Origin of the sequence: Kitasatospora sp. NPDC001540 (genome assembly GCF_042894345.1) — a bacterium.
In the GTDB taxonomy this organism is placed as follows: domain Bacteria; phylum Actinomycetota; class Actinomycetes; order Streptomycetales; family Streptomycetaceae; genus Kitasatospora; species Kitasatospora phosalacinea_C.
Window position 1 is genome coordinate 1 of the sequence record NZ_JBIAVO010000050.1, and the last position, 53,287, is coordinate 53,287.

The following is a 53,287-nucleotide window of genomic DNA, read 5'->3' on the forward strand; positions in this document are numbered from 1 at the left end:
GTTGCACTCGCGTCATACAACACGATCTACCGGACCAGGGCCTACCACCAGGGCAGAACCCGCAAATTGATCACAACCAGATACGCGCCCTAGTGGCGGCTCCGCCCGGCTCCGGTCCTGCGTCCGGTCGCCACGGGGGGCGGGAGCGGGCCCCGGAATCCGTTCGATGACACACGATCGGCCCGCCGAAAGGCTTCGAAGGGCTTCGGAAGGCCGATGCCCGTTGGCGGCGGGCGGGGCGGCCCGGTTACGTTGGGTGCCGGATCGATGACCTCGGGTGATCGAATCCGCCCGTACCCGAGGAGCCCGAGCGTGGCCAGGGCCTCCGCCCGCCCCGCCGCACGGTCGAGTGCGCCCGGTCGAGCTCCGCCGGCACCACCACGAGGAGGCAGCACGCCGATGAGCAGCACTGACGAATGGACGGTCGGCCGTTACCTGGCGACCAGGCTCGAACAGTTGGGCATCCGCCACGTCTTCGGCGTGCCGGGCGACCTGCTCGGACCGTTCCTGACGGTCATGCAGGAGACCACCGCGGTGCGCTGGGTCGGCACCCCCACCGAGCTGGGAGCCGGTTACGCCGCCGACGCCTACGCCCGGGTGCGGCTCGCCGACGCCGACGCCGACCGGCCCGAGCAGGGCGTCGCCGCTGTGGGGGTGACGTACAGCGTGGGCGCGTTCAGCCTGCTCAACGCGGTCGGTGGCGCGTACGTCGAGGACGTCCCGCTGATCGTGATCAACGGGGCGCCGTCCTACGAGCAGTGGCTCAACTTCCAGGCGGTGGGCCTGTTGACCACCCACATGAGCCCGCGGCGGGAGAGCAACCTGGAGGTCTACCGACAGGTCACGGTGGACGCGCAGGTCCTGTCCAACCCGGGGTTGGCGCCCTCGCAGATCGACAGCGCGATCACCGCCTGCCTGACCGAGCGCAAGCCGGTCTACCTGGAGGTCATGGAGGACCTCTGGCGGGCGCCCTGCGACGCCCCGCAAGGGCGGCTCCGGGCGCACGAACGGCCGTTCACCGAGCGGAACCGGAGCATCCTGGACAAGGCCGTCGCGGCGGCGGTGGAACTGATCGCGGAGTTCGGCACGCCGATCGTCTGGGCGGGCGAGGAACTCGTGCACCACCGGTTGGAGCGGGAACTCCTGGAGTTCGTCGAGGCCACCGAGATGCAGTTCTGCACCACGGTCGGCGCCAAGTCCGTGGTGTCCGAACGGCATCCGCGGTTCGCCGGCGTCTACAACGGCAAGGCGAGCCTGCCGGAGATCCGCCGGGCCTTCAAGAACGCGGGCTGCCGGATCGGCCTGGGGACGTGGTCCACGTCCAAGAACCTCAACGGCGAGCAGTCCATCGGTGACGACTGGATCGTGGCGGCCCGCGGCGGCGTCAGCGTCGGCGCCCAGTACTTTCCGGACGTCCAACTCGGCCGGTTCGTACCGGCGTTGCAGACCGCACTGGCGGGCCGGACGTTCCCCGCCGACCACTTCGCGCTGGCCCGCGAGGCGGGCCTGGACGTCCCGTCCACCACCGCCGAGTTCCTGGACTCGCTGAGCTCCGAGTACGGGGCCCGGACCGAACTGACCTACGACAGCTTCTTCGAGCGCGTCAACCACTTCCTGGAACACGAGGCCACCGGCGGCGACCCCGAAGCCCCCTCGCCCTTCACGGTGGTCTCGGACGCGGCGTTCGCACTGCTCGGCTCGATGAACCTGCGCATCACCGAACGGGCCGGCTTCCTCGCGCAGAACAGCTGGCTGTCCATCGGCTACTCCGTCGGCGCGGCCACCGGAGTGGCGCTCGGCCGACAGCAGCCGCTGAAGCGCCCGCTGGTCTTCGTCGGCGACGGCTCGTTCCAGGAGATCTGCCAGGAACTGTCCACCCACGTCCGCCACCATCTGCGGCCGGTGGTCTTCGTCCTCGACAACGAGGGCTTCTACGGCATCGAGCAGATGCTGGTCAGCCCCTGCTACTACAAGGGGAAGCCGTCCGACGGGGCCGACTTCTACAACGTGCTGCACCCGTGGCGCTACGAGAAGCTGGCGGAGGTCTTCGGCTCGGAGAAGGACCGGATGCACGGCTTCGAACTCAGCACCCACGCCGAGCTCGACTCCCTCCTCGCCGACCTCGCCGACCCCGGCAACGACCTCAACCACGCCCCGGTCCTCGCCCGCGTCCGCCTCAGCCGGCACGACTACCCCAGGGCCCTCCAGTACAAGATCGACGAGAACTGCCACTGACCCGTCACCGGCCCGCCACACCTCCTCCGGCGTACCGGGCGCCCCGGGCCGCGTGCCCCCGTACGCCCTTCCTGCCCCGCCGGGGGCGCGCGGCACACTGGGCGGCGGCCCCGGACGCCGAGCGGAACGAGCCGAGACGTGGACTGCCTCACCCCTGCCGCCCTGCTCGCCGAAGCCTGCACCGCCGCCGGGCGGCCCAGCGCCGGAGCGCAGCTGATCCGGGCGGGCGAGAACACCCTGTGGCGGCTGCCCGGCGGGGTGGTCGCCCGGATCGGACGGCCCGGCCAACTCGCGGCGGCACGGAAGGAGTTGGCCGTCGCCCGGTGGCTGCGCCGACACCGGGTGCCCGCCGTCCGGCCGCTCGACCACCCGGCCGCGCCGCTGGTCGTCCGCGACCGCCCGGCCACCTTCTGGTACGAGCTGCCGCCGCACCGGCCCGGCACCGCGACCGAGTTGGCCGCCGCGCTGCGCCGCCTGCACCGACTGCCGCCGCCCGAGGCCGAGTTGGGCGCCCTCGACCCGTTCGTCCGGCTCCCCGAGCGGATCGACGCCGCCGACCTGGACCGCCCGCACCGCCGACGGCTGCACGCCCGGCTGGCCGAACTGCGCACCGCCTGGCGGGAGATCGCCCTCCCGGCCGGGGAGCCGCGGGTCGTCCACGGCGACGCCTGGAGCGGCAACCTCGCGGTCACCGCCACCGCCGCCCACCTGCTGGACTTCGAACGCACCGCGCTCGGCCCGGTCGAGTGGGACCTGACCACCACCGCCGTCGGCCGCCACACCTTCGGCACCGTCCCGCCCGGGACGTACGCCGCGTTCTGCGCCGCGTACGGCGCCGACGTCACCGAGTCGCCCGGCTACCCGGTGCTCCGCGACATCCGCGAACTGCGGCTCACCTGCTACGCGCTGCAGCAGTCCGGCACCGACCCGCGCCACCGCGCCCAGGCCCGCTACCGCCTGGCCTGCCTGCTCGGCGAGCACGGGCCCCGCCCCTGGGGCTGGACGCCGCTCGGCTGAGCCCCGCCCCGCGCCGACCGTCAGTCCACGCAGGGCACCCCGCCCAGCTCCACCGGCTCCGGCAGGTAGCGCACGACCGCGGGACCGCCGTCGGCGGACGGCGCCGGGGAGGCCGACGCACCGGGCGGCGTCGAGGACGCCGGGTCGTCGCCCAGCAGGATGCTCCGGGCCGCACCCCGCACCGCCAGGAAGCCGTTGTCGCCGTCGTCCTCGGTCACCGGCAGCGTCCGGAGGGCGCCCCGCCCGGCGGCCAGCGCCGGGACCTGGCGGACGAAGTCCACCGGGTTCCAGCCCTGGTCCACCACCAGGCTGTCGTCCAGCGCCCGGTACAGGGCGTCGAGCCGGGCGGCGCTGGTCAGCGTCCCGCCGGAGCGCAGCTTCTCCACCACCCCCGCCAGGAACGCCTGGGCCCGCCGGGTGCGCTCCAGGTCGCTGCCCCCGCCGACGCCGTGCCGCTGCCGGACGAAGGCGAGCGCCTGGGCGGCCCCCAGCTCCTGCCGCCCGGCCGGGAGGCGGGCCCCGCTGTACGGGTCGTCCACCGGGTGGTTCAGGCAGACCGGGACGCCGCCGAGGGCCTGCGCGGTGCGGTAGAAACCGACCATCGACACCTCCGCGTAGTGGTCGACCCGGACGTCGGTCAGCCGCTCCACCGACTTGAGCAGCGCCAGGCGCCCCGCCTCCTGGGCGCGGGTGCGGAGCGCGTCGCCCGCCACGCCGTCACGGCCCAGGCTCTCCAGCGCGGTCCGTTCGGCGTTCGGGTAGACCTGGTTGAGCGCCACCGCCCTGCCGTCGGTGTCCTGGACCACCACGTCCCGGGGCAGCGACAGCTCCCGCACCTCGCCGCCGCCCGCCGGGATGTGCACCAGCATCAGGGTGTCGGTGACGCCCGCCCTGGCCGCCGCGCCCGCCGCGCCGCTGTGCAGGTCGCCGCGGAGCAGTTCCTCCGGCACCGGCTCGCCCCGCGCGTCCCGGGCGTCGTCGGTGCCGACCAGCAGCACCGTCGCCCCGTCGGACAGCGGCGCCGGGACGGGGTCCGGGCCCGCGTGGGCCAGCTCCACCGCCGAGGTCCGCTCCCCGGGGAGGTCGCGCGGCGCCACCAGCACCCCCGCCCCGACCGCGATCGCCGCGGTCAGCGCCCCCGCCAGCAGCACCGTGCGCCGCCGCCGGGCCCGCTTGCGCCGCCGCCCGGCGGCCAGCCCGCCGTCGACCAGCCGGGCCGTCACCTCCGGCCCCGGCCCGCCGCCCGTCAGCCCGAACGCCGCCCCCAACTGCACCTCGAACTCCCCGTCCCCGCCGTCCCCGTGGCGCGCCGCGCCGTCCGTCCAGCCGTCCACTGCCCCGCTCCGTCCGTCGTGCTCCGGGTTCACCGCGCCACCAGCTCCGCCAGGTCCCCGCCCAGCAGCCCGCGCAGCTTGGCCAGCGCCCGCGAGCACCTGGTCCGCACCGCCGCCGAGCTGTCCCGCACGATCGCCGCGGTCTCCTCCACGCTGCGGTCCTCCCAGTACCTGAGCACCACCACCGCCCGGTCCCGGGGCGGCAGTTGGGAGAGCGCCTCGACCAGCGCGAGCCGCAGCGCCGAGTCCGGCCCGTCCTCGGCGACCTCCGGCAGCAGCCGGCTGGGCCGCTCGCTGCTGCTGCGCCGCCGCTGATGGGTCAGGTACGCCCGGACCAGCACGGTCTGCGCGTACCCGGCCGGGTTGTCGATCCGCCCGGCCCAGCTCGGCCGGTTCAGCCGGTGCCAGTGCGCGTACATCTGCCCCAGGGTGTCCTGCACCAGGTCCTCCGACAGGTGGGTGTCCCCGCCGGTGAGGAAGTACGCCGAGCGGTAGAGCTGCCCGGACCGGGCCGTCGCGAACGCGACGAACTCCTCCTCCATGGCGGCCTGCCGTCGCGCCGTGCCCACGTTCTCTCCCCTCGCCCGATCCGCCCTATGACGGTCCGGGGCGCCGGGATGTTTCACCCGTTCCCGGATCCGCTCCGGGGCGCCGGAGAACACGTCCGTCCGTGGAGTATCACTGTCCGGTTGCGGACAGCCCCGGCGCCCCCGCCCGCTGGAAGGATGGGACGGCACCGCCCCGCTCGTCCCCGTACTGGAGTCCCCCCATGGCCCTGCCCGACGGATCGCTCAGCCACCGCTACCGGGGCGAGCACCCCGTCCGCACCCTGCTGTTCCTCTTCCGCCCCGACCGCACCCGGGTCCTCGGCGCGGTCGGCGTCTTCTTCGCCAAGCACGCCCCCGTCTGGCTGCTGCCGCTGATCACCGCCAACATCGTCGACGTGGTGGTCAAGCACCGCGACATATCCGTGCTGTGGTGGAACTCCGCCGTCCTGCTGGCCATCCTGCTGCTCAACCTGCCCCTGCACATGCTGTACGTGCACTGGATGCACGGCTCGATCCGCCGGATGGGCACCCGGCTGCGCTCCGCGCTGTGCCACCGGATGCAGCAACTGTCCATCGGCTACCACTCCCGGGTCAGCGCGGGCGTCCTGCAGGCCAAGGTGATCCGGGACGTCGAGGGCATCGAGACCGCCTCCCAGCAGACCGCCGACAACGGCCTGGCCGCGATCGCCACCCTGCTCGGCGGCCTGGTCGTGATCGCGGTCCAGACCCCCGCCTTCCTGCCGGTCTTCCTGGTCCTCGTCCCCGCCAGCGCCCTGCTGGTGGTCCGGCTGCGCGAGCGGCTGCGCAGCCAGAACGAGTCCTTCCGCCGCGAGGTCGAGCAACTCTCCTCCCGCATCGGCGAGATGACCACCCTGATCCCGATCACCCGGGCGCACGGCCTGGAGCGCACCGCGCTGCGCCGGGTCGACCGCACCCTGGGCCGGGTCCTCGACGAGGGCCTGCGCCTGGACCTGCTCAACGGCCGCTTCGGTTCGATGTCCTGGATCCTGCTCAACGCGATCGGCGTCGGCTGCCTGGCCGGCTCCGCGCTGGTCGCCTACTACGGCTGGATGGACGTCACCCCCGGCGCCGTCGTCATGCTCAGCGCCTACTTCTCCTCCCTCACCGGCTCCGTGACCACCCTGCTCACCCTCACCCCGCAGCTCGGCAAGGGCCTGGCCTCGGTCCGCTCGGCCGGCGAGGTGCTGCAGGCCCCCGACCTGGAGGAGAACTCCGGCAAGGCGGAGGTCACGGGCGTCACCGGCCGGATCGACTTCCAGGGTGTCGGCCACAGCTACCCCGGCGCGGACGCCCCGTCCGTCACCGGCTTCGACCTCTCCGTCCGCCCCGGCGAGACCATCGCCCTGGTCGGCGCGTCCGGCGCGGGTAAGTCCACCGTCCTCAACCTGGTGATCGGCTTCCTGCGCCCCACCGAGGGCCGGATCCTGCTCGACGGCCGCGACATGGAGGAGCTGGACCTGCGCTCCTACCGCACGTTCCTCTCCGTCGTCCCGCAGGAGTCCATCCTGTTCGAGGGCAGCATCCGGGAGAACGTCACCTACGGCATGAAGGACGTCCCCGAGGAGACCGTGCTCGCCGCCCTGCGCGACGCCAACGCCCTCGAGTTCATCGAACGCCTCCCCGACGGCCTCGACACCGTGGTCGGCGAACGCGGCGCCCGCCTCTCCGGCGGCCAGAAGCAGCGCCTGGCCATCGCCCGCGCCCTGATCCGGGACCCGCGCGTGCTGGTCCTGGACGAGGCCACCTCCGCCCTGGACTCCCGCTCCGAGGCGCTCGTCCAGCAGGCCCTGGCCCGCCTGGTGCGCGGCCGCACCGTCTTCGTCGTCGCCCACCGCCTCTCCACCATCCGCGGCGCCGACCGGATCGTCGTCATGCGCGACGGACGCATCGCCGAGGTCGGCTCGCACGCCGAACTCCTGCGCACCGGCGGCCCGTACGCCGGCCTGCAGGCCGCCCAGCTCGCCTGAAACGCCCTCATCACGGAACAGGACCACCCCGCATGACCGATCCGCTCAGCGGCAGACTCGTCCGGCTCAGGGAGCTCCGCGAGACCGACCTCCCCCGCCTCACCGCCTGGTGGCGCGAGCCCGGCCTCGCGATCCAGCAGGTCACCGGCCCCGTCCACCCCCAGCCCGACGCCCGGCTCGCCGACATGTTCCGCTCCTGGAGCCAGAACACCGGCACCGACCTCGGCCTCTCCGTCGAAACCCTCGACACCGGCGACCTGGCCGGCCACGTCACCCTCTACGGCGCCACCCCCAAGGACCGCTGCGCCACCCTCGCCATCATCATCGGCCCGCCCCACCAGGACCGCGGCCTCGGCACCGACGTCCTGCGCACCACCATCCGCTACGGCTTCGCCGAACTCGGCCTCCACCGCATCGAACTCACCGTCAACGGCTACAACACCCGCGCCCTCGCCGCCTACCGCCGAGCCGGCTTCACCGAGGAGGGCCGCCGCCGCGAAGCGGTCTTCCGCGCGGGCAGCTGGCACGACCAGGTCCAGATGGGCGTCCTCTCCACCGAGTGGCACGAGGACGCCTGACCGGCGGGACCAGAGGACGCGAAACCAGGGGCGCGAGGAACTGCGCGGCCAACCGTGCACGCCCAGCCGGATCGCGACGCAGGACAGTGTCTTGCACTATCCCGCGGCCCCGCTGACGTGCTCCTCCGCAGCGCGCAGTTCCCCGCGCCCCCGTCCGCCCAGGTTTCGCCCCCGGCGCCTCGCGGGTAGCGTCGCGTTCCATGGACGTGGTGATCGCAGGCGGGCACGGCAAGATCGCGTTGCGGCTCTCGAAGCTGCTCTCCACCCGGGGCGACACCGTCGCCGGGCTGATCCGGAACCCGGCGCAGGCGGGCGACCTGCACGCGGTGGGCGCCAGGCCGGTGGTGTGCGACCTGGAGTCGGCCCCGGTGGAGGAGCTGGCGGAGCACCTCGCGGGCGCGGACGCGGTGGTGTTCGCGGCGGGGGCGGGGCCGAACAGCGGGGCGGCGCGGAAGGAGACCGTCGACCGGGACGGGGCGGTGCTGCTGGCGGAGGCGGCGCGGCGGGCGGGGGTGCGGCGGTACCTGCTGGTGTCCTCGATGGGCCTGGACGGGATCGGCGACCCGGCCCTCACGCCGGAGTTCGACGCGTACCTGAGGGCGAAGCGCGCGGCGGAGGAGGCGGTGAAGGAGCGCCCGCTGGACTGGACGGTGCTGCGCCCGGCGGCGCTGACCGACGCCCCGACCGAGCGGCACGCGCACCTCGCCCCGCCGCCGAACCGCCCCGGCCAGGTCTCCCGGGACGAGGTGGCGCACACCCTGGTCCGGCTGCTGGACGACGCGTCGACGATCCACCAGACCCTGGAGCTCACGACCTGACCGAGGCCCGGCCGCGACCCGACCGCGGTTGCCCGGCCCGGCGCCGGGCGGGATGGTGGTGGTTGAGGTGAGTGCGATGGCCGAGATCGCCCTGCAGGTCGACGTCGCGGCGCCCCGGGAGCGGCTGCTCGCGGCGCTGGACACCCGGGAGGGGCTGGCGTCCTGGTGGACCACCGAGCTGGACCGGGACGGCGACGACCTGCTGTTCACGGTGCCGGACGCTCCGCAGCCGCTGCGCCTGCGCCGGGAGCGCGCGGACCTGGAGCGGGTGGCCTGGCGCAGCGTCGGGGTGTTCCCGCCCGCCTGGCAGGGCACCACGGTGACCTGGGACTTCTTCGACCACCCGGACGGTGCGCGGCAGTCGTTGCTGCTGCTGCGCCACCTGGGCTGGGCGGTGGACGCGGGCCCCGCGGTGCCGGTGGCGGCGGGCCGCTGGGCCGAGCTGGTCGTCCGGTTGAAGGACTACGCGCAGAGCGGCCGCCCGCAGCCGCTGTTCGTCCCGCAGCCGCACCCGCACCCGGGGGTGCACGCGGAGGCGGACTGAGGGCGGGCGCGGGGTGCGACGCGCCGTTTCCGGCGATGACCGGCATGGAGCGGGGCGTACGGGTGAGACTGGCGGCATGTTGGGACTTCCGGACCGCATCAAGGCCTTCCTGTTCGACCTGGACGGGGTGCTGACCCAGACCGCGAAGGTGCACGCCGCGGCCTGGAAGGACATGTTCGACACCTTCCTGCGCGCCGAAGCGGCCCGCGCCGGAACCGAGTTCGTGCCGTTCGACCCGGTCCGCGAGTACGACCGGTACGTGGACGGGCGGCCCCGACTGGACGGCACCCGGCAGTTCCTGGCCTCGCGCGGGATCGAGCTGCCCGAGGGCACCCCGCAGGACCCGCCGGGCACCCGCACCGTCAACGGCCTGTCCAGCGCGAAGAACGACACCGTGCTGCGGATGATCCACGAGCAGGGCGTGCAGCCGTACGAGGGCTCGGTGGCGTACCTGCGCCGGCTGCGCGAGCTGGGGCTGCCGCGCGCGGTGGTCTCCTCCAGCGCGAACTGCCGGGACGTGCTGCGGGCCGCCGGGATCGACGACCTGTTCGAGGTGGTGGTGGACGGGCTGTCCGCGGCCCGCGACCACCTGGCGGGCAAGCCCGCGCCGGACACCTTCCTGGCGGCCGCGCGGCAGCTGGGGGTGGCCCCGGAGCACGCCGCGGTGTTCGAGGACGCGCTGGCGGGCGTCGCGGCCGGTCGGTCGGGCGGGTTCGGCGCGGTGGTGGGCGTGAACCGCACCGGCCAGGCGCAGGCGCTGCGCGAGCACGGCGCGTCCCTGGTGGTCGACGACCTGTCCCAGTTGCTGGAGGAGCACGGAGGGGAGCGCGGATGAGCCCGTCGGAGGCGTTCACCGTCGACCCGTGGGGGATCACCGAGCACGGCCTGGACCTGCCCGGGCAGGCCCGCGCCGAGTCGGTGTTCGCGCTGTCCAACGGCCACATCGGGCTGCGCGGCAACCTGGACGAGGGCGAGCCGCACGGCCTGCCCGGCACCTACCTGAACGGCGTGTTCGAGCTGCGGCCGCTGCCGTACGCGGAGAGCGGCTACGGCTTCCCGGAGTCCGGGCAGAGCGTCATCAACGTCACCAACGGCAAGCTGATCCGGCTGCTGGTCGACGACGAGCCGTTCGACCTGCGCTACGGCGAGCTGCGCAGCCACCGGCGGACGCTGGACTTCCGGGACGGCATCCTGCGCCGGGAGGCGGAGTGGACCTCGCCGGCCGGGCGGACGGTGCGGGTGACCTCCGCCCGGCTGGTGTCGCTGACCCAGCGGGCGGTGTGCGCGATCGACTACACGGTGGAGGCCGTGGACGGGCCGGTGCGGATCGTGCTGCAGTCCGAGCTGGTCGCCAACGAGCAGCTGCCGGGCGGCGCGGGCGACGGCGACCCGCGGGCGGCGGCCGTGCTGGAGGCCCCGCTGGCCGCGGAGCTGCGGCACGCCGACGGAACCAAGGGCGTGCTGGTGCACCGCACCCGGTTCTCCGGGCTGCGGGTCGCGGCCGGCATCGACCACGTGATCGACGGCCCGGAGCGGATCGACACCGCCGCCGAGTGCTCCGACGACCAGGCCCGGGTCACCGCGACCACGGTGCTGAACGCCGGGCAGAAGCTGCGCCTGGTCAAGTACGTCGCGTACGGCTGGTCGGCGACCCGTTCGCTGCCCGCCGTCCGGGACCAGGTGGAGGCGGCGCTGACCGCGGCCCGGTACACCGGCTGGGACGGGCTGGTGGCCGAGCAGAAGGAGTACCTGGGCCGGTTCTGGAGCGAGAACGACATCGAGATCGAGGGCGACGTCGAACTCCAGCAGGCCGTCCGGTTCGCGCTGTTCCACGTGCTGCAGGCGGGCGCCCGCAGCGAGGAGCGGGCCATCCCGGCCAAGGGCCTGACCGGCCCCGGCTACGACGGGCACTCGTTCTGGGACACCGAGACCTTCGTGCTGCCGGTGCTCACCTACTGCCTGCCGGACGCGGTCAAGCAGGCGCTGCGCTGGCGGCACACCACGCTGCCGATGGCCCGCGAGCGGGCGGCCCAACTCGGCCTGGCGGGCGCGGTGTTCCCGTGGCGGACGATCCGCGGCGAGGAGTGCTCCGGGTACTGGCCGGCCGGTACCGCGGCGTTCCACATCGGGGCGGACATCGCAGCCGCCGTGGTCCGCTACGTCCGGGCCACCGGCGACACCGAGTTCGAGCGCACCCACGGCCTGGAGCTGCTGGTGGAGACCGCCCGGATGTGGCGCTCGCTGGGCCACCACGACGCCAAGGGCAACTTCCGGATCGAGGGCGTCACCGGGCCGGACGAGTACTCGGCGGTCGCCGACAACAACGTGTTCACCAACGTGATGGCGCAGTCCAACCTGTGGAACGCGGCGGACACCGCGCTGAAGTACCGGCACGAGTCCTCGCTGCTGGGGGTGGACACCGAGGAGGCCGCGGCCTGGCGCGACGCCGCCGACAAGATGTTCATCCCGTACGACGAGCAGATCGGGGTGCACCCGCAGGCCGACGGGTTCACCGACCACCAGATGTGGGACTTCGACGCCACCCCGCCCGAGAAGTACCCGCTGCTGCTGCACTACCCGTACTTCGACCTGTACCGCAAGCAGGTGGTCAAGCAGGCCGACCTGGTGCTCGCCATGCAGGTCCGCGGCGACGTGTTCACGCCCGAGCAGAAGGCCCGCAACTTCGCCTACTACGAGCAGCTGACCGTCCGCGACTCCTCGCTGTCCGCCTGCACCCAGGCGGTGATCGCCGCCGAGGTCGGGCAGCTCGACCTGGCCTACGACTACACCGCCGAAGCCGCCCTGATGGACCTGCACGACCTCGGCGGCAACACCCGCGACGGCCTGCACATGGCCTCGCTGGCCGGGGCCTGCATCGCCCTGGTCGCCGGGTTCGGCGGCCTGCGCGACCACACCGAGCTGCTGTCCTTCCGGCCCCGGCTGCCCGCCGGGCTGCAGCGGCTGCGCTTCTCGATGACCGTGCGCGAGCACCTGCTGCAGGTCGACATCACCCACGCCACCACCACCTACACCCTGCGGCGCGGCAGCGTGCTGCCCGTCCTGCACGACGACGAGCAGCTACGGGTCGAGGCCGGCAAGCCCGTCAGCCGCCCCACCGCGAAGATCCCCGACCCCGGCGAACGCCCCGTCCAGCCGCCCGGCCGGGCCCCCGCCCGGCGGCACGGCCAGGCGGGCGTCAAGGTCGGGGCGGTCGACCACCTGCCCGCCGAGTAGCGCCCTGGGCCGGTCGGATGAACGTACGTGTACCGATCCGACCGGCCGTCAACACTCCCTGCACCCCCGTGAACCGGCGGGTGCGGGGAGTCCGCCTTCCGCCTCCGGTTCCGCTCCCCGAACGGAGGCCCCGTTGCGCCCCCTCGCGCTCACCGCCGCCCTGCTCACCGCCCTCACCGGCCTCACCGCCGCCCCCGCCCACGCCGCCCCCCGCTGGGTCCGCACCTGCGCCGCCCCCGCCCGCGCCGACACCGCCTCCTGCAACGCCCTGCGGGTCATCCGGCCGACCGCCGCCGACGACACCGCCAGCGGCTACGGCCCCGCCGACCTGCTGGCCGCGTACGGGCTGCCCGCCGACGGCGGCGAAGGCGCCACCATCGCCGTCGTCGACGCCTACGACCACCCCCGCGCCGAAGCCGACCTCGACGTCTACCGCCGCCACTACGGCCTCCCCGCCTGCACCGCCGACACCGGCTGCTTCCGCAAGACCGACCAGCGCGGCGGCACCCGGCTGCCCCGCGGCAACACCGCCTGGGCCGGGGAGATCGCCCTCGACCTCGCCGTGGTCTCCGCGATCGCCCCGCGCGCCCGGATCCTCCTGGTCGAAGCCGACAGCGCCGCCGTCGGCAACCTCGGCACGGCCGTCAACACCGCCGTCGCCCTCGGCGCCCAGTACGTGTCGATCAGCTGGGGCGCCACCGAGAGCGCCAACGCGGCCGACTACGACAGCCGCTACTTCGACCACCCCGGCACCGTCATCGCCGCCGCCTCCGGCGACGCCGGGTACGGCGTCAACTTCCCCGCCTCCTCCCCGCACGTCGTCGCCGTCGGCGGCACCACCCTCCGCCCCGACGGCTCGCCCCGCGGCTGGGCCGAGACCGCCTGGGCCACCGGCCCCGACGAGGGCACCGCGAGCGGCTGCTCCGGCCAACTCCCCAAGCCCGCCTGGCAGACCGACCCCGGCTGCGCCCGCCGCACCGTCGCCGACCTCGCCGCCGTCGCCGACCCCGCGACCGGCGTCGCCGTCTACCAGACCTACGGCGGCAACGGCTGGTACACCTACGGCGGGACCTCCGCCGCCGCCCCGCTCATCGCCGCCGCCTACGCCCTCGCCGGGCCCCCGCCCCCCGGCAGCCGCCCCGCCTCCTTCCCCTACCGCAACCCCGCCGCCCTCCACGACATCACCACCGGCGCCACCACCACCTGCACCCCGGCCTACCTCTGCACCGCCGGTCCCGGCTACGACGGCCCCACCGGCCTCGGCACCCCGAACGGCACGGCGGCCTTCCGAGGGCTCTGAGAGAGCACCGCCAGGGGCGCGGGGAGACCTGCTGCGCCAGACGCTGCGAAGCCAGGGGCGCGGGGAACTGCGCGGCCAACCGAGCACCCACAGCCAGATCGCCACGCAGGACGAGAACTTGCACTATCCGGCGACCTTGCTGACGTGCGACTCCCGAAGCGCGCAGTTCCCCGCGCCCCCGGCTTCGCGCCGCGCTACCGCTTCGGCGCCGGCGTCAGCCGGCTGGTCACGCCCACCCGGTTGAGCGCGTTGATCGCGCAGATCAGCCCGATCAGGTGCGCCAGCTCGTCCGCCGAGAAGTGCTTCGCCGCCTCGTCGAACACCGCGTCCGGGACGCGGCTCTCGGCGACCAGGGTGACCGACTCGGTGAGGGCCAGCGCGGCGCGCTCGCGGGCGGTGAAGTACGGGGTCTCCCGCCACGCGGCGAGGGTGTCGAGCCGGTGCTCCCGCTCGCCCTTCGCGCGGGCGTCGCCCGCGTGCTTGTCCAGGCAGTACGCGCAGCCGTTGATCTGCGAGGCGCGCAGGTTGACCAGTTCGGTGACCACCGGGTCGGCGAGGCCGGCGATCGCGGCGCGGGAGGCGTCCATCAGGGCGCGGTGGAACCCGGGGGCGCGCTCGCGCAGCGAGATGCGGGGGGCGGGGGCGGGAACGGTGGATTCGTCGGTCATACGGCCCACCGTAGGCGCGCGGTGGCCCGGTGGCGTGGTTCATTTGGGGGATGGATTCCTGGGCCACTTTCGGCGGCGACCTGCACCTCGACCTGGACGCCGGACGGGCCCGCGGCCTGGGTCTGCGCGCCGCCCTGGAGGACGCGCTGCGCACCGCCGTCCGCGACGGCCGCCTCGCGGCCGGGACGCGGCTGCCGTCCTCCCGGGCGCTCGCCGTCGACCTGGGCATCGCCCGCAACACCATCGCCGAGGCGTACACCCAGCTCGCCGCCGAGGGCTGGCTGGCCTCCCGACAGGGCTCCGGCACGGTGATCGCCGAGCGCGGCCCGCAGTCGGCGCCCGCCGCCCCGCCGCCCGGCCTGCGCGCGCCGCGCCCGCCCGCGCACAACCTGCGCCCCGGCTCGCCCGACCTGAGCCGCTTCCCGCGCGGGGCCTGGCTGGCGGCGGCCCGCCGGGCGCTGGCGACCGCCCCGCACGAGGCGTTCGGCTACGGCGACCCGCGCGGCCGGATCGAGCTGCGCCGCGCCCTGGCCGCCTACCTGGCCCGGGCCCGCGGGGTGCGCACCGACCCGGAGCGGCTGCTGATCTGCACCGGCTACCTGCAGGGCCTGGGCCTGCTCTGCGCCGCCCTGCGCGAGCACGGTCTGACGGCCGTCGCGGTGGAGGAGTACGGGCTGCCGCCGCAGCACGCGGCGATCACCGCGCGCGGCCTCGCCCTGCGCCCGCTGCCGCTGGACGAGGGCGGTGCCCGGACGGACGAACTGGCCCGCACCGACGCCGGGTTGGCGGTGCTCACCCCGGCCCACCAGTTCCCCACCGGGGTGCCGCTGCGGGCCTCCCGGCGGGCCGCGGCGGTCGACTGGGCCCGGCAGGGCGGCGGCTACCTGCTGGAGGACGACTACGACGGTGAGTTCCGCTACGACCGGCACGCGATCGGCGCGATGCAGGCCCTCGACCCCGAGCGGGTGGTGTACGCGGGCACCGCCGCCAAGTCGCTGGCGCCCGGCCTGCGGCTGGCCTGGCTGGCGCTGCCCGCCGCCCTGGTCGAACCGGTGGCCCGGCACAAGCGGCTGGCCGACCTGCAGAGCGGCGCCCTGGAGCAGCTCACCCTGGCCGAGCTGATCGACTCCGGCGACTACGACCGGCACGTCCGGCGCAGCCGCCACCTGCTGCGCCGCCGCCGCGACCGGCTGGTCGAGGTGCTGGCCGAACGCGCCCCGGCGGTCCGGGTCACCGGCCTCAACGCGGGCCTGCACGCCGTCCTGGAACTGCCCGCCGACGGCCCCGACGAGGACGAACTCCTGCGCCGCGCCCGGCAGTCGGGCCTGGCCCTGAACACCCTGGGCTGGCACCTGGCCCCCGGCGCGAACCCCGTCCCGGGGCGGCACCCCGGGCTGGTGATCGGCTACGGCACGCCGCCCGAGCACGCCTTCGGGGCCGCGCTCGACGCGCTGTGCGACCTGCTCGCTCAGCCCTTGTGACTGCCCACGTAGAACAGCAGGAACAGGAAGCCGACGAACACGTGGCCCGAGACGATGTAGATCCACACCCGGATCCACACCCGGTTCGAGGCGCGGTAGCCCGCGTCGAAGGTCTCCGCGTACTTCGGGACGGTCGGGGCGGTCGGGACGGGGGCGGGGGCGGGCTTTCCGATGTCGGTCATGGCGCGGTCTCCTGACGGGGAGGCGGGACGGGCTACAGTCGCGGGGCGTCGCCCAGGCACAGGTCGCCGCCGGGGCTCTGCAACAGCGTGTGGACGAAGATCAGGTCGAGGCCGGCGGCGGAGTCCGCGGCGATCACGTGCGGCGTCATCGAGTCGAAGTGCGCGGAGTCGCCCTCGTCCAGGACGTGGACCCGGTCGCCCAGCGTCAGCTTCATCCGCCCCTTGGTGACGTACAGCCACTCCTCGCCGGGGTGCACCCGCACCACCGCGTCCTGCGTGCTCGGCGGCACGTGCACCCGCAGCGCCTGCATGGCCCGGCCCTGCGCCCCGGCCCGCCGGTAGCCCCAGCCCCCGGCCCGGCCCGGCTCGATCCGGCCGCCCCGGATCACCGGGTCCGGCCCGCCGGGCTGCTCGCCGAGCAACTCGGCCACGCTCGTCCCGTACGCCCGGGCCAGGCCCAGCAGCACCGGCAGCGAGGGCTGCCGCCGCCCGGTCTCCAGGCGGGACAAGTAAGCTGGCGAGAGACCCACCCGGGCCGCCGCGACCTCCAGCGTCAACCGGCTGGAGACCCGCTGCTCCCGCAGTCGCGCGCCGAGGCCCGCGACCTCCTGGTCCTCGTCGTGAGGGCTGTCCGTCATGCGACCAGTGGACACCCTCCTTGCCCCCCAGGCAACAAACTTGCCCCAGAGGCAAACCCGCTCCGAGCGGCCCCGCCGCCCCGGCCGGGGCCCCCGCCCCCGGAGGGGGTCTCAGGGGCGCGGGATGTTGCGCAGGTTGGAGCGGGCCAGGTCGATCATCTTGCCGACGCCGCCGGTGAGGACGGTGCGTCCGGCGGCGAGGGCGAAGCCCTTGAGTTGGGCGGCGGTGATGTGCGGGGGGATGGAGAGGGCGTTGGGGTCGGTGACCACGTCGACCAGGGCGGGGCCGGGGCGGTCGAGGGCGTCGACCAGGACTTCGCGGACCTTCGCGGGGTCGGTGACCCGCTTGGCGGGGATGCCGCAGGCGCGGGCGATGGCCGCGTAGTCCACGTCGCCGTTGTCGATCTCGGACTCGGGATAGCCGGAGACCAGCATCTCCAGCTTGATCATGCCGAGCGCCCCGTTGTTGAACACCACGGTCTTCACCGGCAGCCGGTACTTCGCCACGGTGAGCAGTTCGCCCAGCAGCATGCCGATCCCGCCGTCGCCCGACATCGACACCACCTGCCGTCCGGGGAAGGCGAGTTGGGCGCCGATCGCGTGCGGCAGGGCGTTGGCCATCGAGCCGTGCAGGAAGGAGCCGATCACCCGGCGGCGTCCGTTGGGGGTGAGGTAGCGGGCGGCCCAGACGTTGCACATGCCGGTGTCGACGGTGAAGACGGCGTCCTCGGCGGCGACCTCGTCCAGCACGGAGGCGACGTACTCGGGGTGGATCGGCCGGTGCTTCTCGATGTCCTTGGTGTACGCGCCGACCACCGTCTCCAGCGCCCGGCAGTGCCGCTCCAGCATGGCGTCCAGGAACCGGCGGTCGTCCTTGCGCCCCAGCAGCGGCAGCACCGCCCGCAGCGTGGCGGCCACGTCGCCGTGGACGGCGAGTTCCAGCGGGGTGCGGCGGCCGAGCCGGGTCGCGTCGTGGTCGACCTGGACGGTGCGGGCCTGCGGGAGGAAGGAGTCGTACGGGAAGTCGGTGCCCAGCAGCAGCACCAACTCGGCCTCGTGCAGCGCCTCGTGGCAGGCGCCGTAGCCCAGCAGGCCGCTCATCCCGACGTCGTACGGGTTGTCGTACTGCACCCACTCCTTGCCGCGCAGCGAGTGCCCGACCGGGGCCTTGAGCGTGTCGGCGAGGTGCATCAGCTCCTCGTGCGCGCCGCGGACGCCCGCGCCCGCGAAGACGGTCACGGTGCGGGCGGAGTCGAGCGCCTCGGCGAGGGCCTGGACCTGGGACCAGGGCGGGGCGGCCACCGCCTGCTCGGTGAGGAAGGCGCTGCGGCCGGTGGGGGAGGGGGCGGGGAGCGCGGCGACGTCGCCGGGGAAGACCAGCACCGAGACGCCGGGGGAGCCGAGCGCGTGCTGGATGCCGACCCGCAGCAGCCGGGGCAGCTGGGCCGGGTTGGAGAGCATCTCGCACCAGGCGCTGCAGTCGGTGAACACCCGTTCGGGGTGGGTCTCCTGGAAGAAGCCGGTGCCGATCTGCCCGGACGGGATGTGCGAGGCCAGGGCGAGCACGGGCACGCCGCTGCGCTGGGCGTCGTACAGGCCCTGGATCAGGTGGGTGTTGCCGGGGCCGCAGCTGCCCGCGCAGACCGCGAGGCGTCCGGTCAGTTCGGCCTCGGCGGCGGCCGCGAACGCCCCGGCCTCCTCGTTCCTGACGTGCACCCAGGAGATGCCCTCGGCGCGGCGGATCGCGTCGACGACCGGGTTGAGGCTGTCGCCGACCACCCCGTAGACGCGTTCCACCCCGGCCTGCCGGAGCACCTCCACCATCTGGTCGGCCACGCTGCCCACGGGATCACCTCACGCCAGGAACCACGAAAGAAACGGACATTCGCACCATAACGGCTCGGATGTCCGCGGCGTGGCTACCGCCCGTCGACGGTCGCGCCGAGGGCCTCGCAGGCGCCGGTGGTGGAGTCGGTGAGCGGGCCGACCACCGGGTACTGGGCCAGGTCGCGGTGGCACAGCTCGGCGGTGGACGGCAGGGTGCCGTGGTAGCCGGTGTCCAGGCCCTGGGCCTGGCCGAGGCCGCCGGCCTGGGCGATCGGGGCGGCCTGCGCGGCCTGGGCGGGCGACTGGGCGAGGGCGATCCCGGCCGCGGAGAGGACGGCGAGGGCGGTGAGCTTCTTCATGGCAGGTGCAACGAGGACCACCCCCGCCCGGTCACGAGGACTGACCCGGCGGGGGAGGACCGGCGGCGCGTCAGGAGAGCTCGACGCGCAGGCTGCTGACGCTGTTGCTGAGGAACGTGGTGAGCGGCCTCGGCTCCTCGCCCCCGGCGAGCCGCAGGCCGGGGAAGCGGGCGAACAGCTCGCGCAGCGCGGTCTCCGCCTCCAGCCGGGCCAGCGCGGCGCCGATGCAGAAGTGCGGGCCGTGCCCGAGCGAGAGATGCCGGTTCGGGGAGCGGTCCGGGTCGAAGCGGTCCGGGTCCGCCCAGTGCCCCGGGTCGCGTCCGGCGGCCGCATACGAGGCGAGGATGCCGTCGCCGGCCCGGATCACCACCCCGCCGCCGAGGTCGATGTCCTCCAGCGCGTAGCGCATCGGGAAGTGCCCGACGGGGGAGTCCCGGCGCAGCGTCTCCTCGATGACCGCGGACCACGACACCTCGCCGGCCAGCACCCGCCGCAGCTGCCCGGGGTGGGTGAGCAGGTTGAGCACCGTGCGGGTGATCAGGTTGAGCGTGGTCTCGTGGCCGGCCACCAGGGTCTGCATCAGGACGCCGGTCAACTCCTCCTCGCTGAGCCGGTCCTGCTCCTCGCGGGCGGCGATCAGCGCGGAGGTCAGGTCGTCGCCGGGCGCGGTCCGCTTCTCGGCGACCAGGTCGGACAGCAGCCCGACCATGGCACGGGTGGCGGTGACGCCCTCCCCGGCGGCGGAGGAGGAGCTGAGCATGATGTCCGACAGCTCGTGCATCCGGTGCTGCTGCTCGGGCCGCACGCCCAGCAGTTCGCCGATGACGTCCATCGGCAGCGGGTAGGCGAAGTGCTGCCGCAGGTCGACCGACCCGTCCGGGCCGGCGTGGGCGGGCAGGGCGTCCAGCAGCTCCAGGACCCGTCGCCGGATGGCGGGGGCCAGCGCGTTGACCCGGCGCGGGGTGAGCGCCTGGGTGGCCAGTGCGCGCAGCCGCCGGTGGTCGGCCCCGTCGGAGGTGATCAGGCCGGGGAGGGCGATGAAGGCCATCAGCGGCCAGCCCTCGGGCAGCCGGCCCTCCCGGTACAGCGTCCAGTGCTCGGGGTTCTTGGCGACCCGCGGGTCGGCGAGCACCTGCTGCAGGGCCCGGTGGCCGGTCACCGACCAGACCACCACCCCACCAGGGAGCTCAACCTGCGTCGCAGGTCCGCGAGCGCGGAGCCGCTCGTTCTCGGCGAGCTGGTCGGCTCCGGTGGGGTCGAGTCTGTAGGGGCAGATCCCGGCTGCGGTTGCGGCTGCGGTGTCCATGGGGTCCTCTCGGAGGTGGTGGGGCGGGGCGGGGCGAAGGCGCTGTACAGCACCGGGAGGCTGACCAGGGCGCGCGACCAGGGGGACGGCCGCCAGGCCAACTCGTGTGCGGGGACCGCGAGCTGGAGGTCCGGCAGACAGTGCAGCAGGGTCTCGATCGCGGTCTCGACGATCAGCCGGGCCGGATCCTTGGCCGGGCAGACGTGTCGGCCGGCGCCCCAGGCGAGGTGGGCCCGGTTGCCGCTGAGGCCGTCCGGACCGTGCACCGCGGGGTCGTCGTTGGCGCCGGCCAGGCCGAGCACCAGCATGTCGCCGGCGCTGATGTACTGGCCGCCCAGCACGGTGTCCGAAGTGGCCCACCGGCCGGGGAAGTTCTGCACCGGCGGGTCGCGCCACAGCACCTCGTCCAGGGCGTCCGCGACGGTCGCCCGGCCGCCGGTCAGACTGGTGCGGAAGCGGCGGTCGGTGAGCAGCAGGCGCACCGTGTTGCCGATCCAGTTGATGGTCGACTCGTTGCCGGCGACCAGCAGCACCATCAGGTTGTGGACGACCTCCTCGTCGCTCAGCCCGGCGGGGTGGGCCAGCAGCCAGGACGCCAGGTCCTCGCCGGGGTGGGCGCGCCGGCGCTGCACCAGCTCCGTGAGCAGGAGGCCGAACGCGGCGGCGGAACGCTGCGACTCCTCGCCGCTGTCCACCATGCCGGTGATCATCCCCAGCAGTTTCGGACCGTCCTCCTCGGGCAGGTCCAGCAACTGGGTGAAGACCAGCAGCGGCAGCCGCCGGGTGAACTGGGCGACCAGGTCGGCGGTGCCGTCCGGCCCCCAGCTCTCGATCAGCGCCGTCGCCGCGGCCTCGGTGGTCTCCAGCAGCCACCGGTGGTCGATCCGGCTCAGGGCGTCGCCGACCGCGGTGCTCAGCCGGTGGTGCTCGGCGCCGTCCATGCTCTGCAGGGTGGGCCGCCACATGGTCATCGGCACCAGGGGCGAATCGGCCCGCAGCCGTCCCTCCCGGGGCACCCGCCAGTGCCGCGAGTCCTTGGAGAACAACTGCTCGTTGCGGGTGAGGTCGAGCATCTCCTGGTAGCCGATGACCAGCCAGCCCTCCACCCCGGGCTCCAGCTCGATCGGCGCGACCGGGCCGTGCTCGGCGCGCATCCGGGCGTACCGGCCGTGCGGGTCGTCGGCGACCGCCGGGCCGTACAGCGGGGCGGCCCCCGGGCGTCCGGCGTACGGGCAGCCGGAGGCCGCCAGGTGTTCGGGAACGGTCATGACAGCTCCAAGGCGCCGACCCGCAGGTGGTCGACGAAATCGATCAGCAGTCGGTGCGCGGCGTCCTCGTCCCGGACGTCGCAGGTGAGGATCGGCACGCCGGGCAGCAGGTCGAGCGCGGTCCGCAGCTCGGCCTCCGGGTACGCGGGGGTGTCGGGGAAGACGTTGACCGCCACCGCGAACGGGATGCGCTGCTCCTCCAGCAGTCCGAGCACGTCGAAGGACTCCTCCAGGCGGCGGGAGTCGACCAGCGCGATCGCGCCCAGCGCCCCGCGCGAGAGGTCCTCCCACAGCGGCCAGAAGCGCTGCTGCCCGGGCGTGCCGAACAGGTACAGCGCGAGCCGGCTGCTGAGCGTGATCCGGCCGAAGTCCAGCGCCACCGTGGTGGTCGCCTTGTGCGGGCGCCCGGTCACGTCGTCCACGCCCTCGCCGACCGAGGTCATGGTCTCCTCGGTGCGCAGCGGGTCGATCTCGCTCAGCGCGCCGACCAGGGTGGTCTTGCCCACCCCGAACGGCCCGGTGACCAGGATCTTCACCGCGCCCTGCACGCTGGACGGCAGGTACGCGGGCTCAGCGGAGCTGACGGAGGCCAACCAGCACCTCCTCGATCAGGGCGAGCGGCGCCCGCTCGGCCGGGCGGGCGGGCGGCAGCACCTGGACGGCACCCAGCTCCCACAGGTCGCCGACCAGCACCTTCAGCACGCTGATCGGCAGCCCGAGGTGGGCCGCCACCTCGGCGACCGACAGCAGTTCCCGGCACATCTCCAGGACGGCCACCTGTTCCCGGTTCACCACCATCGGGTCGACCGCGACCCCCGGCACGGTCCGCAGCAGGCTCTCGAACTCCAGCGCGTTCCGGCCGGCCAGGCTGCGCCCGCCCGTGATGACGTACGGGCGTACCGGCCCGCGGCTCACCGTTCGCCCCCGGTGGCCGCCGCCCCCTGCCGGGGCGCGGCCGTCAGGTGCTCGCCGATCCGCCCGACCAGCATCTGCATCTGGTAGGCCACCAGGCCCGCGTCGACCGACTCCCCGGCCACCACCGCCAGGTGCGCCCCGGCCCCGGCGGCGACCACGAACAGGTAGCCGCCGCCGTACTCGATGACGATCTGCCGGGTGCTGCCGTCGCCGAAGCCGGTGGCCACGCCCCGGGACAGCGACTGCAGCCCGGAGCAGGCGGCGGCCAGCCGCTCGGCGTCGTCCCGGCCGATCCGGGGGCTGCGGCCGATCTCCAGACCGTCGTTGGACACCACGAGGGCGTGCCGGACCTCCGGTACGGAGACGATGTCGGCCAGCAGCCAGCCGAGGTCAGGGTTGGTCGTCATGCGGTTCTCCCTGGGGGGAAGCGGGGAATACGTCGGGGCGGTCCGCGGCGGACCGCCGGTCCTGCCGGGCGGCCGAACGGCCGTCCGCGGTGCCGTTCTGGAACAGCGACATGAAGGCCTGGGCCTCCCGGGCGGAGCGCGGTGAGACCGTCGGCTCCGGGGGGAACGGGCGCTGCGGGGTGCCGCCCCGGCGGTTGCTCCGGCGCGGCAGCGGGGCGGCCTGCGGGGGGACCGCGGGCGGCGGGGTCGGACCGGTCCGGGGGGAGACCGGGCGGGTGGGCAGCGGGCCGGGCTCCTGGGGCGCGTGGCCCCGGTCGGCCTGCGGCCGGGGCGCGGGCGGCCGGGGCACGGACTGCCGGGCGTCCGGCTCGGCGGGGCGCGGGGCGGGCATCCCGTGCTGCGGCAGCGGGTCGGTGAGCAGCGCGTTCGGCAGCAGCACCACCACCCGCACGCCGCCGTACGGGGACGGGGTGGAGTGCACGGTGACCCGGAAGCCGTACTGCCGGGCGAGCAGGCCGACCGCGGCCAGGCCCAGCTGCGGGACCTCGCCGATCCGGGAGACCTCCAGCGAGCCGCCGCCGGCCAGGGCGGCGGCGGCCTTGGCGACCGTCACGTCGGACATGCCGACGCCGCAGTCGTCGATCTCGATCACGGCGCCGTTGTGCACCGGCATCAGCGTGACGTACACCTGCGAGTTGGGCGGCGAGTAGCGGGTGGCGTTGTCCAGCAGCTCCGCCACCGCGTGGATCAGCGCCTCGGCGGCGGCGCCGAGCACCGCGGTGTCCACCCGGCTGTGCACCACGACCCGCTGGAACGGCAGGATCCGGCCCTGGGCGCCGCGCACCACGTCCTCCAGCGGGACGGGCTCGGGCCAGGTCCGGCCCGCGCGGGCGCCGCACAGCACGGCCAGGGTCTGCGCCAGGCGGGCCTGCTGGGCGGCGGCGTGGTCGGCCCGCAGCAGTCCGTCGAGCAGCACCGGGTCGTCGTGGGTGCGCTCCATCTCGTCCAGCCCGGCCTGCTGGTCGTGCGCCATCACCAGGATCCGGCGGGCCACGTTGAGGAAGGCCCGGCGGGTCGCCGCGTTCATCTCCTGCTCGTGCAGGGCTGCTTCGGCGCCCGCCCGGCGGTCGGCCAGTTCGGCCGCCAACTGCTCGCGGACCGTGGCGAGTTCGCGCTCGCTGCGGGCCAGCCGGGCGCGCAGGGACCGGGTGACGGCACGGGAGCGGGCGGTGGCAGCGAGGGCGAGGAGGGCGAGCAATGCGGTTGCTGCCAAGCACCATTGAGTGGTCGTCACACGCGGAGTTTATGGTGGTGTTACTACTGGCGTATGAACGGTTCCAACTTCCGCCGTTCAGATCCTGTCAATTTCGGACAGGTCGGACAGCCCGGGGCCGCGATCAGGTGGCGACCCGGTGCAGCAGGAGCAACGCCACGTCGTCCGGCCGTACTTCGCGCTCCGTCACGTTCAGCGTCAGCAGGTCGGCCAGCCGCTCCAGCGCCTCCGGCCGCTCCAGCCGACCGGCCCCGCCCGCCTCCGCCGTCCACAGCTCCAGCCCGCCCAGCATCCGGTGCACCGACTCGTCGTAGTCCTCGTCCCGGACCTCCACCAGCCCGTCCGTGTAGGCCAGCAGCGTCTCGCCCGGCTCCAGCCGCGCCTCGACCGGCGGGTAGCGCACCTCCGGCAGCACGCCCAGCGGCGGGCCGCCCGGCAGGTGGAGCTCCGCCGCCCCGGCCGCCCCGATCCGCACCGGCGGCGGGTGCCCGGCCCGGGCCGCCCGCAGCACCCCGGTCGCCGGGTCCAGCACCACGTACAGGCAGGTGGCGAACAGCTCGGTCTCCATTCCGGCCAGCAGCCGACTGGTCCGCTCCAGCGTGGTCGCCGGGTCGTGCCCGTCCGTCGCGTACGCCCACAGGCCCGAGCGCAGCTGGCCCATCACCGCGGTCGCCTCCGCGTTGTGGCCCTGCACGTCGCCGATCACCAGCCCGACCAGGCCGTCCGGCAGCCGCAGCAGGTCGTACCAGTCGCCGCCGATCTGCATCCCCTCGGTGGAGGGCAGGTAGCGCGCCGCCGAGGCGATCCCCGGCAGCGACGGCAGCGAGCGCGGCAGCATCGCCCGCTGCAGCTCGCTGGCCCGCTCGTGGTGCACGTCGTACAGCCGGGCCCGCTCCAGCGACTGCGCCAGGATGCCCGCGAACGCCGAGTACATCGTGCGGTCCTCCCGGCTGAAGGTCCGCTCGGTGGCGAAGGTGATCAGGCAGGAGCCGACCTGCCGGCCCGAGGCCACCAGCGGCAGCACCGTCCAGGCGGCCGGCGCCTGGGGGCCGCGGCCCTCCTGGCCCGGCTCGCTGAACAGCGGCGTGGCCCGGGCCAGCGCGTGCTCCATCACCCCGCCCGCCAGCTCGTGCAACCGGTTCAGCGCGGCCCGGTGCGGGCCGCCGAACACCGCCGGGGAGACCGGCATCAGCCGGCCCTCGTCCACCAGGTCCAGCACCACGTCGGCCGCGCCCAGCGCCGGGCGGGCCACGTCGGTCAGCGCCGTGGTCACCTCGCGCACCGTCACCGCCCGGGACAGCGCCCGGGTCAGCGCCAGCAGCAGCGTGGAGCGCGCCCCCGCCGCCGCGGCCGCCGCGGAACCGCCGGTCGGGCCGGGCCGCCACTCCCGCCCGGTCAGCAGCCCCGCCGTCCGCACCGGCCGCCGGTGCACGTCCAGCATCACCTCGCCCGCCTCGTCCACCTGCCGGGGCGAACCGTCCGGCCGCACCACCCGGTACGAGATCCGGTACGGGCCGCCGGTCGCCAGCGCCTCGGCCAGCGCGGCCTGCACGTCCGGCAGGTCCTCCGGGTGCACCACCTCCGCCAGGTCCGGCGCCTGGCCGGTCGCCCCCGGCGGCGGCAGACCCACCACCCGGTACGCCTGCGCGTCCCACAGCGTCTCGCCGGTCACCAAGTCCCGCTCGAACGCCCCGGCGCCCGCCGAGCGCACCGCCAGCGACAGCAACTGGCCGTCGGGAGAGGGGAGTTCCGTCTGCGGACCGTCCGCGGCCGGGTCGGCCGCGTGCACGTGGTCCAGCAGGTGGGCGAGCCGGTGCGCAGCCACGTCGGCGAAGGTCTCCAGCAGTTCGACGTCCCGTGGTGGGACGGCCCCGCGGTGGGCCAGCGCCACCGCCAGCGAACCCACCGGACTCCCGTCCACCACCAGCGGCAGCACCGCCAGCGCGACCAGGCCGGTGCCCAGGCCCGCCGCCGTGTTCGGGTAGTCCGCGCTGGTCTGCTGCGGGCTCAGCAGCACCGGCTCCCGCCGCCGCAGCGCCAGCGCCGCGGGCAGGTCGCTCTCCGGGTCGACCACCCCGTACTTGCGGTGCGCCCACTCGGGCAGCTCGTGCGAGGCGATCAGCCGCAGCGTCCCGCCGTCCAGCAGGTAGAGCGCCGAGCCCTCGCCGGTGATCCAGGCCGGGCCCTCGGTCAGCAGCGCCGCCAGCAGCCCGGCCGCGCTCGACGCCCGCAGCAGCGCCCGCACGCACCGCAGTTCGGTACGGCTGGCACGGCGCGGAGAGCTCTGGTCCATGGGAAGCGCCCGGCCCTTCCGGTCGACGTGCCAGTGCTGACCATCTTATGGACGCACCGGGCGACCGGGCGCTTTCGCGACACGTGGGGAATCCGCGACATTTCCGACACCCTGTCAGTGGCGCCGGGGTCGGGGACGGGGTCGTCGGAGCTGGGAGCGGAGGCGGCTACTGGCCGTCGACCTCGCCGTAGCCGCGCTGCGGGCGCGCCTCGACCGGCCGCAGCGAGCGCAGCCCGCGCACCACCGCGACCCCGCGCAGCAGCGTCGCGCCCCAGCCCTCGCCCCGCGGGGCGGTCGCCGGGCGCGAGGAGCCGGGCGCTCCGTCCGGTGCCGTCCGGGGAGCCGGGATCAGTCCCGTGCCGGGCTCGATGTGCTGAGTCGCCTGCGGCATGTCGCTGATCCTCCGTGCTTGTCGGCCACACCCGTGGAAGGTCTCCACGCGGTATGACTTCCCGACCGAAGGACAGTGTTACGCACCAGTGGTGTCGAAATGGTGGGGACGAGGTTGCGAAACGGTGTGGACGGCGCCCGACCGGCGCGTTCGCCCCGCGGCTCAGGCCCCCGGCTGCTGTTCGGCCACGGTCTGCGCGAAGTCCTCGTCCAGCGCCGCGTCCGGGGCGGAGACGGCGTCCTTGAGCGGGCCGAGCCCGCGGTGGTGCTCCGGCGCGGCGTGCGCGCTGGGAGCGGTGAGGGAGGCGACCACGCCGACGGCGAGCGAGGCAAAGGCGAGCATGCTGCGCTTCTTCATACCGTGGAGAACGCGGCACCGCCCCGGGAGGTCACGGCCCTTCCGCGCCCGGCCAGTTGGCCAGTCCCTCGACCAGCACCCCGGTCAGCCGCTCCAGCGTGACGTCCGTCCCCTCGGCGAGCTGGAACGCCCCCGCCGTGGTCAACGAGGCGTACCCGTGGGCCGCCGCCCGCAGCGTCCGCACCGCGTGCACCGCCTCCGAGCCCGCCAGCCCGTAGCCGCGCAGCACCGCGAACAGCACCCCCACCAGCCGCTCGGCGGCCGCGACCAGCTCCGGGTCCGGGTCCGGCGCCTGCGGCAGCGCCGCGTACCGCCGCGGGTGCCGCAGGGCGTACGAGGCGTACGCGGCGAGCAGGGCGCGGACCGCGCCGTCCCGGGAGTGGCCGAGGACGGCGGCGGCCAGGTGGTCGGCCAGCTCCCCGGTGGTGCGGACGGCGACCAGGCGGCGCAGTTCGGGCAGGCCGCCCGCCACGTGCTTGTACAGCGAGGGGGTGGCGACCCCGGCCTTGGCGGCGACGGCGGACAGGGTCAGCGCCTCGGCGCCGCGTTCGTCGATCAGGTCGAGGGCGTGGTCCACCACGGCGGCGGTGGAGAGTCCGGCGCGGGGCATCAGCGGGCGACCCCGTCGTTCGGTGCGTGCACGGGCAGTTCGGCCAGGAAGGGCAGCAGGGCGTCGGCGACGGCCTGCGGGCGGCCGGCCATCGGGTAGTGGCCGGCGCCCTCGACCATCACCTTGCGGCCGCGCAGCGCGGCGGCCTGCCGGTCGGCGACCAGGCCGGGGTCCGGGAAGTCGGGGTCCTTGCTGCCCATCAGCACCAGCGCGGGCACGTCGACGCTCTCGCACCAGCCGACCGGGGCGGAGTCGCCCTTCAGGTAGTCGCGCAGGGCCGCCCTGCGGGCGGGCTCGCGGAGCATCCGCGCGAGGTCGGCCCGGTAGGCCTCGAAGTCGGCGGGCCGGGCGTCGGCCGGGTAGTAGAACTTCTGCATCGAGCCCCACAGGCCCGGGAAGGCGGTGACCAGCGGGGCGGCCAGGCCGAACAGCGCCTTCTGGAAGGCGTTCAGCGGCAGGTTCTCGATGAAGGCGTCGACCAGCACCACCCCGCCGGTCCGTTCGGGGGCGAGCGCGGCGGCCCGGACCACGGTGGCGCCGGTGTACGAGCTGCCGACCAGGACGGCACCGCGCAGGTCCAGGTGGGCCAGCAGGGCGACCAGGTCCTCGGCGATCGCGGCGGGGGAGTGGTCGGTGAAGCCGGTCGAGGACTCGCCCATGCCGCGCAGGTCCATGGTGACCACCCGGTGCCCGGCGGCGGACAGCAGCGGGGCGAGGTGGCGGTAGACGGTGCGCTTGTCGAGCATGCCGGGCAGCAGGACGACCGGGACGCCGGAGCCGGGGGTGTCGTCGTAGGCGATCCGGCCGCCGGTGACGTCGAGGTACTGGGTGGTGGTGCCGAGGGTGCTGTTCATCGCGGGCCTCCTGGGCGGGCGTCGTCCGGCGCTCCGGGCTCCCCTGCCCGGCTGCTGCCGATAGCCATAAAGCTAAGGCTAATAGCCTTAGCCGTCAAGCCCCGGCCCGCCGGGGGCGGTCGGCCCGTCCGGCCCGTCCGGCCCGCCCCGGACGCCCGCTCAGATCCCGTCCACCTTGAACGGGTCGTGCTCGGAGAGCAGCTTCTCCAGCCGGGCCTGGTCGACCCGACTGGTGATCGCGCCCTCCTCCTGGCGGTCGCGGATCACCTTGGCCAGCGTGAACGCGGAGGTGATCTCGTAGAGCAGGCCGACGGCGAGGAAGGCGCGCATCCAGGCGCTGACCGGCAGGTAGGCGATCCCGAGGGCCAGGGCGACCGTGGCGAACGCGAAGGACGCGACGGCCTGCAGGAAGTAGGCGGAGGTGGTGCGGTGCGGCACGGAGGCTGTCATGGGCCCAGGGTCCCGCCGGGTCGCGGCCCGGTCGTGAGTACGGATACTCAACCGCTCCGTCACGTTCCGTCGTGGCCGGATCCGAGCGGCTTGGCGAACCGTCACAAATCGCCCATAGGGCGTCAGGAAAGTTTCACTGCACCTCGGAAGGCGCTTGGAATCATGGGGTCCATAGGATTAACGTTTGATAACGCAGCGCGGTCGGCAACGCCGTAACCATGCGGCACCGTGCGCCACGCCTAATCCACCGGACCCGCCCCCCGCGGCAGGTCCAGGAGCCGGGGAACCACGTTCCACCGGGGTGAATCGGGACGGCCCTGGGCCCGACCGTAGGAGACCTTCCACCTCCGAACCCGTCAGCTAACCCGGTCGGCGGCAGGGAAGGAAGGAGCGCGCCCCCGTGGCGTCGACCTACACCGAGAGCACCGTCGGGACCCAGTTGCTCGACCACCCGGTCGAGGCCGAGCCCCTCCGGCACCGGCTGCCCCGCCAGGCCCGCGCCGGCGCCCCCCTGCTGGGCGTCACCGCGATGACCGCCGCGCTCGGCGCCACCGGCCTCGCCGCCGCCCCCGCCCGGGCCGCCGCCCCGGTTCCGGCCCCGGCCCCCGTCACCGCCGCCGACGCGGCCCCCGACGGGCAGCACGCCGCCGACCCCGGGCTCGCCCTGGCCGCCCGCATCCTGCAGCAGGCCGACGGGCAGCGCACCGCCACCGAGGAGTCCGCCCGGCTCGCCGCCGCGCAGGAGGCCGAGGCCAAGCACGCCGACCGCCGGGCCGAGAGCACCACCGAGGCCGTCGAGACCGTCGGGGGCGCCGCCGACCGCTCCGCGCCCGCCCTGCCGGTGGCCGACTACCGGCTGGCCGAGCAGTACGCCCCGGCCGGCGCGCACTGGGCCCTCCTGCACACCGGGCTGGACTTCGCGGCCCGCACCGGCACCCCCGTCACCGCCGTCACCGGCGGCACCGTCACCGCGGCGGGCTGGTCCGGCACCCACGGCTACCGCGTCGTCCAGACCCTCCCCGACGGCACCGAGGTCTGGTACTGCCACCTCTCCCGGATCGTCACCGCCTCCGGCCCGGTCGCCCCCGGCACCGTCCTCGGCGCGGTCGGCAGCACCGGCAGCGCCACCACCCCGCACCTCCACCTGGAGGTCCGCCCGGTGGGCGGCGCCCCCGTCGACCCGCTGCCCTGGCTCCACCGCCTCGGCCTCCGGCCGTAACCCGCCGGCCCGCCGGGAGGGACGGGGCCGCGGCGGCCTCAGCTCGCCTGGCCGGTCGGCATGACGGTGACCTGCTGGAGGTTGACCCGCGGCGGCAGGGCGGCCAGGAAGCCGACCGTCCGGGCGATGTCGCCGGGGACGAGCCACTCCATCGTCTCCCTGGACCCGGCCAGCCAGTCGAGCGCGCCCTGGTCGGTCACGTGGTCCTGCAGCTCCGTCCCGACGATGCCGGGCTCGATCGTCGAGACGCGGACGTGCTTCGCGCCCAGCTCAGCCCGCAGGTGGCGCGAGAGGTGGGTGACGTAGGCCTTGGTCGCGGAGTAGACGGCGAAGGTCGGGAAGATGTTCTGCGCCGCGATCGACGAGGTGTTGACCAGGTCGGCGACGCCGCGCTCGGCCGCGGCCGCGACCAGCTGCGGGGTGAACGCCCCGATGACGTTCATCAGACCGGAGACGTTGAGGTCGATCTGCCGCTGCCACTGGTCCACGGCCAGCTCCTCGACCGGCGCCGGGAGCATCACCCCCGCGTTGTTGAACAGCAGGTCGGCGCCGCCGAGTTCGGCGGCGACCCGGTCGGCGGCCGCCCGCACCGCGGCCCGGTCGGTGACGTCCGCGGCGATCGCCACGGCGGTGCCGCCGGCCCGCTCGATCCGGGCGGCCAGTTCGGCCAGCCGATCGGCGCGGCGGGCCAGCAGGACGACGCGGGCGCCGAGCCCGGCGAGTTCCTCGGCGGTGGCCTCGCCGATGCCGCTGGAGGCGCCGGTGACCACGGCGGTGCGACCGGCCAGGGGCAGCGGGACGGGAGCGGATGCGGTGTGGGTGGATGCGGTGTGCGTGGACATGGTGCGCCTTCCTTGCAGGACACGGGAGTTGCGGCACCGGAGGTTCCGGCCGCTGTTCCAGCACACCAGCTCGGCGGCCCCGCGGACGGCCCGCAGCGGACCCTGCGCCGACTGGTACCGCCAGGGCCACCCAGGGCCCGCCGGAACGCCCCCGCAGCCCGCACACTTGGTCCATGGAACGCAGCAGGGAAATCGCCGACTTCCTCCGCACCCGGCGCGCCGCGATCGCCCCGGAACAGTCCGGGCTGCCCGCGGACGGCCGCGCGCGGCGGGTGCCCGGCCTGCGCCGCGACGAGGTGGCCCGGCTGGCCGGCGTCAGCACCGAGTACTACACCCGCCTCGAACAGGGCCGGGCCGGACGCCCGTCCACCGAGGTGGTCCAGGCGCTGGCCCGCGCCCTGCGGCTCGACCCCTCGGAGCGCGAGCACCTCGCCGACCTGCTGCTCCCCGCCGAGCACGCGGCCCGCCGCGCCCCGGAACGGCCGCAACGGGTCAGGCCGGGGCTGCACCTGATGCTGGAGACCCTCGCGCACGTCCCGGCGTTCGTCATCGGCCGGCGCACCGACGTCCTGGCCGCCAACCGGCTGGCCCGGGAGGTCCTCGTCGACTTCGACGCGCTCCCGGCCACCCGCCGCAACCTGGCCCGCTACTACCTGCTCGACCCGCAGGCCCGCGAGCGGGTCGGCGACTGGGCGACGATCGCCGCCGAGACCGTGGCCATGCTCCGGCTGGAGGCCGGCCGACACCCCGACGACCGCAGGCTCGCCGAACTGATCGGCGAACTCACCCTGCGCTGCCCGGAGTTCCCCACCTGGTGGAACGACCACCGGGTGCTCCGCCGCACCCACGGCGCCAAGCACTACGTCCACCCCCTGGTGGGCGACCTGCACTTCTCCTACGAGTCCTTCCAGGCCCCCGGCGACCCGGACCAGACGCTGTGCGTCTACTCCGTGGAACCCGGCTCCCCCACCGCCGACGCCCTGCGCCTGCTGGCCGGCTGGACCGCCCCGGCCGCCACCTGACGGCGCCGCGGCATCCTGCGGCCGAACGCGGCCAGCGCGAACAGCAGGCCGCCCGCGAGGAAGAACGGCTCGTACAGGAGGGTCGCGAAGCGGGCCATCGCGTCCAGGTCGGCGGCCGACCTCCGGCCGAGGGCCAGGGCCGTCCAGTCCGGCACCGACGGGGCGGCGTGGACGATCAGCAGCAGGGCGGTGGCCCGGGCGGCGAGCAGCAGGCGGCGCCGCGGTATTCGGGCGCCCCACGGGCGGACCAGGGCCAGGGCCAGCGCGGCCGCCGCCGCGCACAGCGGCACCGCCGCGACGTCGACGACCAGCAGCGGGGTGTTGTCCCGGACGGACAGCCCGTCGGGCAGGCCGACCCGGCCGCCCAGCAGCCAGTACAGGTGCACCAGCGCGAACAGGGCGGACCAGGCCGCGGCGGCGCGGGCGGCGAGGACGGGCAGCGGCGATCGGGTCATGGTGCAAGCCTGCCCCGGCGCACGGCTCCGAGGATCCTCCGTACGGCCACGGTTGACGGTCCGTCAGGACGACCCCCGGGTCGTCCGATCGGACGACCCCACCCCCGGGGACCCTCAGTACTCCTCGGGGGCCAGCTCCGGGAACTCCTCCAGGAGCAGCCGCGGCAGCCCCGGGACGGTCCACTCCCCGCACAGGTCGATCGCGGCCTGTGCCACCGCCTCCTCGAACTCCTCGAAGCCGCCGGCGAGTTCGGCGGGCATCGGCAGCCCGCGGGCGGACCGCTCGGCCAGGTTGCGGTAGCTGCGCCGCATCAGGCCCTGCTCCAGCAGCCGCCGCGCCCCGTCCGTGGAGACCCCGACCAGCAGCGGCCGCCCCGGCTGGTCCCAGTTGCCGTCCCCGTCCAGGCCCGGCACCCGGTCGAAGGCGGCGTGCCGCTCCTCCTCGGGCCGCTCGCGGAACGCCGCCAGCCACTCCCGGACCAGGTCGAGGTCGTCGCCCGGCACCCCGTCCGCGCGCAACAGCAGCGCGTACAGCCGGGGCCAGGTCACCAGGTCGGCGCGGCGCAGCAGGGAGAGCAGCACCTCGCCCTGCCAGTCGGCCTCGGCGCGGAGCTTCTCGGCGCGCTTGGCGTTCAGCCGCCGGGCGGCCCGCTGCCACGCGATCAGCAGCCGCACCGCCGCGGGGTAGGCCGCCGGGTCGCCGTCCGGCTGGACGTACAGGTGCAGCTGCTCGTACAGCAGGTGCTCCAGCACGGGGGAGGACAGCTCGGGCAGGCCGTCGTGCAGCCGGGCCCCGCCCAGCTCCAGCAGCGTCAGCACCGTCCGCACCGCCGGTTCGGGCACCGGGTCGTGGCCCTCCGCCACCGCCCAGTCCAGCAGGTCGGCGGCGCGGGTGCGGGGCAGCAGGTGCAGGTCTTCGTCGTCCACCCCGGTACGGTAGCCGGTCCCCGGACGGCCGCCCGGTAGGGTCGTCGGCCATGGAGACCCTCCGGCTCGTCGGCCCCCGGCTCACCCTGCGGGAGTACCGGCACACCCCGGAGGAGGTGGCCGCCCTGCACGCCGTGCACGGCGACCCCGAGGCCGTCCGCCACCTCCCGTTCGGCGTCCGGGACTTCGAGGACTGCGCGGACCAGCTCGAGCTGTACCTCGAAGCCGCCGAGGAGGACCCCCGCACGCACTACCGGCTGGCCGTCGACGACCCCGCGGGCGACCCGATCGGGCAGGCCGCCCTCACCCGCGAGGGCGGGCACGCCGCCTGGCTCGGCTGCGTCCTGCGCCGCGACACCTGGGGCCGCGGCCACGCCGCCGAGGTGACCGCGCTGTTGTGCGGGTTCGGCTTCGGGGCGCTGGGCCTGCACCGGCTGGCGGCCCGCTGCGACCCCGCCAACGCCGCCTCGGTCAAGGTCCTGACCAGGGCCGGGTTCCGCTACGAGGGCCGGATCCGGGCCGAGTCGCACCGGGACGGCGCCTGGCACGACGCGCTCCAGTACTCGCTGCTCGCCCCCGAGTGGACCGGCCCGCCGTGGGCGGCGGGGGAGCGGGCTCCAGGACGGGAGGGGGGTTAACCCCACCCCGAAGTCGGCGGCAGGCTCCATTACGCCGACCCGGTCGGGACGGGCAGATTGGTACCCGTGCCCGGCACCGCCGACCGGCGGCGCCGCCCGACCAACCGAAGGACCGCGGATGTCCACCGCTGCGTACCCCGCCTCCGACCTCGGCGGCCACCACGACCGGCCCGGGTTCTGGCGCGCCCCGTTCTCCCCGCAGACCTTCCGGGAGTTCGGCTACGCGCTCACCGGCCTGCCGATGGCCGTGCTCGGCTTCTGCCTGGTCATCCCGCTGTTCAGCGCCGGGCTCGGCCTCGTCGTCACCGCCCTCGGCCTGCCCGTCCTCGCCCTGCTGCTGGCCGTCGCCCGCGGCCTCGGCGCCGCCGAGCGGCTGCGGATCCGCGCCCTGTTCGGCGAGGAGCTGCCCGCCCCGCGGGAGCTGACCGTCCGCCGGGAGGGCGTGTGGGGCCGGATCACCGCCCGGCTGGCCGACCCGGCCGGCTGGAAGGCCGTCCTGCACCAGGTCGTCATGTTTCCCTGGGCGATCGTCAGTTTCGCCGTCTCCGTCACCTTCTTCGTCCTCGGCTGGTCGCTCGCCCTGTTCCCGCTCTACCAGTGGGTCTTCAGCCGCTACACCTCCTGGGACGGCTACCGGGTCGCCGACTGGACCGGTTCGGACGGCGTCCACCACGTCTACGAGATCAACTCGGTCCCGCAGATCGCCGGCGTCTGCCTGCTCGGCCTGGTCATCCTCTTCCTCACCCCCCAGCTGATCCGCGGCCTCACCGGCGTCAACCGCTTCGCCGCCCGCGCCCTGCTCTCCGCCGAGGACTGAACCCGCTCCGCGCCCGACGGCGCCGGACGTGCGACACCCCCGGGCCCGTGGTCGGATGACCACGGGCCCGGGCCGCACCCCGGGCCCGCCGAACGTCCGGAGGCCCGCATGCACCCCACCGCCCCGCCCCGGCCCCAGGCCGCCCCGCCGGTCCTGGTCACCTCCCGGCCGCTCGACGAGTACTGCGCCTCCTTCGGCCTCACCCGCGCCCAGCTCGGTCACCTGTCCGGTCCCGTCCTCGACTGCCCCGGCGGCGCCGCCGCCCTCGCCGCCGAGGCCCGCGCCCTCGGCTGCGAGGTGCTCGCCGCCGACCCCGGCTACGCGCTCGGCCCGGACCGCCTCGCCGCGCTCGCCGCCGACGGCCGCGCCGTGATGGCCGACGCGATCCGGCGCGACCCCCGCCGCCACCTGCCCGCCGACCGCAGGCACCGCCCCGAGAAGTACCTGCGCAGCTGGGACCGCGCCCGCCACCTGTTCGCCGCCGACGCCACCGCCCACCCCGAGCGCTACGTCGCCGCCGCGCTGCCCCGGCTCCCGTTCGCCGACGGCACCTTCGCGCTCACCCTCAGCTCCTACCTGCTGTTCGCCTACCCGGCCGTCTTCGGCCCCGCCGACCAGCTCCGCGCCCTGCGCGAACTCGCCCGGGTCACCGCCCCCGGCGGCGAGGTCCGGATCCACCCGCTGTACGACGAACGCGGCCGCCCCTGCCCCCACCTCACCGAGCTGCGCGCCGCGCTCCGCCACCACGGCATCACCAGCCGCGTCCTGGCCACCCCCGGAACGGGCCGCCGCACCGCCCGCGTCCTGGCGCTGCGCCCGCAGGCCCCCCGCGGGGCGCGCGGAGCGCCTGGGAACGCAGACGGCCCGTGGGCTGCTCCTCGGACCGACCCCCCGGGGGGACGGTCCGAGGCACCGGGGATGTACCGGTGAGCCCACGGGCCGGGTGACTGCTGGGAATTCGCCTGAGCCGGAGACCGAACGGCCTCACCGCTGCGCAGGCAGGGGCGGCTCTAGCGAGCAGCCACCTCACGCATCCTGAAAGAACTCAACTCAGGATCACCTCCTTTCAGTGTGCCGCCACCATAGGCACGGCCCCCCGCGGCGGGCAACGGATTTATTCGACGAATTCGCGACGGGCCCGCGGCGGACCCGGTGGTCGGGTACGGCGGCCGGGTACGGCGAAGGCCCGGAGGCGGTGCCTCCGGGCCTTCGTGCTACTGAGTAGCGGGGACAGGATTTGAACCTGCGACCTCTGGGTTATGAGCCCAGCGAGCTACCGAGCTGCTCCACCCCGCGTCGGTGAACACGACTCTACGTGAGGCCTGCGGGAAAGGGAAATCCATTTCCCGCCCGGGCGCCCGCGCAGGTCACGGCCCGCCCCCGGAGCGGCCGACTGCCGGGTGCGACGGGTCCGCGCCCACACCGCGAAGCACACCAGGGCGGCGAAGCACGGCACCATCACCAGCCCGTACACCAGCAGGAAGCCGTCCGTGCCCAGCCCGGCGGCCGCGTTCCACACCCCGTGCAGGCCCATCGCCAGCAGCAGGCCCAGCGGCGCGCCCAGCCGGGCCGGCCAGCGCCGGGCGGTGGTCAGGGTGAGGGCCAGGCCCAGGCCGGTCAGCGCGGTGAACAGCGGGTGCGCGAACGGCGAGAGCAGCGCCCGCAGGACGAAGGTGTGCACCGTCCCGTCGAAGTCCCGCAGGCTCGGGGCCTCGCCCAGGCCGATCGCGTCCAGCCGGGCCTGCCGGTCCGCGGTGAACGCCCGCCCCAGGTACAGCGCGTTCTCGGTGAACGCGAACCCGCAGGCCGTCACCCCGCCCAGCACCACCCCCGCCGCCAGGGTGCGCGGGGAGGAGCGGGCCCGCCGACGGCCCGCCGGGGCCGGACCGGAGGGGGACGGGCTGGAGGGGGCCGGGCCGCCGGGGCCGGGCCGGTGCCGCAGCAGGCGGTGCCGACGGCCGCACGGGCGGCCCGCCCCGCAGCGGTGCCGCCGCCGCGGCAGCGGCAGCAGCAGCACCAGTAGCGCCGAGCCCTTCGCCACCTCCTCGATCAGCGGCGTCGCGAACTCCGCGCCCAGGGTCTCCCCGCGGGCGCCCCGGTGGGCGATCAGGAAGTCGCTGGCCCACCCGTTCGCCATGATCGCCACCGTGGTCGCGGCGCACGCCCCCCAGGCCAGGCAGAACAGCAGGCGCCGCACCGGCACCCGCGCCGTCCGGTTCAGCCAGGCCAGCGATCCCAGCACGAACGGCAGCGGCAGCAGCGCCAGGCCCGACCCCACCAGCAGTCCCGTCGTCCCGGTCTGCCGCTGCACCAGGCGCAGGATCAGCACCCCCGAACCCGCCAGCGCCAACGCCGCCACCGCCGAGGACAGCGCCGGACGCCGCAGCGGCCACAACCGCCGCCACAGCGGCACCGCGGCCGCCCGGCCCGCGACCGGGCCGCCCTGCTGCCCCGGGATCCGCCCGTTCAGCACCGGCCGCCCCGGCGGACGGCTCGGGAGCAGCCCGCCGGACCGGCGCACGGACGGTTCCGGCAGCGGCCGGGGAGCGTCGGAGGGCGTCGGGGGAACGGCGGCCGTGGCGGGCAGGCCGGGGGTGGACCTGCCGCTGGGCGGACTGCTCACCTGCAGCAGCGTAGGCGAAGCCCTCCCCCCGGCGGGAGGGGTCGGAACAATCCGTGCCCGCCGGGTGACGGTTCGTCAGGGAAGTGGAACCCCGTCCGCCGCCCCCGTGACATCTGTCATCACGGGTCGGTGACGCCCGTTCCTGGGCCGCGACCGGGTCCGGCGGGCACAGTGGTGACAGCCGCCGGGGAGGCACCGGGGCGACGGAGAACGACACGGGGGAGAGACCATGAACGGCACCGCGACCAGGACGCCCGCCCAGCAGGTCGAGCAGCAGGTCGAGCAGCAGGTCGAGCAGCAGGCCGCCCAGCAGGCCGAGCAGCAGCCGGTGCCGGCGGCAGTGCTGCCGAGCGTCGCGGAGATGCGCCTGCCGGTCTGGTTCTTCGGCTTCGAGGGCGTCCTGGCCGGGGCCTTCGACCTGCTCCGCGCCGCCCCCTCGGCCTGGCCCGCGCTGGTCGTCCTGGTGGCCGTCAACCTCGGCGTCTCGCTGACCATGATGCGCAGCCGCCTCAAGCTCGCCAAGCTGCTGTGGCGCGGCAAGGGCACCCGCAAGGTCGCCCTCGGCCTGGTCGGGCTGCGGCTGGGCAGCCACCTGGTGCTCGGCCTGCTCGGCGCCGCGGTGACCGGCGCGCTCGGACACGTCCTGTTCGCGCTGGTGATGAGCACGGTGACGGTCGCCCTGCTCGTCCACGTCCAGCGGACGTCGCTCGCCGCGCTGGTCGCCGCGGGCAAGGCCACCGCCTGACCCGCCGCCTGACCCGCCGCCTGGCCCGGGAGGGTCAGCGGCGGCGGAACAGCAGGTCGTGCACCACGTGGCCCTTGGCCAGGCCCGCCCGCTCGAACTTCGTCACCGGACGCCACTCGGGCCGCGGCGCGTACCCGGGCACGCTGCCCGCCGGGTGTTCCGCCGGGTCCAGCCAGCCCGAACCGTCGCCCTCCGGGTGCAGGTTCTCCAGCTCCGGCGAGCCCTCCAGCACCTGCAGCATCTGCTCCGCGTACGGCTCCCAGTCGGTCGCGCAGTGCACCAGCGCGCCGGGGGCCAGCCGGGGCAGCACCAGGTCCAGGAACGAGGACTGGATCAGGCGGCGCTTGTGGTGCTTCGGCTTCGGCCACGGGTCCGGGAAGAACACCCGCAGGCCCGCCAGCGAGGCGTCCGGCAGCATGTCGCGCAGCAGGATCACCGCGTCGCCCGCCGCCAGCCGGACGTTCTCCGAACCGTCCCGCTCCAGGAACTGCAGCAGGTTGCCGTGGCCCGGGGTGTGGACGTCCGCCGCGAGGATCCCCGCGGACGGGTCCGCGGCCGCCATCGCGGCCGTGGTGTCACCCATCCCGAAGCCGATCTCCAGCGTCACCGGCCGCCCCCCGAACAGCACCGGCAGGTCCAGCGGAGTCCCGTCGATCGCCAGCCCGTACCGCTCCCACCCGCGGTCCAGCGCGCCCGCCTGCGCCTTGGTCATCCGACCACGGCGCGGCTGGAAGCTGCGGATCCGCTGCTCGCGGTGCTGGGCCTCGGTGGCCTTGTGCGGGTACATCGGCGCGGGGTACGCCGCCGGGGCGGCGGAGAGCCGGGCCGACGCGGACAACTGGGTGCTGGGGGCGGAGGAGGTCACAATCGCACCAGTCTAAAGGAGGCCCCGCGAGACCCGGGAGGGAGTGAAACCGGTTGCGAAGGCAGGGGCGCGAGGAACTGCGCGGCCAACTTTCAACCGCCAGCAAGATCGCGACGCAGGACGGCTGGTTGCACTATCTCGCGATCTTGCTGACGTGCTCCTCCGCAGCGCGCAGTTCCCCGCGCCCCTGGTTTCACCCCGCTCGCAGGGCCGCCACCGCCCGGCGGGCGATCTCGCGGCCGATGCCGAGGGAGGCCGTCGCCGCCGGGGAGGGGGCGTTGAGGACGTGGACCACCCGGCGGGGGGAGCGGGGGTCGTCGGGGTCGAACCCGGCGAAGGCGAAGTCGTCGAGGAGGGTGCCGTCCCGGGCGACGGCCTGGGCACGGACGCCCGCGGTGGCGGGGACGAGGTCGGCCTCGGTGACGCCGGGCAGCAGGCGGCGGACGGCGGTGGTGAAGGCGCGCTTGGAGAGCGAGCGGTGCAGTTCGCCGATCTCGTAGCGCCAGTGTCGGCGGGCGATCCGCCAGGTGCCGGGGAAGCGCACCGTCTCGGCGAGGTCGCGGGCCTTGAGGGTGCGCCAGTCGTAGCCCTCGCGGGCCAGCGCCGGCACCGCGTTCGGCCCGACGTGGACGTCGCCGTGGACGCCCCGGGTGAGGTGCACGCCGAGGAAGGGGAAGGCCGGGTCGGGGACGGGGTAGACCAGGCCGCGCACCAGCCCCCGCCGTTCGGGCGTCAGTTCGTAGTACTCGCCGCGGAACGGCACGATCCGCACCCCGGGGTCGTCACCGGCCAGCCGGGCGATCCGGTCGCTGTGCAGCCCGGCGCAGTTGACCAGCACCGCGCAGCGGACCTCGCCGTGCGGGGTGGTGACGGTGACGCCGTCCGCGCGCCGGGCGATGTCCAGGACGGGGGTGTTCAGCCGCAGTTCGGCCCCGGCCCCGCCCGCGAGGGCGGCGTAGCGGCGGGCCACCTCGGGGTAGTCGCAGATGCCGGTGGTGGCGAGGTGGAGTCCGGCGATGCCGGTGACCTCGGGCTCGTGCGCCCGGATGCCGGCCGGGTCGAGCTCGGTGAGCGGGATGCCGTTGGCCCGGCCGCGTTCGGCGAGGGCGGCGAGGCGGGGGAGTTCGGCGGGGTCGGTGGCGACGATCAGCTTGCCGGTGACCTCGTGGGCGATGCCCTGCTCGCGGCAGAACGCGACCATCTCGCGGGCCCCGTCGGTGGCGTACCGGGCCTTGAGCGAGCCGGGGCGGTAGTAGACGCCGCTGTGGATCACCCCGCTGTTGCGGCCGGTCTGGTGGGTGGCGGGCGCGGCCTCCTTCTCCAGCACGGCGACGCCGGTGCCGGGGTGCTCGCGGGTGAGCGCGTACGCGGTGGACAGGCCGACGATGCCGCCGCCGACCACCAGGACCTGGACGTCGTGCCTCAACCCCGCCACCCCTCAGCTCGGAAGACCGCTCCGATGGTGCCACGGCCCGCTCGCCCGGCGGAGGCCGTTCGGGAGGGAGGCCGTTCGGGAGGGAGCGCGTTCGGGAGGGAGGCCGTTCAGGAAGTGGCCAGGACCAGGCGGGCGCGCTCGGTCAGCTCCTTGACGCGCTGCTCGTTCTGGTAGGGCTCCAGCCGGCGCAGCAGTTCGACCACGTACTCGCGGCTGCGGTGCGAGGAGATCCGCCCGGCCACCTCGACGGCCCGCTCCCCGGCGGCGACTGCGGCGTCCAGGTCGCCCGCCTCGGCCTCGGCCATCGCGGAGACCACCAGCCGCAGGCCGTGCGAGCGGACGTAGCCCTCGGTGGGGCGGGCCAGCGCCTCGCGGGTGAACTGGCGGACCTTGGACGGGACGCCGAGGTCGCGGAAGCACTCGGCGGCGTCGGCGGCGAGGCGGTCGTAGGCGAAGAAGTCGATCCAGGTCGGGTCCTGGTCGCCGGGGCGGGCGCGGTCGAGGGCGGCCTCGGCGGCGGCCAGCGCGCTGCCGCAGGCGGCGGCGTTGCCGGCCTTGGCGTGGGCGCGGGCCTCGACCAGGTGGAAGAAGCTCATGGTGCGGGCGGTGGCCAGGCCCCGGTTGCGCTCCAGGGCGGCCTGGGCCAGGTCGACGGCCTCGTCGGGGAAGGAGCGGTAGGCGGCCTGCAGGCTCATCGAGGCCAGCACGTACCCGCCGAGCGGCACGTCACCGGCGGCGCGGGCCAGCCGCAGGGCCTGGATGTAGTAGCGCTGGGCGGCCTCGTGCTGGCCGGTGTCGAAGGCCATCCAGCCCGCCAGCCTGGTCAGTTCGGCGGTGGCGCCGAACAGCGCCCGGCCGACCGCGTCGCTGTACGAGGCCAGCAGCAGCGGGGCGGCCTCGACCCGCAGGCACTCCGGCACCATCGAGGAGCGCCAGTCGCCGCCGCCGTACTTGGAGTCCCAGCGGCGGGCCTCCTGGGCGGCCTCGCGCAGCTTCGCCGCGTCCGCGTGCCCCACCCGGTAGCCGGTCAGGTCGGGGACGGCCTCGCGGGCCACCGAGCCGTCCGCGGGCGTGATCAGCCAGCGCGAGACGGGGGTGGCGTACGCGGCGACCGAGAAGGTGCCCGCCAGGGTGTCGCTCCACCGGCCGCCGCCGGGGCCGCGCCGCAGGTCCAGGTCGACCCGCCACAGCTCGGTCGCGGAGCGGACCGCCTCCGGGACCTCGCGCGGGAACTCCAGGCCCAGTTCGGGCGTGGGGTGCGAGTCGGCGAGGCCGATCTCCTCCAGCGGGACGGGGCGGCCGAGCTTGTTGCCGAGCGCGGTGGCGATCAGGTGCGGCACCGGGCGCTGCGGGACCATCCCCTTGGTCACCCAGCGGGCCACCGAGGTCTTGTCGTAACGGAGGGTCAGGCCGCGTTGCGCGCCCAGGTCGTTGACCCGGCGGGCGAGCCCGGCGTTGCTGATCTGGGCGAGCGCGAGGAGGGCCCCGAGCCGGTCGTTCGGCCCTCGTGAGCTGACGGTCATGGTGGCGGTGGCACCCCCTGGCGACGTCGTGCGCGGATGGCGGCGAGTCGCGACGACCGCGGTACGCCACCGGACTGCTTGCACCTAGCGTAGTCGCCCGCGTTCCGACGGTTAAGAGGCCGCATTCCGGTTGGCGGGAACGCGCCGCGTCCACGCCGGGCGCCCGGACGCCCGCCGGGCGCCCCGCGGGCAGGTGCCGGACGCCCGTGCTCCGGTCCCGTGCCCGCGTGCGCCATCCGTGCTCCCTGGCCGCAGCGGCAGGTGGGCGATTCGCTAAGGCCTGTGGATCGGCCCGCCGTCGAGGACCCGGCGGGCCGGGGGAAACGCTGCCTCCGTCCCCGCGGGCAGCTGCGCGTCCGGGAGGGCATGCGGATGCCCTCCCGGGCCGTGCGACGGCTTTCGGCCAACTTCGGCCGGACCGTGACGGTCGAGGCCGTTCCCCGCGCCGTCCTGCCCGGCCACCGGCCTTGCCCCGGACGGGAGTTCGAGACCCGCACGGTCCGGGCCCCGGAGGGGGAGGCCCGGTCCGTGCGTCCTCCCGTTCCCGGTGCCCGAAAGCCTGGCGCTCAACCGCCCCATCGGTGGCACGATGTCTCCTGACGGCGCGCCAACCCCGTACGCCCGCCCCGGGTTCCGTCGCGCGCCCGCAGCACCACAGGTGGAGGCGCGATGCGGTGGCTCACCGGCTGGAGCGGCCTGACCGCCGCCGACCCGACCCTGGCCGCGGTCCGCCCGATCGCCGGCACCCTGCTCTGGGGCGGCCCCAATCCGCTCTGGGCGGTCGGCGACTGGCGCCCCGACGAACTGCGCCTCGCCGTGCTCCGCCCCGGCGGCCCCGCCACCGTCCGCGGCGGCCTCGACCCGGGCGACCCCACCGACAACGCCGACCACGACACCCCCGCCACCCTGCGCCTCGCCGTCGCGGGCCGCTGCGGCGCCACCGACCGCGAACTCGCCGACGGCCTGGCCGCCGCCCGCGGCGGCGCGCTGCGCCACCTCACCCACTGGCCCGGCAGCTACACCGTCGTGCTGCGGGCCGGCACCCGCTCCACCGTGCTGCTCACCGACCTGTCCGGCGCCCAGCCGGTCTTCCACACCCCGTTCGCGGGCGGCACCGCCTACGCCACCGCCGCCCTCCCGCTCGCCGACCTGGTCGGCGCCCCCGTCGACGCCGCCCACCTGGCCGCCCGGCTCGCCACCCCCGAGACCCCCGAGGCGCTCGGCGACCGCACCCCCTACCGGGGCGTGCGCCGCGTCCCGCCCGGCCACGCGCTCGGCATCCGCGGCGGACGGGCCGACCGCACCTCGTACCTGGACGACCCCGCCGAGGAACGCGCCGAGGCCCCCGCCGTCCGCGAGCTCACCCGCGCCCTGCTGGAGGCCGTCCGCTGCCGGGTCCGCGCCACGGTCCCCGCCGACCGGCCCCGGCTCGGCGTCGACCTCTCCTACGGCACCGCGTCCGCCACCGTCGCCCTGCTCGCCGCCGCCGTCCCGCTGCCGCCCGGGCCCGGCGCCGACGCCGCCCCCGAACGGCCCGCCGCCCGCACCGGCGCGGTCAAGGGCTCCTGGGCCCGCCGCGCCGAACCGCCCGAACCCGAGACCCTGCCCGCCGTCACCCTCGGCGACGCCGAGGGGCTCGCCCTCGCCGTCCACGCTCCCCGGCTGCGCCATCTGGTCGTCCCGCCCGTCGCCCCGTACGCCGACCTCGCCGACCCCCTCGCCGGGCCGCTCACCGACGAACCCGGCCCCGCCCTGGTCGACGCCGCCCGGTACGCCGCCGCGCACCGGCTCGGCGGCGCCGACCACCTCACCGGCCACGGCGCCCGCCAGGTCCTGGACGGCCACCCCGCCCGGCTCGCCGACCTGGTCCGCTCCGGCCGCCCGCTCGACCTGCTCGCCCCGATCGCCGCCCTGGCCGGCGCCGACCGGGCCACCGCGGGCGCCCTCACCGGCACCCTGCACACCCCCGTCACCGTCCTGCGCGCCGCCCGCCGCCTGGCCCGCACCCGCTACGCCGACGCCCTCGACGACCTGGCCCTGAAGCTGACTCTCCGTCAGGAGCCCGTCCAGGGGCGGACGATGGGCCGCGCCCTGGCCGCCGACCTGACCTGGCACCGCCCCGGTCCCGCCGCCCACCTGCTCGCCGACGAACCGCTCGCCGCCCTCGCCCAGCACCTGCGCACCGCCGCCCGCGACAGCGCCCCCACCGAACCCCCCGGCGCCCGCCGCGCCCGCCTCGCCCTGCACCGGCACGCCGCCCACTACCGCACCCTGGTGCACGCCACCGAACAGCACGGCCAACGCCTGCACGCCCCCTTCCTCGACAACCAGGTCGTCCGCGCCGCCCGCCTGCTCCCCGACGACCTGCGCCTGCAGCCCGGTGCCCGGCACGCCCTGCTCGCCGCCGTCCTGGCCGGAGCCGGGCGCACCGACCTGCCCGCCGACTGGGGCCGCGCCCCCGGCCCCGACCCGTACGACCCCGCCCGCCGCGGACTGCGCGCCGCCGCCCCCGCCCTCGCCGAACTGCTCGACCGCCCGCTGCTGGGCGAAGCCGGACTGCTCGACACCCCCGCCGCCCGCAAGACCCTCGCCACCGCCACCGACCCCGCGCAGACCGCCCCGCCCGGCACCCTCGCCGCCCTCGCCGAGCTGCTCGCCGTCGAACTCTGGCTCCGCCGCCTCGCCGCCCGCCGCCCCGGTTCCTCCTGGACCGGCCTGCCCGCCCCGCGCCGCACCGCCCTGGAGACCTGACCGCCGGGCACGGCCGCCGCACCGCCCCGGAAACCTGGCCGGCCCCGGGCGCGGCTGCCCCGCCGCCGGGCGCCCGCTGGGTAGCGTCGAGCACCCCAGCCCCTCCCGGAGACCGCGCCATGACCGCCACCCTCCCCGTCCACCACGAGCCGCCGCCGCCCGGCCCCGCGATCCTGGCGGGCTGCGACGGCTCCGACGCCGCGCTCTGGGCCCTCGACCGGGCCATGACCGAGGCCGAGGCGCACCGCCTCCCGCTGTACGTCCTCGCCGTGGTCAACCCCTCGCCCACCGGCTACCCGCCCGGCATGGCCGACCTCGTCCAGGAGAGCACCGAGCGGCTGACCGAGAGCATGTCCGACGGCCTGCGCCGGGCCGTCGCCACCGTCCAGTCCGCCCGCACCCGCCCGTACGCCGGGCCGCTCACCCTGCACGTCGTCCTCGGCAACGTCATCGACCTCCTGCTGCAGGCCGCCGACGGACGCCACACCCTGGTCGTCGGCACCCGGGGCAACGGCGGCTTCGCCCGGCTGCTGCTGGGCTCGGTCAGCACCGCCGCCGTGCACCACGCGACCTGCCCGGTGCTGGTCGTCCCCCCGCCCCCCGCCGAGGAGGGCTGAGCGGGGCGACCGGAATGTCCGTGAATGGTTGAGCGTTCACCTTCCGTCGAACGGCCGTCCGGCCCTCCCCCGACCCCCGACAGGAGCACGCCCCGCCATGAAGGTCGAAATCTACTCGGACATCGCCTGCCCCTGGTGCTACGTCGGCAAGCGGCGGTTCGAGCAGGCGCTCGGGCAGTTCGAGGGCAGGGACGGCGTCGAGGTGGTCTACCGCCCCTACCAGCTCGTCCCCGACGCTCCCGAGCAGGCCCGCCCGCACCGCGAGTGGCTCGCCGAGCGCTACGGCCCGCAGTCCCTCGCCATGGACGCCCGGATCACCGAGGTCGGCAAGGCCGTCGGCATCGACTACGACTTCGACGCCGCCCTGGAGGTCAACACCCTCCGCGCCCACCGCCTGCTCCACCTCGCCGAGACCGAGTACGGCACCGCCGTGCAGGCCGCCCTCAAGGAACGCCTCCTCAAGGCGCACTTCTCCGAGGGCGTCGACGTCGGCGACGTCGAGGCCCTCGCCGACCTCGCCGCCGAGACCGGCATCGACCGCGACCGCGCCGCGACCTACCTGGCCGGCGACGAGGGCGAGGCCGAGACCCGCGCCGCCCTCGCCGAAGCCCGCGCCATCGGCGTCACCGCCGTCCCCACCTTCGTCTTCGAGGGCAAGTGGGCCGTCCAGGGCGGCCAGGAGGCCGAGACCTTCCTCCAGGTCCTCCGCCAGGTCGAGGCCGAGACCGGCCGGCAGATCACCCCGATCGCCCCGCCCGCCGCCACCTGCGAGGACGGCACCTGCGCGGTCTGAGGCCCGCCGCGCCCCCGTCCGGCTCCCGGCCCCTCAGCAGGTGAGCCCGGCCTGCGCCCAGTCCGCCAGGTCGACGACCGGGACGGAGCCGCGGACCGGGGTGACCACCAGGCGGATGGACGTCTGCCCGTCCAGCGGCACGTGCACGGCGACCGGGGGATCGTCCGCCGACATCGCGGGGGAGCGCCACAGCACCCGGCCGTCGTCCCCCTGCACCGAGAACACCACCTCGCCGTAGGTGACGCCGAAGTCGTCCAGCCCGGCGACCGCGTCGAACGAACGGCAGGGCCGGTTCAGGTCGACGGTCACCCCGGAGGGCACCCGGGCCGCCAGCACGTGCTGGTAGCGGGTGCCGTGCAGCCAGGCCGCAGGCCGTTGCAGGACCTGCCCGGCGCCGCGGATGCTCGGGCTGTCGGCCGCGCTCCGGTGGCCGCGGTTCAGCGGCACCTCGTCCAGCCAGAACTGGCGCGCCACCACCACCGGGGGCGAGGGCGAGGGTGGTGTCGGGGACGGTGACGGGCTCGGCGTCGGCGAGGGCTTGGGAGTCGGCGTGGGCGACGGCACGGGCGGGGCCACCCGCCGCGGGGCGGGCGTCGGCGAGGGCTTGGGCGTCGGTGTCGGAGTCGGCGACGGGGTGGGCGTCGGTGTCGGAGTCGGCGACGGCGTGGGGGACGGCGACGGCCGCGGGGCCGGACTCGGCGGCGGCGTCTCCGGAGCGACGGTGGCCGGTGGCGCGGCCACCTGCGCGGCGGGCTCCGGCGAGCCGGTGAGCGCGAACGCGGCGACGGCCGCCGCGACGACGGCGATCCCGGCCGCGATCCCGGCCTTGGCCGCGGTGCCGAGCCCTTCCCCGGCCGCGGCCGCCGCCCCGCCGCCGGAGGACCCGGCGCCCCCGGCCGCCCCCGCGGCGCCCGCCGCCCCCGCGGCCGCTCCCGCCGTGCCGGTCGTCGTCCCGCCGACCACGGCCGTCCCGCCCGCGACCGCGCCGGTGACGGCGGCACCGCCGACGGCCGCGGCCGCGACGGCGGACCCGCCGGTGCCGAGCCAGAGCAGCGCGCCGCCCGGCAGCACGGCGCGCAGGCCGTGGTTGATGTCGGCGAGCTCCAGGTACGCGGCGGTGCAGCGGGTGCAGTCCTGGACGTGCTTGCCGACCTCCGCGGAGGCGCGCTTGCGCAGCGAGCCGCGGGCGTACGCGCCGAGCCGGTTGGCGTACCCGGCGCAGCCGGACTCCTGGCTGCCCGACACGTGCGCCTGCAGGAACGCGGCGGCCAGCCGGTCGCGGGCCCGGTGGGCCTGGACGGCGGTGGCGTTGGCGGTCTTGCCGAGCAGCACGGCGACCGTCTTGGGGGACTCCCGTTCGACCTCGGTGTGCCAGAGCACCACCCGGTCGTCCTCGGGCAGTTCGGCGTACGCGCGCATCACCATGCGCTGGTCGGCCAGGGCGAGCGCCCAGGCGTCGGCGCCGGGGTCGGCGAGGTCGAACTCGACGGTGGCGGCGGAGGCCTCGGCGAAGTCGGTGAAGTCGTCGACCAGTTGCTCGCGCCGGTCGGAGCGGGTCCAGGCGGCGGCCACGTTGCGCACCGCCGTCAGCAGGTAGGCGCGGACGGCGAACTCGGGCCCCTTGCCGGCCCTGAGCGCCTGCAGCGTCCGGGCGAACACCTCGCCCGCGAGGTCCTCCGCGGTGAAGCTGTCCCGGCAGCAGGTACGGGCGTAGCGGCGGACGGAGTCCGCGTGGCGGCGGTAGATCTCCTCGTACGCGGCGTCGTCCCCGGCCCGGACGCGGGCGGTCAACTCGGCGTCGGAGGGCGGGCGTTCGCCGTCCACCGGATCGGCGGGGGCGGGCACCACGGCGCGCGCCGGGGACTCCTCGCCGATGAACGCCTCGGGGGCGACGCCGCCCTGCCCGGCGGGGGCCTGGCCGGGCACCCGCCCGCTCAGCGACTCCCGGGCCGGGCTGCCGCCCTGGTCCGGGACCTGGCCCGGCGCCTGGCCCGGCGCCTCCAGGCCGGAGCCGAACTCGCCCGCGTCGCCCTGCTCGTCGGGGTTCACCGGGCACCGCCCCGGCGTGCGGCGCACGGCAGGGCCCGCCCCCTGGAGTCGACGGCGGTCACGGTGCGCAACGGGACAATGGCTCCAACCACGGGCAAAGAATGGCATAGCGCAGGGACCACCGGTAGCCGGGTCGGCACCGCCCCACCCCTCCGGGTCGTCGCTCGCCGAAGTGTTCGGAACTCGGCGGCACAGGCACCGCGCGTACCCGGAACGTTCCGCGCCGCTTCCGTCCCGGCCCGCGCGCCCGGTGGCTCCCCGTCACCCGAACGGTGTGCCGCGACCGGCCCGGGACCGGCCCCGCGACGGCCGACCCGTACGGTGCGTCAACTCCCCGTGCGACGGCGTCGGTCAGGCCGCGCGCAGCCCTTGCAGCAGGATCTGCAGCAGCCGGTGCCCCGCCCCGCCCTCGGTCTCGCCCTCCCGGACCGGGACGGCCGCGGAGGCGTGCACCGGCACCGCGGCCGTCAGCACCAGCACCACGTCCGCCACCGTCACTCCGGGCCGCAGCTCCCCGGCCGCGCCCGCCCGGGCCACCAGCGCCGCCAGCAACTGCAGCAGCAGCCGCGGGTCGGCGCTCTGCTCTCCCTCGGCCGCCGCGCCGCCGAACGCCCGCAGGTCGCCGCCGCGCTGCTCGGGGACCCGGCCGATCTCCTCCGCGTACCGGAACGCCTCCGGCGGCAGCAGCCGGCCCGCGCCCGAGGCCGCCGCCCGCTGCAGGAAGCCCGCCAGCGCGTCCCACGGGCCGGTCAGGCCGCCGTACAGCGACTCCCGGGCCTGCGCGGTCAGCCAGGAGACCTCCTCGGCGGCGATCCGCTGGACCAGCACCTCCTTGCTGGGGAAGCGCCGGTACACGGTGCCCACGCCGACCCCGGCCCGCCGGGCGACCTCCTCCATCGGCGCCCCGTACCCGAGTTCGCCGAACACCTCGCGGGCGGCCCGCAGCACGCTCTCCAGGTTCCGCCGGGCGTCCACCCGCAGCCGCGAGCCCGCACCCCGCCCCGACCCGTCCGGCCGATCGCCGCTGTTGCCCGGGTAGCCGTACCGCTCCCGCTCGTCGGGCCCGCGCTGCTCCGGCACCACGTCCACCGCGGCCCGTCCGAACGCCGCGACCGGCACCCGCCCCGCCAACTGATCCTGCTCCGACATGCCAAACCTCCCCCGAGGCACCCCGTCCCGGGTACCCGAACGGCTACTGCGCCCCCTGGTGTGCGCTGCCGACACCGGCCGTGGTCCGACGTCCGCGCACTACCTTCCCCGGTTGGCTCCCGTGCAGTCCGCGCCGACGCCACCAGGTCCAGGACGAAAGGACCGGCACCATCGGCGGTCCGAAGCACAATCCGACCATAGTTCAGGGAAGTTCGCCGCAGAAGTGGACCACTCGCCGTCCCGGACCGGCCCGATCCGGGCCCTACGTGCGGACAAACCCCCTCAGGCACCACCCGCCGGCCCACGTGAGACGGATCACAGTCCCGGACATCCGACCCGGAACGCCCCCTCCGCCCCGACTCGCCTTCCTTTGCCGAATCTTGACGCTACGTCAGGTGACGGGAAAGGTGCTGCTCCGAGGGAACGGCAACGGTCGAACGTGCACGTTTCCGCCGTTGGCGCGACCCGCGCACTCGTACGACAACCACACGCATCGCTGAACTCATGGGGGCACGGCAGGGCAAGCCGGAGGTCCGGAGCCGGAGTCGAGCACGCCGGGGGCCCGGGCGCCGCGCCCGAGCGGGCCCGGGCCGGTCGGGCCGCAGGGCTTCGACGTGCGCGCCGACCACCGGGGCGGCGACCCGGACGCTCGTCAACCGTCCGAATCCCCGTCGCTCGCGATGGCGTTCCCCTACAACGGGGGTGCAACGGGGGCCGGAACGCAGACGGCGACGGGAACGGCTGCGCCAAGGTGCGGCGGCCACCCGTTCCCGGACACCCGGATCCCCTGCCGACCCACCGTGCCGTCCCGCCACCCCACCGGCCGGGGCGGTGCGGTGCGTCGCGGGCCCGCTCCCGGTAACCGGATTCGGCCCGATCCGGCCCGGAGTGTGGACAAGAGACCACCGCCGGGTGCGTCATAGGGGGAACGTGAAACGGGTCACAGCCCCAGGGCCGGCCGGAGGTGCCCCATTCGAGTCCTGATCATCGGCGGCGGCTGCGCCGGACTGAGCGCCGCGCTGCGCCTCCAGCAGTTGCTGCGCGCCCAGTTGAAGTCCCGCCGGGTCGAACTGACGATCGTCGAGCCGCAGCCCTACCTGACCTTCCAGCCGCTGCTGGCCGAGGTCGCGGCGGGCTCCATCGACCCGCGCCACGTGGTCGTCCCGCTGCGCACCGCGCTCCCCGACTGCCGGGTGCTCACCGCCCGCGTCACCAGGATCGACCACGCCGCCCGCACCGCCTGGGTGGACGCCGCCCCGCGCGGCGAACTCCGGCTGCCCACCGAAGTCCCGTACGACGTCCTGGTGATGGCCCCGGGCTCGGTCTCCCGCACCGCCCCCGTCCCCGGCCTCGCCGAGCACGGGATGGGCTTCGCCACCGTCGGGGAGGCGGTCGCCCTGCGCAACCACGTGCTGGAGCAGCTCGACCTCGCCTCCTCCACCCGCGACCCCGAACTGCGCCACGCCGCCCTGACCTTCGTCTTCGTCGGCGGCGGCTACGCGGGCGTCGGCGCGCTCGCCGAGCTGGAGGACATGGCCCGCACCGCCACCAAGGGCTACCACAACATCGACCCCGACGACCTGCGGTGGATCCTGGTCGAGGCCAAGGACCGCATCCTCGGCGAGGAGACCCCCGAACTCGCCGCCCACACCCTCGCCGAACTACGCGAGCGCAACATCGACGTCCGGCTCTCCACCACCCTCGAGTCCGCCGCCGACCAGCTGATGCTGCTCTCCGACGGCAGCCGCTTCGCCGCCCGCACCCTGGTCTGGACGGCCGGCATCCGCCCCGCCCCCGTGCTCTCCCTCACGGACCTCCCGCTCGACGGCGCGGGCCGGCTCACCTGCCTGCCCACGCTGCGGATCGTCGCCCCCGACGGCACCCCCCTCCCCGACGCCTGGGCCGCCGGGGACTGCGCCGCCGTCCCCGACCACACCGGCGAACCCTGCGCCCCCAACGCCCAGCACGCCCTCGCCCAGGCCAAGCTGCTCGCCGAGAACCTGGCCGCCGACCTGGCCGGCCAGCCGCTCACCCCCTACCGCCCCGACCATCCCGCCTGCTCCACCTCGCTCGGCCTGCACCGCGCCGTCGCCCACACCCGGCGCGGCACCCGTCTCACCGGCCGCCGCGCCTGGTGGCTGCACCGCGCCCGCCAACTGCGCCGCCTGCCCACCCGGGAGCGGCGGATCCGGGTGCTGACGGACTGGCTGTTCGGCGGCCTCTTCCCGCGCGAAATCGTCTCGCTGGGCACCATCGAGCACCCCCGGGCCGAATTCGAGTCCGGGTTCACCACCGGCCCCGGCACCTGACCCCCGCACCCCCGGCCCAGGAGCGCGCCCCCCGCGTGCGCCCGTCGGAACGCGCCGTACCGGGGTCTCGACTTCCGGAATCACACCGGAGCCTGACAGGATCGACCCGACGGAACCATCACGGCGAGTGCTGAATCGCGCACAAATTGTGATCATCACACTGCAGCCGTCCATCCCTGCAGGCACCACCCCCCCATCAGTCCCGAGGAAGCGGCCGACGTTGAACCTCATGCGCTGGAGCGCCCGGCTCACCGGAGCCGCCTGGCGGGCCACCCCCGCCACCGCGGACGAACCCGTCACCGTCCCCGGCCCGCGCGACCCGGCCGCCGTCGGCCCCGGCCCCGACCCCCGCGACCCCGAGCAGCTCTACGACCTCCGCGAGGTGCTCCGCCGCCTGCCCGCCCCCGTCGCCCTCACCCACGGCCCCCAGCACCAACTCGGCTACGCCAACCAGGCCTACCGCGACCTGTTCGGCGCCCGCACCCCCGGCCGCCCCGCCGCCGAGTCCCTCCCCGAACTCGCCACCCTCGGCGTGCTCCCGCTGCTCGACCAGGTCCTGCGCAGCGGACGTCCGCGCAGCGTGAAGTCCCGCTGCATCCTCGGCCTCGGCGGCAACCGCTACTACAACATCGCCTGCGTCCCGCTCGGCCCCGACCAGCACGCCACCCCTGCCGGGGTCCTGGTCTTCGCCACCGAGGTCACCGACCAGGTCCAGTCCGCCGGACGCCTCCGCGAAGCCGAACGCCGCCAACGCGAAGCCGCCGTCACCCTCCAGCACAGCCTCCTCCCGCAGAAACTCGAACAGCCCGCCGACCTCCACGTCGCCGCCACCTACCAACCCGGCGGCGCCGACGCCGCGGTCGGCGGCGACTGGTACGACGTCATCGGCCTCGGCGGCGGACGGACCGCCCTCGTCATCGGCGACGTCATGGGCCGCGGCCTGCGCGCCGCCGCCGTCATGGGCCAGCTCCGCACCGCCGTCCGCGCCTACGCCCGCCTCGACCTCCCCCCGCACGAGGTGATGACCCTCCTCGACGGCCTCGCCATGGAGATCGACGCCAACCAGATCGCCACCTGCACCTACGCGGTCTGGGACCCGACCGCCACCACCCTCGTCTACGCCTCGGCCGGCCACCTCCCCCTCCTCCTCCGCGGTCCCGACGGCACCGTCCTCCACGGCGAGGAACAGAACGGCCCACCCCTCGGCACCGGCGGCGCGGGCCACCTCTCCCACACCCTCCGCCTCCTCCCCGGCACCACCGGCGTCCTCTACACCGACGGCCTGGTCGAACGCCGCGACCAGGACATCGACCAGGGCATCGACCAACTCGCCCACACCCTCCGCGGCCCCGTCGGCACCCCCGACACCGTCTGCGCCCGCCTCCTGCGCGCCCTCGGCGTCACCGCGGAGCACGACGACGACGTCGCGGTGCTGGTCTTCCAGGTGCCTCTTGATCCCGAGCCCGCAGGTGTGTAGAGTTCTTCGAGTTGCCTGACAGGGAGCACCGAGCACGCATCTGTGTGGACGGTCCCGGGGTGGCCAATCCCTTGGAAAACCAGTGAGCTGATCCGTGACGGGTCGCGTCCTTTTCGCGTCCCCGTTCGTATTCCGCTGTGCGGTTTTCCGGAGATT

The 53,287-nt window shown here is 75.4% G+C and carries 49 protein-coding genes, 1 tRNA gene and 1 riboswitch; of the genes, 21 read left to right on the forward strand and 29 right to left on the reverse strand.

Features of this window, described 5'->3' with window-relative positions; all coding sequences use genetic code 11:
- Positions 1-399 precede the first annotated feature (399 nt).
- Both ACFY00_RS35050 and ACFY00_RS35055 read left to right on the forward strand, forming a co-directional pair.
- Positions 400-2,235, forward strand: a complete 1,836-nt coding sequence (locus tag ACFY00_RS35050; protein WP_388037476.1) for an alpha-keto acid decarboxylase family protein — start codon at positions 400-402, stop codon at positions 2,233-2,235.
- 138 nt (positions 2,236-2,373) lie between these two features.
- Positions 2,374-3,252 (forward strand): phosphotransferase family protein, encoded by an 879-nt coding sequence (locus ACFY00_RS35055; protein WP_388037478.1) that lies wholly within the window; start codon positions 2,374-2,376, stop codon positions 3,250-3,252.
- Positions 3,253-3,272: 20 nt separating this feature from the next.
- Here ACFY00_RS35055 and ACFY00_RS35060 read toward each other — a convergent pair whose 3' ends face one another.
- Both ACFY00_RS35060 and ACFY00_RS35065 read right to left on the reverse strand, forming a co-directional pair.
- Positions 3,273-4,586, reverse strand: coding sequence for an LCP family protein (locus tag ACFY00_RS35060; RefSeq protein ID WP_388037480.1), 1,314 nt, complete (start codon positions 4,584-4,586; stop codon positions 3,273-3,275).
- 29 nt (positions 4,587-4,615) lie between these two features.
- Entirely contained in the window at positions 4,616-5,128 is a 513-nt protein-coding gene (locus ACFY00_RS35065; RefSeq protein ID WP_388037575.1) for a SigE family RNA polymerase sigma factor, read from the reverse strand.
- Positions 5,129-5,355: 227 nt separating this feature from the next.
- Here ACFY00_RS35065 and ACFY00_RS35070 point away from each other — a divergent pair, with 227 nt between their 5' ends.
- From ACFY00_RS35070 to ACFY00_RS35100, 7 genes are all read left to right on the forward strand, one after another.
- Positions 5,356-7,122: an ABC transporter ATP-binding protein gene (locus tag ACFY00_RS35070; RefSeq protein ID WP_388037481.1), complete on the forward strand. Its 1,767-nt coding sequence runs from the start codon at positions 5,356-5,358 to the stop codon at positions 7,120-7,122.
- Positions 7,123-7,154: 32 nt separating this feature from the next.
- The gene (locus tag ACFY00_RS35075) at positions 7,155-7,700 is read left to right on the forward strand and encodes a GNAT family N-acetyltransferase (RefSeq protein ID WP_388037483.1); all 546 of its coding nucleotides are present in this window, start codon (positions 7,155-7,157) and stop codon (positions 7,698-7,700) included.
- A gap of 200 nt (positions 7,701-7,900) precedes the next feature.
- Positions 7,901-8,518 (forward strand): SDR family oxidoreductase, encoded by a 618-nt coding sequence (locus ACFY00_RS35080; protein ID WP_388037484.1) that lies wholly within the window; start codon positions 7,901-7,903, stop codon positions 8,516-8,518.
- A gap of 76 nt (positions 8,519-8,594) precedes the next feature.
- Positions 8,595-9,062, forward strand: a complete 468-nt coding sequence (locus ACFY00_RS35085) for an SRPBCC domain-containing protein (protein ID WP_388037485.1) — start codon at positions 8,595-8,597, stop codon at positions 9,060-9,062.
- 76 nt (positions 9,063-9,138) lie between these two features.
- Positions 9,139-9,897, forward strand: coding sequence for an HAD family hydrolase (locus ACFY00_RS35090; protein ID WP_388037487.1), 759 nt, complete (start codon positions 9,139-9,141; stop codon positions 9,895-9,897).
- The gene (locus tag ACFY00_RS35095) at positions 9,894-12,296 is read left to right on the forward strand and encodes a glycoside hydrolase family 65 protein (protein ID WP_388037489.1); all 2,403 of its coding nucleotides are present in this window, start codon (positions 9,894-9,896) and stop codon (positions 12,294-12,296) included. Before ACFY00_RS35090 ends, ACFY00_RS35095 begins: the two co-directional genes overlap by 4 nt.
- A 133-nt stretch (positions 12,297-12,429) precedes the next feature.
- Complete coding sequence (locus ACFY00_RS35100) at positions 12,430-13,596, forward strand: S8 family serine peptidase (RefSeq protein WP_388037491.1); 1,167 nt, start codon at positions 12,430-12,432, stop codon at positions 13,594-13,596.
- Positions 13,597-13,790: 194 nt separating this feature from the next.
- Here the strand turns inward: ACFY00_RS35100 and ACFY00_RS35105 are convergent, their stop codons facing one another.
- The gene (locus tag ACFY00_RS35105; RefSeq protein WP_388037492.1) at positions 13,791-14,264 is read right to left on the reverse strand and encodes a carboxymuconolactone decarboxylase family protein; all 474 of its coding nucleotides are present in this window, start codon (positions 14,262-14,264) and stop codon (positions 13,791-13,793) included.
- A gap of 50 nt (positions 14,265-14,314) precedes the next feature.
- Between ACFY00_RS35105 and ACFY00_RS35110 the strand changes: the two genes are divergently transcribed.
- The gene (locus ACFY00_RS35110; protein ID WP_388037493.1) at positions 14,315-15,745 is read left to right on the forward strand and encodes a PLP-dependent aminotransferase family protein; all 1,431 of its coding nucleotides are present in this window, start codon (positions 14,315-14,317) and stop codon (positions 15,743-15,745) included.
- On the opposite strand, the gene ACFY00_RS35115 is transcribed toward ACFY00_RS35110, so the two are convergent.
- From ACFY00_RS35115 to ACFY00_RS35190, 16 genes are all read right to left on the reverse strand, one after another.
- The gene (locus ACFY00_RS35115) at positions 15,733-15,927 is read right to left on the reverse strand and encodes a DUF6126 family protein (protein ID WP_388037495.1); all 195 of its coding nucleotides are present in this window, start codon (positions 15,925-15,927) and stop codon (positions 15,733-15,735) included. The genes ACFY00_RS35110 and ACFY00_RS35115 overlap by 13 nt on opposite strands.
- Positions 15,928-15,959: 32 nt before the next feature.
- Complete coding sequence (locus tag ACFY00_RS35120; protein ID WP_388037497.1) at positions 15,960-16,565, reverse strand: helix-turn-helix domain-containing protein; 606 nt, start codon at positions 16,563-16,565, stop codon at positions 15,960-15,962.
- A 111-nt stretch (positions 16,566-16,676) separates the two neighbouring features.
- Positions 16,677-18,410 (reverse strand): pyruvate dehydrogenase, encoded by a 1,734-nt coding sequence (locus tag ACFY00_RS35125; RefSeq protein ID WP_388037498.1) that lies wholly within the window; start codon positions 18,408-18,410, stop codon positions 16,677-16,679.
- Positions 18,411-18,484: 74 nt separating this feature from the next.
- A complete protein-coding gene (locus tag ACFY00_RS35130; protein ID WP_388037500.1) occupies positions 18,485-18,751 on the reverse strand; it encodes a hypothetical protein in 267 nt (88 codons plus the stop codon).
- A gap of 70 nt (positions 18,752-18,821) precedes the next feature.
- On the reverse strand, positions 18,822-19,925 hold the full coding sequence (locus tag ACFY00_RS35135) for a cytochrome P450 (RefSeq protein ID WP_388037503.1): 1,104 nt from the start codon (positions 19,923-19,925) through the stop codon (positions 18,822-18,824).
- A complete protein-coding gene (locus ACFY00_RS35140; protein ID WP_388037506.1) occupies positions 19,907-21,325 on the reverse strand; it encodes a cytochrome P450 in 1,419 nt (472 codons plus the stop codon). The genes ACFY00_RS35135 and ACFY00_RS35140 overlap by 19 nt, the downstream gene beginning before the upstream one ends.
- Complete coding sequence (locus ACFY00_RS35145; RefSeq protein WP_388037509.1) at positions 21,322-21,918, reverse strand: ATP/GTP-binding protein; 597 nt, start codon at positions 21,916-21,918, stop codon at positions 21,322-21,324. The genes ACFY00_RS35140 and ACFY00_RS35145 overlap by 4 nt, the downstream gene beginning before the upstream one ends.
- Positions 21,896-22,240, reverse strand: a complete 345-nt coding sequence (locus ACFY00_RS35150; RefSeq protein ID WP_388037511.1) for a DUF742 domain-containing protein — start codon at positions 22,238-22,240, stop codon at positions 21,896-21,898. Before ACFY00_RS35150 ends, ACFY00_RS35145 begins: the two co-directional genes overlap by 23 nt.
- Positions 22,237-22,647 (reverse strand): roadblock/LC7 domain-containing protein, encoded by a 411-nt coding sequence (locus tag ACFY00_RS35155; RefSeq protein ID WP_388037514.1) that lies wholly within the window; start codon positions 22,645-22,647, stop codon positions 22,237-22,239. Before ACFY00_RS35155 ends, ACFY00_RS35150 begins: the two co-directional genes overlap by 4 nt.
- Positions 22,631-23,920 (reverse strand): sensor histidine kinase, encoded by a 1,290-nt coding sequence (locus ACFY00_RS35160; RefSeq protein ID WP_388037517.1) that lies wholly within the window; start codon positions 23,918-23,920, stop codon positions 22,631-22,633. Before ACFY00_RS35160 ends, ACFY00_RS35155 begins: the two co-directional genes overlap by 17 nt.
- 124 nt (positions 23,921-24,044) lie before the next feature.
- Positions 24,045-26,213, reverse strand: a complete 2,169-nt coding sequence (locus ACFY00_RS35165) for a SpoIIE family protein phosphatase (protein WP_388037520.1) — start codon at positions 26,211-26,213, stop codon at positions 24,045-24,047.
- 166 nt (positions 26,214-26,379) lie between these two features.
- Positions 26,380-26,604 carry a hypothetical protein gene (locus ACFY00_RS35170; RefSeq protein ID WP_388037523.1) on the reverse strand — a complete coding sequence of 75 codons (225 nt, stop codon included), beginning with the start codon at positions 26,602-26,604 and terminating at the stop codon, positions 26,380-26,382.
- A gap of 162 nt (positions 26,605-26,766) precedes the next feature.
- On the reverse strand, positions 26,767-26,946 hold the full coding sequence (locus ACFY00_RS35175; protein WP_388037525.1) for a hypothetical protein: 180 nt from the start codon (positions 26,944-26,946) through the stop codon (positions 26,767-26,769).
- A gap of 46 nt (positions 26,947-26,992) precedes the next feature.
- On the reverse strand, positions 26,993-27,571 hold the full coding sequence (locus ACFY00_RS35180) for a TetR/AcrR family transcriptional regulator (RefSeq protein WP_388037527.1): 579 nt from the start codon (positions 27,569-27,571) through the stop codon (positions 26,993-26,995).
- Positions 27,571-28,425: an alpha/beta fold hydrolase gene (locus ACFY00_RS35185; protein ID WP_388037530.1), complete on the reverse strand. Its 855-nt coding sequence runs from the start codon at positions 28,423-28,425 to the stop codon at positions 27,571-27,573. Before ACFY00_RS35185 ends, ACFY00_RS35180 begins: the two co-directional genes overlap by 1 nt.
- 159 nt (positions 28,426-28,584) lie before the next feature.
- Positions 28,585-28,875: a YiaA/YiaB family inner membrane protein gene (locus tag ACFY00_RS35190; RefSeq protein ID WP_388037532.1), complete on the reverse strand. Its 291-nt coding sequence runs from the start codon at positions 28,873-28,875 to the stop codon at positions 28,585-28,587.
- 226 nt (positions 28,876-29,101) lie between these two features.
- Positions 29,102-29,265: riboswitch (cyclic di-AMP (ydaO/yuaA leader) on the forward strand.
- 10 nt (positions 29,266-29,275) lie between these two features.
- Between ACFY00_RS35190 and ACFY00_RS35195 the strand changes: the two genes are divergently transcribed.
- Positions 29,276-30,094: a M23 family metallopeptidase gene (locus tag ACFY00_RS35195; protein WP_388037534.1), complete on the forward strand. Its 819-nt coding sequence runs from the start codon at positions 29,276-29,278 to the stop codon at positions 30,092-30,094.
- A 38-nt stretch (positions 30,095-30,132) separates the two neighbouring features.
- Here ACFY00_RS35195 and ACFY00_RS35200 read toward each other — a convergent pair whose 3' ends face one another.
- Positions 30,133-30,936 carry an SDR family oxidoreductase gene (locus ACFY00_RS35200; protein WP_388037535.1) on the reverse strand — a complete coding sequence of 268 codons (804 nt, stop codon included), beginning with the start codon at positions 30,934-30,936 and terminating at the stop codon, positions 30,133-30,135.
- A gap of 173 nt (positions 30,937-31,109) precedes the next feature.
- On the opposite strand from ACFY00_RS35200, the gene ACFY00_RS35205 reads away from it, so the two are divergent.
- Positions 31,110-31,958, forward strand: coding sequence for a helix-turn-helix domain-containing protein (locus ACFY00_RS35205; RefSeq protein WP_388037537.1), 849 nt, complete (start codon positions 31,110-31,112; stop codon positions 31,956-31,958).
- Here ACFY00_RS35205 and ACFY00_RS35210 read toward each other — a convergent pair.
- Positions 31,880-32,413: a DUF3995 domain-containing protein gene (locus ACFY00_RS35210; RefSeq protein ID WP_388037539.1), complete on the reverse strand. Its 534-nt coding sequence runs from the start codon at positions 32,411-32,413 to the stop codon at positions 31,880-31,882. The genes ACFY00_RS35205 and ACFY00_RS35210 overlap by 79 nt on opposite strands.
- Before the next feature lie 114 nt (positions 32,414-32,527).
- Entirely contained in the window at positions 32,528-33,340 is an 813-nt protein-coding gene (locus ACFY00_RS35215; protein ID WP_388037540.1) for a hypothetical protein, read from the reverse strand.
- Positions 33,341-33,390: 50 nt separating this feature from the next.
- On the opposite strand from ACFY00_RS35215, the gene ACFY00_RS35220 reads away from it, so the two are divergent.
- The 3 genes from ACFY00_RS35220 (at position 33,391) to ACFY00_RS35230 (ending at position 35,725) form a co-directional block, all read left to right on the forward strand.
- Positions 33,391-33,978 carry a GNAT family N-acetyltransferase gene (locus ACFY00_RS35220; protein ID WP_388037542.1) on the forward strand — a complete coding sequence of 196 codons (588 nt, stop codon included), beginning with the start codon at positions 33,391-33,393 and terminating at the stop codon, positions 33,976-33,978.
- A gap of 118 nt (positions 33,979-34,096) precedes the next feature.
- Positions 34,097-34,795: a sensor domain-containing protein gene (locus ACFY00_RS35225; protein ID WP_388037544.1), complete on the forward strand. Its 699-nt coding sequence runs from the start codon at positions 34,097-34,099 to the stop codon at positions 34,793-34,795.
- A 108-nt stretch (positions 34,796-34,903) separates the two neighbouring features.
- Positions 34,904-35,725 (forward strand): class I SAM-dependent methyltransferase, encoded by an 822-nt coding sequence (locus tag ACFY00_RS35230; RefSeq protein WP_388037547.1) that lies wholly within the window; start codon positions 34,904-34,906, stop codon positions 35,723-35,725.
- A gap of 292 nt (positions 35,726-36,017) precedes the next feature.
- Here the strand turns inward: ACFY00_RS35230 and ACFY00_RS35235 are convergent.
- Positions 36,018-36,091 (reverse strand) — tRNA-Met (locus tag ACFY00_RS35235).
- The gene (locus ACFY00_RS35240) at positions 36,069-37,418 is read right to left on the reverse strand and encodes a PrsW family intramembrane metalloprotease (protein WP_388037549.1); all 1,350 of its coding nucleotides are present in this window, start codon (positions 37,416-37,418) and stop codon (positions 36,069-36,071) included. Before ACFY00_RS35240 ends, ACFY00_RS35235 begins: the two co-directional genes overlap by 23 nt.
- Before the next feature lie 229 nt (positions 37,419-37,647).
- Between ACFY00_RS35240 and ACFY00_RS35245 the strand changes: the two genes are divergently transcribed.
- On the forward strand, positions 37,648-38,163 hold the full coding sequence (locus tag ACFY00_RS35245) for a hypothetical protein (RefSeq protein ID WP_388037552.1): 516 nt from the start codon (positions 37,648-37,650) through the stop codon (positions 38,161-38,163).
- Positions 38,164-38,197: 34 nt separating this feature from the next.
- Here ACFY00_RS35245 and trmB read toward each other — a convergent pair whose 3' ends face one another.
- The 3 genes from trmB to ACFY00_RS35260 all read right to left on the reverse strand — a co-directional run bounded on the left by trmB (position 38,198) and on the right by ACFY00_RS35260 (position 41,986).
- Positions 38,198-39,028, reverse strand: coding sequence for a tRNA (guanosine(46)-N7)-methyltransferase TrmB (gene trmB / locus ACFY00_RS35250; protein WP_388037555.1), 831 nt, complete (start codon positions 39,026-39,028; stop codon positions 38,198-38,200).
- A gap of 193 nt (positions 39,029-39,221) precedes the next feature.
- Positions 39,222-40,454, reverse strand: coding sequence for an L-2-hydroxyglutarate oxidase (lhgO, locus tag ACFY00_RS35255; RefSeq protein WP_388037558.1), 1,233 nt, complete (start codon positions 40,452-40,454; stop codon positions 39,222-39,224).
- Between the two features lie 116 nt (positions 40,455-40,570).
- Positions 40,571-41,986, reverse strand: a complete 1,416-nt coding sequence (locus ACFY00_RS35260) for an MFS transporter (RefSeq protein ID WP_388037559.1) — start codon at positions 41,984-41,986, stop codon at positions 40,571-40,573.
- Between the two features lie 669 nt (positions 41,987-42,655).
- On the opposite strand from ACFY00_RS35260, the gene ACFY00_RS35265 reads away from it, so the two are divergent.
- From ACFY00_RS35265 to ACFY00_RS35275, 3 genes are all read left to right on the forward strand, one after another.
- Positions 42,656-44,737: an asparagine synthase-related protein gene (locus tag ACFY00_RS35265; RefSeq protein ID WP_388037561.1), complete on the forward strand. Its 2,082-nt coding sequence runs from the start codon at positions 42,656-42,658 to the stop codon at positions 44,735-44,737.
- Positions 44,738-44,856: 119 nt separating this feature from the next.
- Entirely contained in the window at positions 44,857-45,354 is a 498-nt protein-coding gene (locus ACFY00_RS35270; protein WP_388037564.1) for a universal stress protein, read from the forward strand.
- Between the two features lie 97 nt (positions 45,355-45,451).
- Positions 45,452-46,147, forward strand: a complete 696-nt coding sequence (locus ACFY00_RS35275) for a DsbA family oxidoreductase (protein ID WP_388037566.1) — start codon at positions 45,452-45,454, stop codon at positions 46,145-46,147.
- 33 nt (positions 46,148-46,180) lie between these two features.
- On the opposite strand, the gene ACFY00_RS35280 is transcribed toward ACFY00_RS35275, so the two are convergent.
- Both ACFY00_RS35280 and ACFY00_RS35285 read right to left on the reverse strand, forming a co-directional pair.
- Positions 46,181-48,196: a sigma-70 family RNA polymerase sigma factor gene (locus tag ACFY00_RS35280; RefSeq protein ID WP_388037569.1), complete on the reverse strand. Its 2,016-nt coding sequence runs from the start codon at positions 48,194-48,196 to the stop codon at positions 46,181-46,183.
- 351 nt (positions 48,197-48,547) lie between these two features.
- Positions 48,548-49,345 (reverse strand): TetR/AcrR family transcriptional regulator, encoded by a 798-nt coding sequence (locus tag ACFY00_RS35285; protein WP_388037571.1) that lies wholly within the window; start codon positions 49,343-49,345, stop codon positions 48,548-48,550.
- A 1,034-nt stretch (positions 49,346-50,379) separates the two neighbouring features.
- Here ACFY00_RS35285 and ACFY00_RS35290 point away from each other — a divergent pair.
- Entirely contained in the window at positions 50,380-51,654 is a 1,275-nt protein-coding gene (locus ACFY00_RS35290) for an NAD(P)/FAD-dependent oxidoreductase (protein ID WP_388037573.1), read from the forward strand.
- A 229-nt stretch (positions 51,655-51,883) separates the two neighbouring features.
- Complete coding sequence (locus tag ACFY00_RS35295) at positions 51,884-53,131, forward strand: PP2C family protein-serine/threonine phosphatase (protein WP_388037577.1); 1,248 nt, start codon at positions 51,884-51,886, stop codon at positions 53,129-53,131.
- Positions 53,132-53,287 lie beyond the last annotated feature (156 nt).

Bases quoted from the DNA above. Each gene is read 5' to 3' on its own strand.
- ACFY00_RS35050 (WP_388037476.1), top strand. From the start codon at position 400: ATGAGCAGCACTGACGAATGGACGGTCGGCCGTTACCTGGCGACCAGG.
- ACFY00_RS35065 (WP_388037575.1), bottom strand. From the start codon at position 5,128: ATGGAGGAGGAGTTCGTCGCGTTCGCGACGGCCCGGTCCGGGCAGCTC.
- ACFY00_RS35070 (WP_388037481.1), top strand. From the start codon at position 5,356: ATGGCCCTGCCCGACGGATCGCTCAGCCACCGCTACCGGGGCGAGCAC.
- ACFY00_RS35075 (WP_388037483.1), top strand. From the start codon at position 7,155: ATGACCGATCCGCTCAGCGGCAGACTCGTCCGGCTCAGGGAGCTCCGC.
- ACFY00_RS35080 (WP_388037484.1), top strand. From the start codon at position 7,901: ATGGACGTGGTGATCGCAGGCGGGCACGGCAAGATCGCGTTGCGGCTC.
- ACFY00_RS35085 (WP_388037485.1), top strand. From the start codon at position 8,595: ATGGCCGAGATCGCCCTGCAGGTCGACGTCGCGGCGCCCCGGGAGCGG.
- ACFY00_RS35090 (WP_388037487.1), top strand. From the start codon at position 9,139: ATGTTGGGACTTCCGGACCGCATCAAGGCCTTCCTGTTCGACCTGGAC.
- ACFY00_RS35095 (WP_388037489.1), top strand. From the start codon at position 9,894: ATGAGCCCGTCGGAGGCGTTCACCGTCGACCCGTGGGGGATCACCGAG.
- ACFY00_RS35105 (WP_388037492.1), bottom strand. From the start codon at position 14,264: ATGACCGACGAATCCACCGTTCCCGCCCCCGCCCCCCGCATCTCGCTG.
- ACFY00_RS35110 (WP_388037493.1), top strand. From the start codon at position 14,315: ATGGATTCCTGGGCCACTTTCGGCGGCGACCTGCACCTCGACCTGGAC.
- ACFY00_RS35115 (WP_388037495.1), bottom strand. From the start codon at position 15,927: ATGACCGACATCGGAAAGCCCGCCCCCGCCCCCGTCCCGACCGCCCCG.
- ACFY00_RS35120 (WP_388037497.1), bottom strand. From the start codon at position 16,565: ATGACGGACAGCCCTCACGACGAGGACCAGGAGGTCGCGGGCCTCGGC.
- ACFY00_RS35130 (WP_388037500.1), bottom strand. From the start codon at position 18,751: ATGAAGAAGCTCACCGCCCTCGCCGTCCTCTCCGCGGCCGGGATCGCC.
- ACFY00_RS35140 (WP_388037506.1), bottom strand. From the start codon at position 21,325: ATGACCGTTCCCGAACACCTGGCGGCCTCCGGCTGCCCGTACGCCGGA.
- ACFY00_RS35155 (WP_388037514.1), bottom strand. From the start codon at position 22,647: ATGACGACCAACCCTGACCTCGGCTGGCTGCTGGCCGACATCGTCTCC.
- ACFY00_RS35165 (WP_388037520.1), bottom strand. From the start codon at position 26,213: ATGGACCAGAGCTCTCCGCGCCGTGCCAGCCGTACCGAACTGCGGTGC.
- ACFY00_RS35170 (WP_388037523.1), bottom strand. From the start codon at position 26,604: ATGCCGCAGGCGACTCAGCACATCGAGCCCGGCACGGGACTGATCCCG.
- ACFY00_RS35175 (WP_388037525.1), bottom strand. From the start codon at position 26,946: ATGCTCGCCTTTGCCTCGCTCGCCGTCGGCGTGGTCGCCTCCCTCACC.
- ACFY00_RS35180 (WP_388037527.1), bottom strand. From the start codon at position 27,571: ATGCCCCGCGCCGGACTCTCCACCGCCGCCGTGGTGGACCACGCCCTC.
- ACFY00_RS35185 (WP_388037530.1), bottom strand. From the start codon at position 28,425: ATGAACAGCACCCTCGGCACCACCACCCAGTACCTCGACGTCACCGGC.
- ACFY00_RS35190 (WP_388037532.1), bottom strand. From the start codon at position 28,875: ATGACAGCCTCCGTGCCGCACCGCACCACCTCCGCCTACTTCCTGCAG.
- ACFY00_RS35200 (WP_388037535.1), bottom strand. From the start codon at position 30,936: ATGTCCACGCACACCGCATCCACCCACACCGCATCCGCTCCCGTCCCG.
- ACFY00_RS35205 (WP_388037537.1), top strand. From the start codon at position 31,110: ATGGAACGCAGCAGGGAAATCGCCGACTTCCTCCGCACCCGGCGCGCC.
- ACFY00_RS35210 (WP_388037539.1), bottom strand. From the start codon at position 32,413: ATGACCCGATCGCCGCTGCCCGTCCTCGCCGCCCGCGCCGCCGCGGCC.
- ACFY00_RS35220 (WP_388037542.1), top strand. From the start codon at position 33,391: ATGGAGACCCTCCGGCTCGTCGGCCCCCGGCTCACCCTGCGGGAGTAC.
- ACFY00_RS35225 (WP_388037544.1), top strand. From the start codon at position 34,097: ATGTCCACCGCTGCGTACCCCGCCTCCGACCTCGGCGGCCACCACGAC.
- ACFY00_RS35230 (WP_388037547.1), top strand. From the start codon at position 34,904: ATGCACCCCACCGCCCCGCCCCGGCCCCAGGCCGCCCCGCCGGTCCTG.
- ACFY00_RS35245 (WP_388037552.1), top strand. From the start codon at position 37,648: ATGAACGGCACCGCGACCAGGACGCCCGCCCAGCAGGTCGAGCAGCAG.
- ACFY00_RS35260 (WP_388037559.1), bottom strand. From the start codon at position 41,986: ATGACCGTCAGCTCACGAGGGCCGAACGACCGGCTCGGGGCCCTCCTC.
- ACFY00_RS35265 (WP_388037561.1), top strand. From the start codon at position 42,656: ATGCGGTGGCTCACCGGCTGGAGCGGCCTGACCGCCGCCGACCCGACC.
- ACFY00_RS35270 (WP_388037564.1), top strand. From the start codon at position 44,857: ATGACCGCCACCCTCCCCGTCCACCACGAGCCGCCGCCGCCCGGCCCC.
- ACFY00_RS35275 (WP_388037566.1), top strand. From the start codon at position 45,452: ATGAAGGTCGAAATCTACTCGGACATCGCCTGCCCCTGGTGCTACGTC.
- ACFY00_RS35285 (WP_388037571.1), bottom strand. From the start codon at position 49,345: ATGTCGGAGCAGGATCAGTTGGCGGGGCGGGTGCCGGTCGCGGCGTTC.
- ACFY00_RS35295 (WP_388037577.1), top strand. From the start codon at position 51,884: ATGCGCTGGAGCGCCCGGCTCACCGGAGCCGCCTGGCGGGCCACCCCC.